Here is a 42358-nt window from a genome sequence, read left to right on the forward strand (position 1 = left end):
TCCTTCTCGTAGCGGCGGTCGATGATGATGCTCACGGCGAACTGCAACAGGCACACCATGGCCAATACCAAGCCGGTAAACGCCGGCGGCATCAGGGAGTCGACCGCGATCGCTTGCGGCAGCGGGATGAATTTACCCACGCCCCAGAAGATCACCGACAACAGAAAGGTGAACGCCCAACCGGTGGACAGGCAGTATTCGAACAACAGCGGCCACAGGTAGCGATGACGCCATTGCCAGATGCCACGGATATTCTTGAACAGCACCTCAGCACCACCCTGGGCCCAGCGCAGGCGTTGTTTCCACAGGCCGCCGACGGTTTCGGGCATCAGAATCCAGCACAGGGCGCGGGGCTCGTAGAAGATGCTCCAGTGATCAAGCTGCAGCTTCCAACTGACATCGATGTCCTCGGTGATCATGTCGGTGCTCCAGTAGTCGATGCGGTCCAGCGCCTTTTTACGGAACGCGACCACCACACCCGATACCGTGAAGATCCGCCCGAACACCCGTTGCGTGCGCTTGATCAAACCGATGATCGAAGAGAATTCGCCGACCTGCACGCGGCCGATCAAGGTCGAGCGCGTACGGATGCGCGGGTTGCCGGTCACTGCGCCAAGGCGCGGGTTATCCAGCATCGGCGCCACCATATAGGCTGCCGCGTTTTTATCCAGCAACGCGTCGCCGTCGATGCACACCAAGTACTCGCTACGCGCCGCCACGGCCCCCATGCGCAAGGCCACTGCCTTGCCCTGGTTCTGCGCCAAGTGCAGCACACGCAGGCGCGGGTTCTCCAGCGCCAGGGCGTCGAGTACCGCGGCGGTGTTGTCCTTGGAGCCGTCATTCACCGCGATCACTTCGATGTTCGGGTACAACTGACCCAGTGCCGCATGGATGGTATCGGCGGCGTTATCCCCTTCGTTGTAGCAAGGGATGATGATCGAGATCAGCGGGTTGCCGGCCAAGGTAGGCGCCGGTGTGTCCTCTTCCCACGGCCAATGGCGCTCCCAGTGCAGCCAGAAATACAGGCCGCCTGCGATCCACAACGCCGACATGAACAGCGGGTAGAAAAACACGAAGTCCATCAGGAACTGCCCGGTGACCAGGAAGATCAGGCCCAGGGGCACACCCAATACCAATGCCAGCACGAATAAAGCCAAGAGTCTGTCGAACATGGTCAAGGGTTCCATTGGTTGGAAATGGCCGGACGCACCGTCTTCAGGTCCGGGGAGTTTTCCAGGAAGTTGTCCGGGTAGTAGCCAAAACTCGTGACACCCTGGCGCTTGAGTACACCCATCCATTCAGCCATCTGTTTGGCGTCGATGTCCGGGGCGGCCTTGGTGCGCCAGTCTTTGGCTTGCAGTTCGAACACCGTGCGTTCCATGGCGCCGGGGCGCGCCTTGATCGTGGCGACCAGCTTCTCCAGCCAGGCGTTGGAGTTGCTGTACTCCTGGCCTTCCATCAGCGGCATGGCCATGGGCGCTGTCCAGTCGTAGGTCTGCAGGAAATCATCCAGGTTCTGCGCAAACCAGGCTTCGCTGCCGGGGTTGAGCATCGGCTCGGCGAAGATATTGCGCGCGGTCTGTATCTGCGGCCCACCGATGGCGCGGACCTTGGCGGTCAGCTCCTTGGTGAAGTCGATCAGGTAGCGGCTCTTGAAACGGGTCCAGCGTTGCATCACGGCCGGATCGGCACGCAGCGCCTCAATGGTGTTCGGCAGGCCAGCAGCGGCATAGGCCTTCAGCGCGGCCGGGCTGGCATCTTCGAAATCGTTGAACACCGCATCGTCGTGGTACAGCACACCGTCGATCGCGTTGTTGCGCGCCAGGTCCTCGTAGATCTCACCGATGATCTTGCGCACCTGCGGGTCAAACGGCGACAGGCGTTTGTACTGGTCTGGATCGAGGCCGACCTTGCCAGTTTCCGGGTCCCAGCGCGTTACGCGTGGCAGCTTGGGGTCGAGGGCAAAACTGAGTACCGGCATCCAGGCGTACACCGCAGCATGGGCACGGGTGTGCAACTGCCAGGAGACGCGGTTGAACAGGTCGGCGCGTACCGGCAAGTGGCGGTTGGGGAAGTACACCGAATGCACCAGGCCATCACCCTTGGGATCGGCGAAGGCCTGCAGGAACACGGTGCCGGCGCCCATGTCCACCACGCGCTGTACCAACTGGTCGAGGTTGCGTGCCTGTTGAGCCGGGTCCGGGTCGTAGACGTTATCCAGGTCCACATGTAACACGCGCATCGGCGCCTTGGTTTGTACCGCGACCATGCTGTTGGCGAAATGCTCGCCGTCCGGGTCGGAGGCCACCAGGAAGCGTGGGCTGTTCATCAGGTCACTGGAGCTGTCGAGGCCATCTTCCAGGGTCAGGGCCATCTGGTAGCCCTGCTCGCCAATGATCGCCAGCGAGGTGCCTTTGGCGGCACCGTAAGGCCATACCCACACCCGCGGTTTCTTGCCGGTGACCTTTTGGATCTTGTTGGAGATCGCAGCAACGTCAGCACGCATCCGCGCATCGAACTGCGCCTGGCTTTCATAACGGCCAGTGGCCGGATCAAAACGCAGCGAGGTCGCCGCCGGCTCCAGGTTGCCCTGGGGGTTGGCCAGGATGCCTTTGTGGTTGTTGTCGGTGTGCGCAGCGATTTCCACCAGGCCCGATTGAGACACTTCGCGGATCTGCTGCCAGGTGAGGAACTCGCCACGCGGCCGTGGCTGGCCAGCGAAGTCGACTGGCTGGTTCATCGGCGTGTCGATCCAATAGCCCACCGGCGCCAGCAATGCTGGCCAACGGTAGGCACGCAGGATCGGCATTACGCGGGTATAGAAGCTGGAATAGCCATCGTCGAAACTGAGCATGATCGCTTTAGGCGGCAACTCAGGCCCACCGTTGCGAGCCGCCAGGATCTGATCGACGCTGACCGCCTTGTAGCCGTTCTCGCGCAGCCAGGCCAACTGTTCGATCAAACGCTCGGTGCGCACCGCCACCACCGCCTGATCGGGGTCGCGATCCTCGACGTCGTGGTAGGCAATGCCCAGGAAATGGTTTTTCGGCCACGGCGCTTCGTTGGCCGGTGTCGGCCGCTCGGCGGGTGGAGTGAAAGGCGCGGGTTGCTGGGCACAGGCACTGGCCAGCATTACGCCCAGAATCAACAAGCAACGGCTGAGGACGGTCATGGTCAGGCTCTTCTAGAAACGGTAAGTGAGGTCGACGAGCAGACGCAGATCGCGTTCGCGATCGCCGTCGTAAGGTCGGCTGATCAGGCTCAGGTTGGCGCCGGCTTCCAGGACATCGTTCCAGCGATAGCGTTGGCCGTAGCCCACCAGCCCGATGCCACCCGTGGAATAATCCTGCTGGCTATACGTACCCGCACCGACCTGGAACTGCTGACTCCACTGGGTCTCGTAGCGGTGATAGAGCACATGGTTGATGTTGAGGACAGGCAACACGGTGAAGTCTGACTTCGGGTTGAAGTAGACCGTGTCTTCCTTGCTGTTGCGGCTGGCGCCGACTTCCAGGCCCAGGTCCACTTGCACTTTCGGCGAGCTGTAAAGGCCTTCGCGGCCGCTGAGCAAGGCCTCGAAACGATCGTTGCCGTCACTGAAATGGGAGGGGCTGAGGGTCAGCTTCCACTCGCGGCTTTCATTGGCGCGCCAGCGGATGAAACCGCTGCCACCGTTGGCCGTAATTCCGTCATTCAATGCCCGCAATGGCGTGGTGGACAGGAGGTAGCCGAGGCTACCGCCGTATTGCCAGTTGTCGTTGATGTCGCGGGCAATCGACACAGCAGCGCCTTGTTTGGAGCCATCGCCGTAGGAGTGGTTGGAAACCTCGGCTTCAATAGTCATGTCGCGAGTCCGCCGCTCTACGCCGACCACTTGCCAACGGTGATGGCCGGTACCTTCCTCAAAGTCGGCGGTGGCATAACCGGCACCGGCGAACAGGCGCCAGTCTTCGTCGATAGGCGGCGTGTAGATACGGCTTTCAATGCCCCAGTCACGGCTACCCGAGACGGCACCGGCGTCGCCGTTGTTGCCGCCGCCGAAGCTTTTGCCGGTGTAGGCCTCGACTCGCAGCTCGGCCATATCATGTACATCGCGTAGGCGTTTGAGGCGCTGCACCTGCCGGTTGTCGGGGTTACGGGCGACCACGTCGTCGGTGAGGATGTCGAGTTGACGCCACTCCTGCAGGTCCAGGGCCGTGAAGCCTTGGGACATCTCCAGGCCGATGTCACGCGGGCTTTGCGCTTCGGTTTCCTTGAGCGATTGCTCGGCGCGCCGTGGCCAGTCGCGGGCGCGGTACATCTCGGCTTGCGCCAGGCGCAGGCCGATGCTGCCAGGCGCCTTGCCGACCAGTTCTTCCAGGGCCTTTTCGCTGGACGGCAGGTCGGAACCATAGGTGCCGGCCTGAGCGGCCAATTGCTGGGCGTCCATCCACTCGTCGTTGGGGTTGCCGATGGGCAATCCCTTGAGTTCAACCCGCGGTTTCTGGCTGTCGGCCAAGTTCTTGGCGACCGCCCGCGCTTCATCCACCTGGTCGTTTTCGAGCAAGGCGTAGAACAAGGCGGTGCTGTCTTCAACGCGGTCGCCCGCGTCCGCATCGGGAGCGCTCAGCGCTTGGCGATACAACGGCGCAGCCTTTTCCGGCAGGCGCTGGTCGAGGTAGGACGCGGCTACCCAACGCACCGCATAGGTGGGCAACTGCACACCTTCGGCCTGGAGGGTTTGGTACTCGCGGATCACGTCGGCAGTGCGCGCCCGTGCCTTGAGCGCACCCAGGCGGTCGATGCGCCAACGCACCACGTCGTCTTTGGCCGTGGGGTCCGGGGTCCAACGGGCAAGGAGCTGGTCGTACCCCTGCAAGGCGCGATCAGCGATGACATAACGCTCTTTCTCGGTACGCGTGGCGAACTCGGCCATGCGCACGCGCTCAGCGGCCAGGTCACCTTCGAGGCGACGCTGGGTCACCGGATCGACAAGACCAGGGCGCTGAGCCGACAGGCGCAACGCAGGCTCGGGCAGACGTGCTTTTTGCAAGGCGACAACGTATTCGCGAGCCACTTCCGGCTTGTCACCGGCGCGGGTAAACGCCTGGTCGAATTCAAACAGCGCGTCGTACTGCAAGCCCGCGCGGGTCAGCGCATAACCCAGTGCCATTCGACGATTCGGATCATCCGGTTTGGCGGCCACCAGCGCGCGAGCGCGTTGCACCGCTTCGCTGGCTTTGCCGCCGTCAGCCTGGGTAAGGGCCAGGCCCAGTTGCAGGTCGACATTGTTCGGCTCACGCAGCAGCGCCTTGCGGTAAACCGCCTCGGCCTGTGCCCACTGCTTCTGATTGCGATAAGTCCGCGCGACTGTAGCCAGCGCCTGGGCGGTCAAGTTGCGATTCTGTCCCTGTGCCTCGTACACCTTGAGCACTTCGGCGTCCTGGCCGGCCCAACCGGCGATCACCAGGTGATCGCTGATCTGGCCTGGCGTCTGGCGCTCGGCAGGCAATTGGCGCAACTGAGTCAGGGCGGGTGTGAAGTTGCCATTGCGCGCCTGGATGATCAGGGCGTCATAGGCCGGGTCGGCCATGGCGAAGGTGGGCATCAGCAACTGGCTGCACAAGGTTACCCCGATGAGCAGCCGTAACCGGCCTGAGGCACTGAGTGGGAGTGTTCGCAGCATATCGTGAGCTTCCTTACACACGGAAAGCTGTAACGATAGGTGGTCCTGAGCGGTTTGCATCAGGGTGTCGGCGTCTCGTGACCCGACCTAGCTTTCCTGTATGAACTATCCCCGACACCTGTATGAAAAAGGACAATTCATAACAATTGTTCAGAATTGCCCTACGAATCTGAAAAACCAATGGGGGAGCGGAGTTGCCTGCAATGAAGGGTGGCTAATCGACATGAACGCCGACCTTTTGACCCTTATCACGGACAACCCCGCTCCCCCATTAATTATTTCTGGGCGATGGCGAAATCTTTACTGCGCGCCGCCAACCGCACCGACTTTGGACATCACGAAACCGATGAATTGCTCGACGGTCATTTTCTGGCCATTGAAGGTCACTTCATTGTTGGCGTAATGCAGCTTGGACACCACGTCGCTGCCGACCAGGGTTGCCAGCTGTGTGCCTACCGCCATACCGCTGACCATTTCGCTGGCCATCTGGGATTGCTGCTCGATGGCTTTAGGGTCGGTCACGCCACCGACCTGCGCTTGCAGAGCGGCAACGTCGGCGATCATCGGCTTGGACAGGGTCAGGTTGGCGTCCAGCAGCGCAACCATCTGCTTGCCCAGTTCAACCGGCGGCAGTTCCATGGACGTAGGCTTGGCCAGGTCTACCACCAGGTTGAACTTGCTTTCACCGTGGGTGGTTTTCAGGGACAGGTTTTCCAATGCCAGGTGCGGCTTGGCGGCGAGCAATTGGTTGACATTGGCTTCGGCCAGGGCTTGCTCGGCTTCGGTCAGTTGCAGCTCAGGCACCGGTTGACCGGCGGCGGCAGCGGCTTGCACCGGCTGCATCTTGTCCTGATACAGCTTGGTCAGCACCAGGCCCGACGGCACGTCGATGTTTTTCAAGCTCACGGCCATGGCGGCAGAGCCGACCGGTTTGCCCTGATAGCCGATCTCGTCGATCTTGTAGTCGACGCGGCCGGACATGTTGTTGTCTTTGACTTCGCTGGTGTCTTTCTGCTCAAAGCCCTTGAGGGTCATCACCGCTTTCTGCGGGCCGAACGTGAGCTTGGTATCGGTCAGCTCAACGGTGTTCTGCCCGGTGTAGAAGCCGAAGGTGGATTTTTCCAGGTTGCTGGCCACGGTCAGGCCAGCGAACTCGGCGTTGAACGGCGCGCCATTGGCATCGACTACGTCCAGCTTGAGGCTGTTCATGTAGCCATCCACCTTGACCTTCTTGCCCTCGGCGGTGCTGTCAAAGTCCAGGTTCAGACCCGAGAAGTTCACCGAGGAGGTCTCGTCCTTGAACTCCAACGGCAGCAATTCGAGGTTGCCGGTGACCGAACGGCTGTAGCCGATATTGGCCACGCCTTTGAGCGGCGACACGTCTTTGGCAGCGGCGAACCATTTTTCGGTAGTGGCGTTCTTTTCCAGTTCGAAATGACTGGTGGCCATGACCGGCAGCCACTTCAGCGACACCAGACGCGAGAAGGGCAGCGGACCGTGTTCGATATGATCGACAAACAGCAGCTCGGGGTTCGGGTTCTGCTCGCCGAAGAACGAGCCTTGCCCCTTGAGGCGGTAGTGCGCGGTGCTGCTGAACAGGCCACGGTCCAGGGACACCAGCTCCAAGTTAACGGTACCGTCGACACCGGCCATGGAACGTTGCAGTTCCTTGTTGGCGTCCTGCACCGCCGTTTGCAGCACGGGCTCAAGTTGCTTACCGGTGTACCAGGCACCGCCTGCACTGACGACGCCGACGGCGACAACGAAACCCAAAAGAACAACGGCTGGCTTATTCATGAAGTGACCTGATCAAATCCTGTGAGAAGTGGGCTGTCTTCCTTGAACCCCGAGGGGATTGGCTCAAGCCCGCCGAAAACGGGGGAAGATTAGCACTGGCGGCCGCGAACGGCCCAGCTTTTCAGAGGGATCAGTTCGGTACTAGTTCACGAATACTCCAGTTCAATTTCATCCAACTGGTGGTCGAAACTCTTCAGGCGCGCCGTCCAGGTGTACACCAGCACCTCAAACTCGCGGTGTATCACGGCATTGCCAGGGGTGTCGGCCTTGGGGTCGCAGAAGTCCAGTTGATAGCGCTCGCGCGCCATTTGCGTGGCCACGTCGGACAATTCCCGCGCGTTATTCAGCCAGTGCCTACCGTCCGCGACCTGTTGATCGAGGGCCACGCACTGTTTCTTCAGGACTTCGAGGCTTTTTTCCAGGGGCGTGCCAGTCAGGTCGCCCATGACTTCCTGGAAGGTGCGCCCCGGTTGCCAGTAGCTGCCCCAGAAGTAGCGGTCGAACACGGTCTCGACCCGGCGCAACGCGACCTTGGTGTCCCAGATCGCCACGCGGGTCTTGCCTTGTTCGAGGAGTTTTTTCTTCACCCGTTGATTCTGGTAGGAGGCCCACGCCACGACGCCGATGGACAGGGTGCCGATCACCAGGCAGGCGCTGTCCAGAAACACCATCGCCTTGTCGAGTTGGTGAGCCAGCATGACGCCGTAGAAATAGGTAGCCGACAACAACACCAGTGCAAAACACACGCACCAGAAAGCGGGAGCATAAGGGTTTTTCATTATTGGAATCCCCATGAGCAAACGCGAACGTTGACCGGCGGGCCATCACGGGAGCCCGCCAGTCAAAGCATAGCTATTTGCTCAGGGTTTGCTGGCCGGCGCGGGTTGCGTTCGTCCGCTTTCCCAGCCGCCGCCCAAGGCCAGGAACAGATCGATCTGGCTCATGGCAACTTGGGTGTTGGCCGCTGCCAGTTGCGCTCGCACATCGGTATAGGTGCGGGTGGCTTGCAGGTCGGCAAGGAACGATGCGCGGCCAGCCTGGAAGAAGCGATGGGTCTGCCCTGCCGCTTCCTTGGCCGACTCGCCGGCTTCGGCCAACGCGTCGCGGCGTTGCAGTTGCGCGGTGTACTGCGCAAGGCCGGTCTGGGTTTCACGGATGGCGTTGAGCACCACCCCGTCAAAGTGCGCCAGGGCGCCTTGGGTGGCGGCCTCGGCCTCGTGGACGCGCGCGCGGGCGCCGTTGGTCGGGACAGTCCAACTGATCATCGGGCCAAAGCCCCAACGGTTGGTCGCAGGCTGACCAAGGTTTTCGAGCAGGCCAACGGTGCCCACCGTGGCGCCGATGCTGATATCCGGGTAAAGCGCGCCAGTGGCCACGCCGATACGCGCGGTGGCAGCGGCCAGTTGACGTTCGGCCTGGCGCACATCGGGACGGCGCTTGAGCAGCGTGGCGCCGTCGCCTACCGGCAACAGCTGGGCGATATGGGGCAATTCGGCGCAGGTGCCGGTGCCCCCGGGCAGTTGGTCCACCGGCTTGGCCAGCAACATCGACAGGCGGAACAAACCGGCCTGGCGCGCCGCTTCGTAGCGCGGCATGTCGGCGCGCAAGGATTTGTATTGGGTTTGCGAGCGCGTCACCTGGGTTTCATCACCGCGCCCGGCGTCGCGCAAGCGCTGGGTCAACTGGGTGCTTTGGGCTTGCAGGTTTAGGGACTCGTTGGCAATCGCCAATTCTTCGTTCGCTGCACACACTTGGGTGTAGGAGCGCACGACATCGGCCACCAGGGTGATGCGCGCGATATCGGCAGCGGCCTGGGCTGCGTCGGCAGTGGCCTGGGCGCTTTCGATGCCACGTTGCAAGGTGCCGAACAGATCGAACTGATACGAGGTGGTAATACCCACGCTGCCGATGTTACCCACCGGGACTTTGTCGGCCAGCAAAAACGCTTCGCCGGACTCTTGCAGGCGCTGGGCCTCCGCCTTGGCGCCGAGGCTCCAGCCGCCTGCGGATTCAGCTTGTTGGGTCTGATAACGCGCACGCTGCAAGTTCGCAGCCGCCACGCGCAAGTCAGTGTTCGACGCCATGGCCTGGCGCACCAGCTCATCCAGGCGCGGGTCTTTGTACAACTTCCACCAGTCGGCCGGTACCGGCGTCGACACCACGTTGTTGCCCTCACCGGCGATTTGCCCTTGCAGGTCGCCACGATTGACCGCGGCTTTATCCGGCAGCGAGTAATCCGGGCCCACCGCCTGGCAGGCCGACAGCAACACACCCAGCGCGGCGGTGGCCAACAGCTGCTTCATGGCTGGTCTCCGTCTTTAACCTTATCGCCGATGATCGAGACGGTGGCCGTACGCCCGGCGATCATGCGGAAGTCCGCCGGCACATCATCAAAGGCGATGCGCACCGGAATCCGCTGGGCCAGGCGCACCCAGCTGAACGCCGGATTGACGTTGGGCAACAGGTTGGAGCCACTGCTGCGGTCGCGGTCTTCGATACCGGCAACGATGCTTTGCACATGGCCGCGCAGGCGGGCGTTGTCACCGATCACACGGATGTCCACCGCCATGCCGACGTGGATGCCGTCGAGCTTGGTCTCTTCGAAATAACCATCGATATGGAAGGAATTGCTGTCCACCACCGACAACACCGGACGCCCGGCGGTGACGAATTCCTGGGTGCGCGGCGCGCGGTCGTTGACGTAACCGTCCACGGGGCTGCGGATCACCGAGCGGTCGAGGTTGAGCTGGGCGGAATCCACCGTCACCTGGGCTTCGGCCAGGGCCGACTGGGCACGGGCGACGCGGGACTGGCTTTCTTCCAGTTGCTCGCTGGGCACCAGGTTGCCGAGGCCGCGGTTACGCTTGTACTCGCGCTGGGCCTGGGCCAGGGTTTCCTGGCGGTCGGCCACGGCGGCCTGGGCTTGGCGCAGGGCCAGCTTGAAGCGGTCCTGGTCGACGGCGAAGAGCACTTGGCCCTTGGTCACCAGCTGGTTGTCGTGCACGTCCACACGCTGGATCAAACCGGACACGTCCGGAGCAATCTGCACGATGTCGGCACGGATGTGGCCGTCACGGGTCCAGGGGGCAAACATGTAGTACATGACCATGCGCCACACCACGACGACCGCAAACGTCACGATCAACAACGTGAGGACTACACGGCCGATGGTCAAAAAAGGTTTTTTCATGTCATCAGGTATCGACTGAGTGAGTCCACCGCGCCCAGCAACAGCGCGTAGAGCCCCACATTGAACAATGCCCGGTGCCAGACCAGGCGATAGAAGTGGAGCCGGGTCAACAACCCGTGCACCACCAGGAACAACACGTACGTAATGCCCATCAGCACCAGCAGCGTGGGCAGGAACACCCCGCTGATATCCAGATCACCGATCATAAAGGCGCTCCATCAGGCAGCGGCGCTTCCATCTCGGTGCCGCCAATAAATTCCACGCCCGGCAGCAGGGACAGGCGCAAGCCCGCCAGCGCATGCAAAAGATGCAGGCGGGTGTCGTCTTCGTCTTGCAGGCCTTGGCCGTTGAGGGCGCGGCGCGTGCGGTCCAGGGTCATCAGCAGACCGCTCGGCGCAGGCAAGCGTTCACCGGCCTTGAGGCACGCCTTGAAGTAACCGCCCACGCCCTCGACGACTTGGTTAAGCAGCACCCGTGGCACACCGAGGATGCGCGGCGAGTACGCCAGCAAATCGAGCAGGTTCAGCGCCACGCGCAAATCGCGCAGGGCGGTGCCGGTGTCCTGGTTGATCAGGGCCAGGCGCGGCAGGTGCTGCATCAGGCGGTCGAGCATTTGCGCGGCCATGTGCCGGTGTTCGGCCAGGGTCGCGGGCTCGGTGAGGCTGACGATGTCGCGCCAGCTGAAACGGGTCAGGCGCTTGGCCGCCAGTTCGGCGCCGAAGGGCCGCGCGATCAGCGTCCACACAAAGGCGAACAGCAACCCCACCGGCCCCGCCAGGTTGACGTTGGCGAAGTTGAGGAAGTCGGCGTCATAAGCGCCCTGGATGCTGATGAACGACGAGGTGTTCACCAACGTCAGCAGCATGCCCAAGTAAAAACGCGGCTGCACGGTGAGGGTACCGATGCAGATAAACGGCACGGCAAACGCCAGCACCAGCATCGGGAAGTCGTGCAGGTTGGGCAGCACCAAAAACAGGTAAAGACTGGCGAACAGCACCGACATGGCGGTCCAGAAAAAGAACCGGTAGATCTGCGGCGCCGGATCGTCCATCGAGGCAAAGAAGCTGCAGGCGACGGCGGCCAGGATCACCGCGCTGCCGCCGTCGGTCCAACCGAGCAGGATCCACAGCACCGAGGCAACGATGATTGCGGTGACGGTGGAGAACGCCGAGTAGAACATCAGGCCACGGTCGAGGAACGGCGTGAGCCGGCCCAGGCGCCAATGGCGGTAGACGGCGCGCCAGGTGTCCTGGCTTTCGCACTGGATGGCGGCTTGCAGGCTGCGGCAGTCTTGCCACAGGTCGATCCACTCTGCGAGACGGTAGAGCGCGTTGGAGAACAGCAACGTGTGCCGGTCGTCCAGCGCTTCGCCCTGGGGTTGAGCGGCGTCGACCTTGTCGCGCAGCACGCGCCAGCGTTCCAGGGGCGCTTGCTCGGTGGTGCTTTCCAGCCAGGCGTTGGCTTCTTCCAACAAAGGCTTGAGCTGATCAAGAAACTCCGGTGCGCGATGCTCGATGGCGTACACGGCATCATCCAGCGCATCGATGACCGGCAACAGGTGAATCATGCGCCCGCGCAGCTCCTTGGTATTGCGCACCGTCTGCGGCCGCGCGCCTTCGTGGGGCAACTGGCCAATCATCAATTCCAGGGTGTTGAAGGTGGCGACCATGCCGCCGCGCAAGGTGCTGATTTCTTCAGGCTCAACTTGGCGCGTCAGAAAGCGTTGGCTGTAGACCTGAGCATCGGCAAACCACTTGGCCACCGAGCCATCGAACACCGGCATCAGGCGGCGCGGCCAGAACATCGCGCCCACCACCGCTGCGACGGCGATGCCGAGGAAGATTTCTTCGGTGCGCGCCTCGGCCACATCCCACACCGCCAGCGGGTTATCTACAACAGGCAAGGCGATCAGCGGCAAGGTGTACCCGGCCAGCATCAACGCGTAGTTATTGGCGGTGCGCAGGTGCATGGACAGAAACAACAACGTGCCCGTCCACAAGGCAATCACCACCACCAGCATGTAGGGCGATTGCACGAACATCGGCACAAACAGCACCGCCGCTGCCGCGCCCATGAAGGTGCCGATGGCGCGGTACAGCGCTTTGGAACTGGTAGGGCCGACAAACGGGCTGGAGACGATATACACCGTGGCCATCGCCCAGTACGGACGCGGCATTTGCATGAGCATGGCGATATACAACGCGATCATCGACGCCGCGAAGGTACGTACCCCGTAGAACCAATCACGGGCAGGCGGGAAACCGGTAAAAAATCCGTTCAAAGCGACGCCGCCTCGAAGGCGCGCAGTACACGCAGCGCGGCTTCCATATCACCTGGGGTCATGTCTGCCAGCACTTCCTTGCGCAGGCGCACCAATTGCACTTCCACCGCTTGCACCAGCTCGCGGCCGCGCTCGGTCAGGCTCAAGGCCTTGGCGCGACGGTCATGCACGTCTTCGGTGCGGCACACATAACCGTCGGTGCACAGGCGATCGAGCAAGCGCACCAGCGACGGGCTTTCCATCCCCGACGCCTGGGCGACTTTGACCTGATGCACACCATCGCCCAAGCGGCCGATCATCAACAGCGGCACGGCGCAGGCTTCGGAAATGCCATAGCTCACCAGCGTGGTCTGGCAGATTTTGCGCCAGTTACGGGCGCCCACCACCATGCTGCTGCTGAGGTTCATCTGGAGTTGTTCGAGGGATTGAGGCACTGGATAGTTCGCATACAGTTAGTTTGCTAACTATCAATATGGTGGATGGATCAAAATGCGTCAAGTTTTGAAACAATTTAGCGGATGGGTGGTGGTAGGGCTAAGTAAAGCGGGTTTGGGGGCGGATGCAGCATTTTCTGACGATGCAAAATGCCTGCGAGGTTGTCGTCCAGTCGAGATAGAGGCCGACTGGCACTTCGCAATCGCAAGCAGCCAGCTCCCACAGTTCGATCAATTTAGGTTTCAGGACTGCTGTTCGCCTGGGCGTCCAGGCGGTGTTGGATTTCGCCCAACATTTCCAAGCGCCCTATTACTCCCCGATTAACCTCTGGGTCTCCTCCTCGATAAACTCAAACACCTCCTCCGCCACGCTGTACTGAAACTGCTTGCGCCGATGCTTCGAAACCTTGCCCTCGTTATCCAGGCACATCATCACCAGCTTCGACAGATCACTGCCGCGCACGTCATAACGCTGGTTCACGGCCTTGATCACGCGGTCGTAGCGGTCGAGAAATTCGGTTTCTTCACGCAGTTCCACTTCCAATGCGCGTCGAGCCATTTGCAGGGTGAATTCGACACAGCGGGTGGCGTCCCAGTAGCGGTAAATCGACGGGTGGCCGATGAACTCGAAGGCCATTTCATCGCCATCCAGCCAAGTCACGCTCCAGAATTCCCGCGTGGGTTGGGAGAACGCCTTGAGCGCCTCCAGATAGGCCGCCTCTTCGTGCTTCATCGCAACGGAAACAGGCAGCAGCAGCCCGTTCTCCAGCGCGCCGTAGTGGCAGAGTGTTTGGTGGATCAGGAAGCGAGACAGGCGCCCATTACCGTCCATGAATGGATGCAGGAACACAAAGCCGAAAGCAGTGACGGCAGCCGCCACCAATGGATCAACCTCTCTCACAGGCTGGTTGGCGAACGCCATCAATTCTTCCATCAGGTCCTGACAGAGCGCCGCAGCAGGTGGTACATAGCTGACACCCGCTGCACCACGCAGGCCGTTGTGCAGGTGGTTTTGTTCATGGCGGAATGCGACGGCTTTGTCGAACGGGTTGGAGACGGTGCTGTTTTGCAGCTCGACCAAGTAGTCCTCTGTCAGCAGCCGCCCTTCGTGAGCCTGGCGTAAAAGCTGGACAAAGCGTCGGGATTTTTCTTCACTGGGCTGTTCTTTTTCGATAGCAAATGAATCGCGGGTTTCGTGGAGATAGGCCCCCTGGATCGCGCGGTCCATCATTTCTGGAGGCAGGGTTGCCATGAAAGATCTGGCGCGACCCAACACATCAAGCGCCAACAACGTCTCTAACTCAGGCGTTCTCTCCACAGTCGCGCAGTAATGCAGAGAGCCCAGGCCATTAAAATCAATTCGCCAACGACTGTTGCGGATGCTTGGGCCAGTCACATAGCGCTCGGGATCAAACAAGGCAACAACACGCCCCCGAACAGGTAGTGCGTAATCAAGCGCGCGCCCGGTAAATCCTTCCCACAAATAACAGGCTTTACGGATAAAGGCGCCATGGGGGGATTCCGCCAAACCCGCCAAAAATGGCTCCGGACCAAGACGTTCAAAAACCTGGGCAAGTATGGCGAGATTCACACCCTCATGCTTGAGTGCGAACAGCACGTGCTCAAACAGGGCATGTTGCGCAGGTGCGACGGCATGCGGAACCGCCAGGCAGTTGCCGATCAAGGTGATTCTGGTCACGGGTTTAATCATCGCGACGCGGTGAGGCGGGATGACCTTTAAATCCAGCGATTCGCAGAGATGGGCATATCCGACTGTCGCCAAGGTGAGCTTCCCCAGAAAAAATTCACTTGAGCGATTAAAGCCCAGTTTTTTTACCTCTCACCATTTTTTTTACATTATCGTGTTTCAGCAAAGTTTTTTTTACACCCCTCGCCCACCCCGCAACATCAAATTCAGCTCATCCACCACTTCAGCCCAATCCGCATCCTCCAGAATCTCCTCGCGCAAAAACGCCTTCTGGCTGTCCGTCCAGAAAAACGCATCCGCCAGTTTCAACTCCGGCTTGAGCGGCGAATGCACCGCCACAAATTTCTCGATATTCACCGGCTCATCCGGCAAACCCAGCTGTTTGAACAGTGACTGCAAGCTATGCACGGGCGATTCCATGGCGGGCTCCTGATAGAAAAGTGTCAACCCAGTCTAGCGGCAGCCCTCGGGTTGTGCCGACGGTACGTTGCACAGCACGAACAATCGCGCCCGCGCGCCGCCGCCATCCTGGCGACTGAGTTCGCGCCAGCCTTCGGGGAGCGGGGCGAAATCGTCGGGGGCTTCGTTGCTACTGATCAGCCACACGCGGCGGGTCTCGGCGGGCAGTGCCGAAAGGTGGTCGAGGTAGATGCGCCCGCCATCCTGGTCTACCAGGGTGCCGAAGCCATAGGCATTCGGCCGGGTGGGCGTGCCGTCGGGTTTGGGCGGGGTGTAGAGCTGCAACTGGGCGTCGGTCTGGTCGTAATACACGTAGCTGAGGTACCACATCATGTCGCTGAGGACGATGCGGTCGTCTTCCTGATAGTTGCGGTTGACGAACTCCACCGGCACGTTGAATTGGTCGTGTTCGTCCACGGTGAAGTTGTTCTTCAAGCCCACCAGTTCCACACCGACAAACAGCACGAACAGTGCTGCCCCCAGCAATGAAAACCGTGATGGCAGGCGATCGATGGCCATCGCCAGCAGGATCGGCAAGCCCAGGGCGTACACCGTCAGGTAACGCTCGATAAACACTGGGGAAATAAACGACACCCCGTAGACCAACAGCAGTGGCAACAGGAAAAACAGCGCCAACAGGCCGGCCGGCCGATAGCGGTCGCGGTCGCGCCAAGCGGTGGCAACGACGACAGCCACCAGCAGCAACGGGAACAGCCAGAACAGCGGCGACCAGAAACCGACACCTTCATCCTGCAGTACGAATTGCCAGATCATCGACGGCAGGGAGAACAGGCTGACCGGCTCTTCCCAGCCAATATCACCGCCCACCTTGAGCTGTTCGACATGCTGCACCAAGTCCAGCAGATTCGGCAGCCAAGGCAGGTACAACAGCACAATCGTGGCGTTGGCCACCCACCAGGCCGGGCGCGTGATCAGGCGTTGGTCGCGCGGCATCGTGACACTCAGCATGCCCAGGTAAGCCCAATGCACCAACACGCATAGCGCAGTGAAGTAATGGGTGTAGAAACCGGCCGTCATCAATACGACATACACCGCCAGATACCGCGTGCGCTCAGGTTGGCGTACCCAGTAAACCAGCGCCAGCGTGGCGCCCAGCAGCCACACACCCAGCAGCGAATACATGCGCACTTCCTGGCTGTAGCGCACCGCCGTCGGCAACAGCGCCAGCAGTATCCCCGCCAGCACCGCCGCACGGCGGGTGGACAGTTGCCGCGTCAGCCAGATGCCCAAGCCCACGACGACCACGCCGGGAATGGCACTCATGCCGCGAATCGACCAGATGCTGTCGCCGAACAGTTCGATCCAGCCGCGCAGCAGGAAAAAATACAACGGCGGGTGCACGTCGTGTGCCGCGTGGAACCACAGGTCGCCCAGGGCGTATTCGCTGAGCAGCAGGCTAGAGGCCTCGTCGCCCCAAATCGCCGCCGATGTCAGGTTGTAAAAACGCAGGGCCATGGCCAGCGTCAGGATCGGCACCCACCAGAGACGGCTGATCCAGCCAGCACCTTCCCAACTGAGGCGATTGAGCGCGGGTAACGTCCCGACCTTTTCGTTTTGCTCTACCACAGACCGACGCACCTCGATTCCCCCGATTACCCAAGCGCAAACACCGCCACTCTAGGACAAAAGATCCAGGCTGGCTGCTGGAATCGGACAAATCAGTAATTTGTGCAGGGCTTCTCCGAAGCAACCGTAGGAACACGCTATTATTGCCCCCCTCCAAGGACTCAGGATCAAGGACACGTCATGCGCATCGGTTTTCTGTCACCCCTGGCACTGGCACTGCTTGCCGGCATCACCCAACAGGCCCAGGCCAGCTCTGACGACTCGTGTTACCCCGATTGGCGCGTCTCGCGTGACAGCCTCGATTCCTGCAGTAACCTGCCCTTCCTCAGCCCCGGCAACGACAGTCGCGTCAACCTGCGCCTGCTGCTGGCGGACAAACAGGCCGAACCGCTCACGCCCAATGCTCTGAGCGAAGATGATCTGTCCCAGGGCTTCGGCCCGGTGCCGTTCCCGGTCTATCGCCTGGCGCCTATCCCCGCGACAAACGATGAGCCCGACAACAAGCCGGACAATTCACGCACCGCCGAACTCGACACCCTGCTCAAGCCCCTGGGCATCCAGCGCGACGAGTACAAGACCGCAGGCGAAGCGTTCCTGACTGGCGAGGGCAGCCGTTGCCGCAGCAACGATGATGACAGCGCCACGGCGTTCATCAGCCAGGTGATCAAGGCCGACATGCCGGCTGCTGAGCGTGAGCTGCTGATAAAAGCGCGTCTGCAACTGCTCACAGCCTGTTCGTGGGAAGGCCAGGTGGTGGACGCCCAGCAGATCCAGTCCAACGACGGCCAACTGTTCCGTACCTACCTGCAAGCCGCCGCCGACTTCTACAGCGGTCGCTTCGGTGACGCTGAGCGCGGTTTTGCCGCCGCCAGCGCCAGCCACGTGCCTTGGCTGAAGGAAACCGCGCTGTATATGACTGCGCGCACGTCTTTGAACCAGGCCCAGGCCGAAGCCTTTGACGAATACGGCATGCCGCAGCTCGAGCATGTGGATAAGTCCGCCCTGAGCCATGCCGAGGAAGGCTTTCTCGGTTACCTGAAAACTTACCCACAGGGCGACTACCTGGCCTCCGCCCGTGGCCTGTTGCGCCGTGTTTATTGGTTGGCAGGTGACAACACCAAGCTCGCCGAGGCCTTCGGCTGGGCAATGACCGAGGCAACGGACGCGCAGCGCAATGTGTCGGTGGATGATCTGGTGGAGGAAGCCGACCTCAAGCTGTTGATGGTCAATAGCGAAACCGTCAGCACGCCGATGATCCAGTTTGTCAGCGACCTGATGGTGATGCGCGGTGGCAACCAGCCCGCCCTCTCCCGCACCGACCTGGAGAAGCAGAAAGCTGCGTTTTCCAGCGCGCCGGAGCTGTATGACTACTTGCTCGCGGTGTCTGCGCTGTATACCGAGCATCAGCCAGACGCCGCGCTGAAACAACTGCCCCAGAGCGTGCCGTCGAGCCTGAATTACTTTGCCTTCAGCCAACAAACCCTGCGTGCCCTGGCCCTGGAAGCCAAGCAAGATTGGAAAGGCGCCGAAGCGCTCTGGCTGCAACTGCTGCCGCTGGCGAAGTTGCCGTTGCAACGCGATCAGCTTGAGCTGGCGTTGGCCATGAACTACGAACGCAGCGGCCAGTTGGCCAAGGTGTTTGCCGCCGACTCGCCGATCAGCGCCAAGCAGGTACGTTACATCCTGCTGCGCAACGTCGCCGGTCCCGAGTTGCTGCGCCAGCAGATCGCCCAGGCCAGCGATCCGCTGGAACGCCAGACTGCGCAATTCGTGCTGCTCTACAAAGACCTGCTGCGCGGTCAGTACGCCACCTTCGCCGACGACCTCAAGCAGCTGCCAGCCTCCGCCCCGGAAGACAAACTGGGCACCAGCCTGGGCTACGTCTACAGCGCCAGCCAGACCTTGAAGCTGTTCCAGTGGAGCGGCGACAAAGCCGAGTCCGGCTACGCCTGTCCGAGCATCACGCAAATCGCCGCGACCTTGCAGAGCGATGCCAAACACCCACAGGGCCTGAACTGCCTGGGTGAGTTCATCCTGCGTAACGGCCTGGACGGCATGCCACTGGAACAGGCGCGCGCCGCCGGCAGCCTGGGCAGCAGTGCATCGGACTTCAAGGGTGAAACCTTCTCGCGCCTGGACGGCTACAAACAGGTGATCGGCAACGCCAAGGCACCCAAGAATGACAAGGCCTACGCCCTGTTCCGCGCCATCAACTGCTACGGGCCCTCGGGCTACAACAGTTGCGGCGGCGTCGATGTGGAACCGGCCGTGCGCAAGGCCTGGTTCCGCCAGCTGAAAACCAGCTACGCCGACACCCAGTGGGGCAAATCGCTGCAGTACTACTGGTGAAGCACCTGTGGCTGGGCTTGCTGTTGCTGGCAAGCCCGGCCTTCGGCGCCGTCGACGCCCGTGACTATGACGCCTTCTGGCTGTGGAGCGGGGTTACACCACAGCCGGTGCTCAAGCAGGCGAAAACCCTGTACATCCTCCAGGGCCAGATCAACTCCACGCGCCGCGCGCCCCAGCGCGGCGTGCAGATGATTGCCCAAGGCATCAGCGTGCCGCGCCTTACCGAAGGCGACATCTGGATCGTCTACCGCGCCCACACCCTGCACTGGCCCAAGCAGGTCTACCGCCAACTGTTCGGCCAGGTGCAACGCTGGCGCGACGCAGGCAATCCGGTGGTAGGCATTCAGATCGACTTCGACGCCCGCACTCAGTACCTGCATGAATACGCCGACTTCCTGCGCGACCTGCGCCAGCGCCTGCCCGCCGACCTGCGCCTGAGCATCACCGGCTTGATGGACTGGAGCAGCAACGCTGATCCGGCTGCCATCGCTCAACTCAAAGGGGTGGTGGATGAAGTGGTGGTGCAAACGTATCAGGGGCGGCACAGCATCCCGGATTACGCGGCGTATTTGCCGCGGATGAACCGGTTGGGGTTGCCGTTCAAGATTGGCTTGATTCAGGCCGGGGAGTGGGAAGAGCCGGAGTATCTGAAGGACAGCGAGTGGTTTCGAGGCTATGTGGTGTTTTTGCAAAACCCTTGATGCACGCAATCTGTAGGAACCGGCAAGGACTAGGCGTCCCCCCGGCTCCTACAGGTTATGGTTGTTACCAGTCGTAGGTCAGGCTCGACACCACCGTGCGCCCTTCGCCGTAATAGCAATCCAGGTTACTGGTGCACTGCGACACGTAGGTCTTGTTGGTGAGGTTCTGCACGTTCATCGCCAGTTTCACGCCCTTGAGTTTCAACGGCGATCGACTCAGGTCATAGCTCACGCTGGCGTCGTAGACGCTGTAGGAAGGCACGGAAAAGGCGCCTTCGTAGTAGTCACCCAGGCTCTGGCGAGCGTAACGCACGCCCAGGCCCGCGCCGAGACCGGCCAGCGGTGTGTCGCCGAGCACGCTGTAGTTGACCCACATCGACGCGGTGAGCGGCGAGATGCCGGCCGGGTGGCGACCCTCGCGGCCATCGTTGTCCTTGGTGTATTTGATGTCGTTGCGCGAAGCCGACGCGACGATATCCCAGGCATCGCTGAGGACGGCCTTGGCTTCCACTTCCACGCCGCGTGAACGCATGGCACCGCTTTGGGTGCTGAAGGTGGTGTCGACCGGGTTGGTGGTGAGCACATTTTCCTGGTCCAGTTGGTAGACCGAGACCTGCACGAAACTCTTCTGCCCAGGCGGTTGGTACTTCACACCGACTTCGTATTGGTTGCCGGTGGACGGCTCGAATGGCTTCTGGTTGGCGTCAGTGCCGGCCAGTGGCAGGAAGGACTCCGTGTAGCTGACAAACGGCGCCAGGCCGTTATCAAACAGGTACACCAGGCCCGCACGGCCCGTGAAGGCCTGGTCTTTGCTGGCGAAGCGGGTGTCGGTCAGGGGCTCTTTATTGACGACGTTAGCCCAGTCGTAGCGCCCGCCCAGTACCAGCGCCCATTTGTCCCACTTGATCTGGTCCTGCACGTACAGGCCGGTCTGGGTGATGGTGCGGTCCCAGCGGTACGGTTGGCCGAAATTCAGGCGCTGGCCGTAGACCGGCTTGAACAGGTCGATGATCGGCGGGTTGCGGTCGTACAAGCCGTGGAACAGCGAATTGGAATGGTAGTAGTCCAGGCCGAAGATCATCGTATGAGAGAAGGCACCGGTATCAAATTCCGCCTGGGCAATGCTGTCCACGCCAAACACTTTGTTGTTCTGCGCCCAGTCCACACCGAAGCGTTGCAGGTAGCGTTGATCCTGTACGCCAGTGGCCGGGTTGGCGACGAAACGGTAGCCGTGCAACGGCGCGGTGTAGCGGTCGTCGACCTCGGCATAACGTGCGTTTTGCTTGAGGGTCCATGTGTCATTCAGGCGATGGGAAATCTCGTAACCCAGTGCGTATTGCTCGCGGTTGTACTGGTTGACGCCAGGCTCGCCGATGAACAGGTCGCGCTTGATCTTGCCATTGGGGTTTGCCCACAGCGTGCCGGACGCCGGTAAACCCTGGGCTTCGGGCACGCCTTTGTCTTTCTGGTACTGCGCGAACACCGTCACGCTGGTGTCATCGTTCGGCCGCCAGGTGAGGCTCGGCGCGATGAACTGGCGTTTGTTTTCGACGTAGTTGATTTCGTCCTGGCCGTCATTGGCCAGGCCGGTCAGGCGATACAGAAATTGTCCTTGCTCATCCAGTGGACCGCTCAGGTCGATGGCCGCGCTTTTGTGCTCGTAGGTGCCCGCTTCCAGTACCACTTGGTGGATCGGCGTTTCGCTGGGGCGCTTGCTGACCATGTTGACGATGCCGCCGGGCTGGTTCTGCCCGTACAGCACGGAGGCCGGGCCCTTGAGCACTTCGATGCGTTCCAGGGAATACGGCTCGATCTGCAACGCGCCGCCGGTACTGCCGCCGCCATAAGGCAAGTGCAGACCGTCGAGGTACAGGGGCGTAGGCGAGAAGCCGCGAGAGGTCGGCTCATCGAACAGCTTCACCCGATCGGCGAAACCACCCGCGCTCATGCCCGGGGTGTAGAGCAACGCCTGGGTCACGCTTTGCGCGCCGCGCGCCTTGATCTCGGCGGCGGTGATCACGTTGATGGTCTGGGGAATTTCCACCAGTGCCGAATCGGTCTTGCTGCCCGATGCACTGCGCGTGGCGACAATACCGTCCACCGGCCCCCAGGCATTTTCCTGGGTTTGCTGGCCGCTGATCTGGGTGGCGCCCAGTTGCAAAGGCCCGCCGTTGGAAGCCGCCTGCAACGACCAACCGCCCTGGGATTGCATCGCCATTAGGCCGCTGCCCGCCAGCAGCCGCTCCAGACCCGATCCGACCCCATAGCGCCCTTGCAGGCCCGCACTGCGCTTGCCTTCGGTCAGCGTCGCGTCAACCGACAGCAAAATGCCCGACGCGCTGGCAAAGCGGTTCAGTGCCTGGTCGAGGCTACCGGCCGGGATGTTGTAGCTGCGCAGCGCCTCGGTACTTTCTTCGGCATGGACCAGCGTCGGCACCATCGGCACCGTCGCCAACAGGCTGACAAACAAGCCACGGCGCAGGGCGCGGGCGAAGGGTTGGATTGGGTGGTGCGGCATTGCAGGACTCCCCGTGAGATCGCTTCTTGAATGGCTTTCAAGAGGTATCCCGAACGGGACGCAAAAACCGACAAGCGCAGGTGAAAAAATTTTCAGGCCCGTGCCTTGATCGTCACCCAGTAGCGCGTGACCGCTTGCACCTGTACCGGCAACGAGCGCTCCAGCGCGGCGAGGATGGCGTCGGTATCGTTGAGCGGAAACACGCCAGTCAACAGCAGCCCCGCCACCGCTTGATCACACCGCAGCAGCCCCGGACGGTAACGACTCAGCTGTGCCACGAATTCGCCCAACGGCTGGCGCTCGGCAATCAGACGGTGCTCGGTCCAACTGCTGGCATTGGCGCTCACCGCTGCCAACGCCGAGCTTTGGCGTTGGTTAAACCACAGGCTGTCACCGGCGTTCATCTGCACGGCTGCGCCATGTAACGGCGTCACGCGAACGCGGCCTTCGTACAGGTCGACACGGCTGCCATCGGGCAGTTCGCGCACCGCAAAACGGGTGCCCAGCGCCTGCACGTCGCCAGCTGGGGTTTCAACGATCAATGGGCGGACGGGGTCGTGGCCGCTGGTCAATAGGATTTCGCCTCGGATGAGGCGGATACGTCGCTCGTTGGCGCTGAAACGCAGGTCGACCGAGCTGTCGCTGTTGAGGTCCAGGCGCGTGCCATCGCTGAGGGTAACGTGGCGAATCTCGCCGGTGCGGGTGCGGTATTCGGCGAAGGCGGCGTGCCAAGGTTCGCTGCGTTGCACCAGGTAGCCGCTGCCACCGGCCACCAACAGCACGCCGAGCAGCTTGAGCGCAGCGCGGCGCTGCGTGTCCGGTGTGTCGCGCAACACCGCGCGGGCGCTGTCGGCGGGCACGCTGCCGAGGGTTTGCTGCAGCTGCTGCAAGCGCTGCCAGGCACGGCGATGCTCCGGGTCGGCGGCCTGCCAACGGGCAAAGGCCAGGCGTTGTTCGCCTTGCAGGTCGCCGCCCCATTGCAGCATCAGCCATTCGCTGGCCTGCTCGACAATCGCCGGGGCGATAGGTGCGTCGTGTCTCATTCGGCGTAGGCCACTTGGTAGCAGGCGACGATGGCGCGGGTCATGTACTTCTGCACCGAGCTGAGGGAGACGCCCAAGCGCTCCGCGACCTGTGCATAACTCAGGCCTTCGAACTGCGACAGCAAAAACGCCTGGCGCACGTTATCGGGCATGCGGTCGAGCATGGCGTCGATCTGCATCAGGGTTTCAAGGATCAGCGCGCGGGTTTCCAGGGAAGGCGACTCCGGCTCGGGCAGGTGCGCGATGCTTTCCAGGTAGGCGCGCTCGATGCGCAGGCGCCGCCACTGGTCGATCACCAGGTTGCGGGCAATCTGCGCCAGGTAGCTGCGGCTTTCCTTGTCGCCGGGGAAACGCCCGGACACCAACAGACGCAGGAAGGTGTCCTGCGCCACGTCAGCCGCGTGCTCGCGATCGCCCAGGCGCTTGCGCAGCCAGCCTTGCAGCCAGCCGTGATGGTCGCGGTACAGGAGGTGAAGCTGTTGCTGGCCGTCAGTCGCGCTGTCCATGAAAAAGCTCAGATACACTATTGAGAGCAATTATCATTACAGTTTATTTAGCGACTGACAAAAACTCTTTGTACTTAGCGCCCGGCGGTTTGCAGCGGGTACACCGATTCCCAGCCTCCGCCCAACGCCTTGTACAACCCAACCATCGCCAGCGACACGCCCGTCGAGCTTTCCACCCACTGCTCCTGCGTGGCCAGCAGCGCGCTTTGCACGGTGAGCACGTTGACGAAATCCACCACGCCTTCAACGTACTGCTGTTGCGCGGTGCGCAGGGCAATCTGGTTCTGGCGCACGGCTTCGGCAAGGCTGTCGCGGCGCAGTTGGCTGGCGTTATAGCGGGTCAGTTGGTCATCGATCTCATGCCAGGCACGCAGCACGGTTTGCTGGTACGCCAGCGCTGCTTCCTGTTGCTGGGCTTCACGCAGATTCAACATACCTTGCAACCGTCCGCCGTTGAACAGCGGCAAGCTGAATTGCGGGCCGAAAGCAAAGGCGCGGGATCCCCAGGAACCGAAATCCGAGAGCTGCATAGCCTGGGAGCCGAGGCTGCCGGACAAGGTAATGCGCGGGTAGAAGTCGCCCTTGGCGACACCGATGCTCGCGGTGGCGGCGTGCAAGCGCGCCTCGGCCTGGCGGATATCCGGACGGCGCTCAGCCAGCTCCGAAGGCAGGCCAATCGCAACTTGGCGTTGGGTTTGCGGCACGGCGGCGTCTTTGGACAACTGCGCGTGCAAGGCTTGCGGCGGCTCGCCCATCAACAGGCTGAGGGCGTTGATGAGTTGGTCTTGGCGCTGTTGCAAATCTGGCAACCGTGCCTCGATGGCCGCGACTTGAGCGGCAGCTTCCGCTACGTCCAGGTCCGTGGCCACACCGTCAGCCAGGCGCAACTGTGACAGCTTGAGGCTGTGGCGGGCGACATCGAGGTTCTGCTCGGTGACGGCGCGGGTGTTCTGTACGCCGCGCAGTTGGATATAGTCCTGGGCGGTCTCGGCGAGTACCGATAACAGCACGGCACGGCGGTCGTTTTCGGCGACTTGCAGGGTGGCGTCGGCGGCTTCGGTTTCGCGTTTGACGCGGCCCCAGAAGTCCAGCTCCCAGGAGGCCGAGAAGCCCATGTCCCACTGGTTGAACGCCGAACGGCCATTGTTGCCGGACGGGTCGCTCAAGCCTTTGCCGCTGTTGCGTTGGCGCAGGTAATCACCGTTGGCATTGACGTTCGGATAACGCTCGGCGGTGGTCACCTGGCGCACGGCGCGGCTTTGTTGCAGGCGGCTGCTGGCGAGTTTCAGGTCGAGGTTATCGGTGAGCGCGCGGCGTGTAAGCGCCGAGAGTTGTTCATCGTGGAACACATCCCACCAGCGTTCCTGCAATGGGTCGCTGACCGCACGGCTGGCGGCCAGGCGGCCCTGGGGTTCGCTCCATTGGGTCACTTGCGGGCTCTGGGGCGTGTGGAAGTCCGGGCCGACCGTGCAGGCGCTCAGGCTGATGAGACTCAAGGTGAGCCAGGCAACTCGCTTCATTGCTGGGCCACCTCACGCTGCTGCGCGGCCGGCGAGGTGTCGACGCTGGCTTCCACCGACATGCCGACCCGCAGGCGCTCGGTGTGCGCCTGGTTGGGTTCGAGGACGATTTTCACCGGAATGCGCTGCACCACCTTGGTGAAGTTGCCAGTGGCGTTGTCGGGTTTGACCGAGGCAAACGTTACGCCCGTCGCGGGCGCGAGGCTCTCCAGATGACCGTTGAGCAACTCACCGTCGAGGCTGTCGACGCGCACCTGCACGGCTTGGCCGGCGTGCATATGGGAGAGCTGGGTTTCCTGGAAGTTGGCCACCACGTAGGCCTCCTCCAACGGCACGACCGCGAGGATCTTGCTGCCCGGCGTCACGTAGGCGCCCACCCGCACTGCACGCTCACCGACCATGCCATCCACCGGCGCGACGATGCGCGTGTACGACAGTTGAAAACTGGCCAGTTCCAACGCGGCTTGGGCACGTTTGAGCCCACCCTCGGCGGCATCGCGCTGGGCGGTGAGGATTTCCACCTGCTTGCGTTCCGCCGCCAGCACGGCTGTGGCATTCGCCAGGCGCGCGGTGGCCTGGTCGATACGGGTCTTGGCTTGCTGAGCGTTCTGCACGGTGCCGGCGCCGACTCCGGCGAGGTGGCTGTAGCGGTTCAACTCATGCTCGGCGAAGGCCATTTCGGCGCGATCTGCCGCGACGGTGGCCTGGGCCTGGGCGATGACCGAACTTTGCCGCTCCAGGGTCGCCGTGGCGTTTTTCAGTTGGGCCTGGGCCACCAAGGTATCGGCGTCGGCCGCCTGCGCGGCAGCGCGGAAGTCGCGGTCGTCGATCAGTGCCAGCAGTTGCCCGGCCTTGACGCGCTGGTTGTCTTCCACCAGCACCTCTTTGATAAAGCCGGCCACGCGCGGCGCCACCAGGGTGAAGTCAGCAGCGACGAAGGCGTCGTTGGTGGTCTGGCGCTTGCTGCCCAGCACGCCCGGCGCGACCAGGTACACCAACACGCCGACGGCAAATACGGCGATGACGGAGACGGCGATTTTGTCTTTGCGTTTCATGAACAGTCCTTTCTATCAAGTCGGTGCGCGAGGCGGAAAGATCCGCGTGGGCATCCAGAAAATCAGCAGGATCAACGCCACCGCGACCGCAGCCATGACGTAGTACAGATCCGAAGAAGTCAGCACCACGGCCTGCTCGTGCAGGCGGTGCGCCAGGCCCGGCGCGTCACCGTCGGCCAGGGGCGAATTGCCCAAGCGATCGACCAACATGGTCGAGTGGAAGTGCAGGCGTTGGGTGGTCAAGGTGTCGAGTACGCCGGTAGCAATCACGGCGGCCAGGCCTTTGATGGTGTTGAACCAGGCGGACGCGAACGGCCCGTCCATGGGCTGGATGCTGCCGGTGGAGAGCATCAGCAGCGGCAACACGGCCATCGGTTGCCCGAATATCTGCAGCAGGTACAGGCCGTAGAAATCGTCGCGAATCCACTCCGATGTCAGGTGCGCACTGCCCACGCAACACAGCACCAGCATGCCCAGGCCGATCCCCAACACCCAGCGGCAATCGACCCAGCGCAGGTTGCACAGCGCCGCCACCAGCGGCAGCGCGATCAACTGTGGGATCGCCATCAGCAGCATCACCGGTGCGGTTTGCAGCGGGCGGTAACCCTGGACCTGGGCGAGAAAGCTCGACGGGATGATGATCACCGAGGTCAGCACCATCAGCACGCCCGCCAGCACAATCAACGCGAACGACAGGTTGCGCAGGCCAAGCATCTGCAATTTGAAGAACGGTATCGGCTGCGACCATTCATTCACCATGAACAGCACCAGCAATAGGCTGCCGCCACACAGCAGGAAGGTGATCAGGCCCGACTCGAACCAGTCCAGCCGGTTGCCTTGCAGGATGCCGATAACCAGCATGCAGATCGCCGGAAAGCCCAGCAGCAGGCCGCGCCAGTTGAACTGCTTGAAGCGCTCCAGGCGCGTCGGGTCCTGCGGCAGCCCGTAGGCCACGGCGACCATGGCCAGCAGGCACGGCGCGACGATTTGCCAGAACGCCCACTGCCAGCCGACATACTCGGTCCACAACGCCGCCAGGGGCGTGCCGAGGCTCGGGCCGAAGGTGGCCGTGAGCGCGTAGCCGGCCAAGCCGTACAGCTTGACGTTGGCCGGCAGGAAACGCAGGGCAACGGTCATCAGCATCGGCGGCAGCGCGCCGCCGGCCAGGCCTTGCACGGTGCGCAGCACCAGCAGGCTTTTGTAGTTCGGCGCAAACGGACACAGGATGCCCAGCACAGTGAACAGGCCGATGGCGCACAGCGTGAAGCGACGTAGCGAAAAGGTCACCGAACACCAGGGCGCAAACGCCATGGCCGCCACGGAAGTCGCGGTGTAAGCCGCGACCAGCCAGGTGCCTTCGTCAAAGCCGATGTACAGCGCACCACGGATATCCGCGAGGGCCACTTTGGTGACCATCTCGTTGAGGCCGGAGACCAGCACCGCCAGCAACACGCCGACCAGCCCGATGATGATGCGCGGGCCGAATACGGGTGGGGTCATAGCAGTGGGTTTGGCTGCGGCCGCAAGGGTGGGGGCAGCGAGGGAGGTCATGAACAGGTAACTCGGAATGTTAAATACCCGAGCAGTTTAATCAGGCACACACATGACAAAAAGTTACTTATTGGCAGGATATAACTGCGCCAGACGCAATCCTTGACGTGTGTAGGAGCCGGCTTGCCGGCGATGGCGGCCTGACGGTCACAGAGGTATTCGCTGATCCACCGCTATCGCCGGCAAGCCGGCTCCTACAGAGGTCTTGGGGTGTCAGGTGGGCTGCGCTTCGAGCCAGGTGGCGTGGCAACTCTCGCGCATGGTTTCGCGCAGCCATTTGTGAGCGGGGTCTTTATCGAAGCGCGGGTGCCAGGATTGGGCGAGTACCAGTGTTGGCAACGAGATTGGCAGGGCGAACGACCGCAGGGGCAGCTTCAGGCGATTGGCGCTCAACAGCGCTTCCTTGGGCACCGGCAGCAGCAGGTCGGAATCGGGCAGCATGAACATCGCGCCGTGAAAACCGGGGGCGATCATCGCGACACGGCGCTCCAGGCCCTGGGCGTTCAATGCGGTGTCGATCGGCCCACGGGCAATGCCGCGCCGCGAGATGCTGATGTGGGAATAGCTGGCAAAACGTGCAGCGGTGATTTCTTCGTCGAACAACGGATGGTCTTCCCGCGCCAAGCCGACAAAAGTGGTGGAGAACAGGTTCTGCACCTTCACTTCTGGGGTGACCGGCAGGGTGTTGCTCACGCGTAAATCCAACCGGCCTTCACGCAGGGCTTCGTCATCGGTGTCGCCCTCGGGCACGAAGCACAGCTCGCACAATGGCGCCATGCGCTCCATGGTGTCGAACAGACGACCGCCATACACGCCGATGAAAAAGTCATTGGCGCGCACGCTGAAGCGACGACGCAATGTACTCAAATCCACTTGGTCCGCCGAACGGAACAGCAGCGCCGCCTGCTCCACCACGTTGCGCACCTGGCCTTGCAACTGCAGGGCTTTAGGCGTCGGCACCAATCCGCGACCGGCGCGCACCAGGATCGGGTCGCCGACGGCTTCGCGGATACGCGTGAGGGTGCGGCTCATGGCCGCCGGGCTGAGGTTCATGCGGCGTGCGGCGCCCACTACACTCCCCTCGTCGAGCAAGGCGTCGAGGGCGACCAGCAGGTTCATGTCCGGTAGTTGCATGCCAAGCACTCGTGACCCATCGAGAGTGAACTGGGCGCAATCGTAGCAGGCTTTACAGGTAACGCTTCAAATTGCGCGGCAGGTAATCCGCGTAGGCGGCCTTGGGATGAGCCTGGCATTTGCGCACGATGTCCGGCAGGGAGTTTTCCAGTTCGTCGGCGCGCGTCAGGCCTTCGTTGTAATCGCTTTTGCCGCTCAACGCCGGGAACATCACCGCCACCCGGGTAATGGCAAAACTCTTCATCGCAATCAACGGCCGGGTGGGATGCTCACGACGGAACTGGCTGACTTCTTCCGTCAGTGCACTGCAGGATTGGTAAGTGGTTTGGGTGAAGGTAAGCTGAGTCGCTTCCTTCTTAGGCGGTTCGGGCGTGAAAATCATATCGTTCTGCGCGTCGAGCACCGCCGGCCGATCGGCACTGACCGTCCACGGCTTGAAGCGCCAGAGTGTAGCCGCAGCCACGGCAGCCTCACCAAACGCCGGCTTGGTGGCGCTGAGCGCTTTGACATCACTGACCGTACCGTCGTTGTGAATATTCAAGCTGATGCGCGCATGCCCTTGGGTGAAGGTCAGGTGACTGGGATAAAGCGGCTTGGGCATGCTGACCACCTGGGGCACAAACTCCGCGAAGACCGAGGTCGACAGTAACAAGGCCGCTGCCAAAACAAAAAACCGCATCGTCGTAAATCCTTTTACCGGATACGCCTGACGCCAAGGGGGCGTCAGATTCCGTCAGCATTATCGGGTTCACGGTGGACAAAGAGCAATCATTCCTGTTTAGCGCTGCATACCCCAACGCTTCACGGTCAGGCGCTCAAAGGTGTCAAATACCAGGTTTTCCACGAGCAGTCCGATCAGGATCACCACCGCCAGTCCGGCAAACACCTTGTCTGTGTACAGCTCGTTACGGTTCTGGAAGATGTACCAACCCAGGCCGCCCTTGCCACTGGTGGCACCGAACACCAACTCGGCGGCAATCAGCGTGCGCCAGGCAAATGCCCACCCGATCTTGAGGCCTGCGAGGATCGACGGCAGTGCCGCCGGGATCAAGATGAACAGCACAAAACGCATGCCCTTGAGGCCATAATTACGCCCGGCCATGCGCAGGGTTTCGGACACGCCGAGGAACCCGGAATACGTGTTGAGCGCCAGCGCCCACAACACCGAATGCACCAGTACAAAGATCAGGCTGTTCTGCCCCAGGCCAAACCACAGCAGCGCCAGCGGCAACAACGCGATGGCCGGCAGCGGGTTGAACATCGAGGTCAAGGTGCTCAGCAGATCGCGGCCCAATTGGGTCGACACCGCCAAGGTGGTCAGGGCAAACGCCAGCACGATGCCGATCAGGTAACCCTTGATCAGCACCACCAGTGAAATGCTCACCTTGCTCAGCAATTCGCCGCTGAGCAGGCCGTCGTACAGCGCGTGAAAGGTTTGCAGGAAGCTCGGCAACAATAGGTCGTTGTTCTGGTAGCGTGCAACGGCTTCCCAGATCATCGCGAGCACGATCAGGATCAGGCCTTTGCGCAGCCAGCCTTGTTGCCACAGGCGTTGGCGCAGGGGCAGTTCGCGCTCGACAGGGACGCTGAGCAGCGGTGCTAGGGTGATTTCATATTCCTGGCGCATGGATGTTCCCCTTAATACGCGATGCGGATATCAGCGAAACCCAACTCACGTTCGGCCTCGGGCGCTTCATCGAACAGCAAGCGATGAATCCGCCGCGCCGACGCCTGGAATTCCACACCGCCGAGGCTGTGCAGGTCGTATTGATGGCTGTGGATTTCGGCACGCACGCGCCCTGGATGAGGCGAGAGCAACAGGATGCGATTGCCCACCACCAGCGCTTCTTCGATGGAGTGGGTGACGAACAACAGGGTGAAGCGCACCTCCTCCCAAAGCAGCAACAGTTCTTCCTGCATTTTGCGCCGGGTCAGGGCATCGAGGGCAGCGAAGGGTTCGTCCATCAACAGGATTTTCGGCTGCATGGCCAACGCACGGGCGATGGCGACACGGGCCTTCATCCCGCCGGAAAGCGTGTGGGGATAGGCATCGGCAAACGCCGTGAGGCCGACTTTGTCGAGGTAGTGCAGCGCGCGCGCTTCGGCCTCGGCGCGTTTCAAGGTTTTCGAAGCCAGCAATGGGAACATCACGTTCTGTTTGACGGTTTTCCACGGTGGTAACTGGTCGAATTCCTGAAACACCACGATGCGGTCCGGGCCCGGTTGTTCGACCTTTTGCCCCAACAGGCGGATCTCGCCTTCGCAGGGCCTGATAAACCCGGCAATGGACTTGAGCAAGGTGGATTTGCCGCAGCCCGAGGGGCCGAGCAACACGAAGCGGTCGGCAGGGTCGATCTCGAAACTCACTTGGTGAGTGGCCCGCACCACGCGTTCGGGGGTGCGGTATTCAAGGCTTACATGGTCTACCGCCAGCAGCGGTTCGACAGCGTTCAAGTTGCTGGCCGCGTGGCCTGGCAAGCGCGCGTTCATTTCAACTCTCGTGCGATTGGGGGAAGGAGTGCAGCCCTTTCAAAAAGGCGCGTCGCCCTGGATGGTGGTGCGGTACAGCTTGCGGCGCAAATGACTGGGGCAGCCGGCGGCCAGGTGAATCAGCGAGCGGTTGTCCCAGAACACCAGGTCGTGGGGCTGCCATTGGTGACGATAGATGTTTTGCGGCAATACGCTGTGTGCGTAAAGCTGGGCTAGCAGATCACGGCTTTCGTCTTCCGGCAGACCGACGATACGCGTGGTGAAACCCTCACTGACGAACAGCGCTTTGCGGCCGTTTTCCGGGTGGGTGCGCACGACCGGGTGTACGACTTCCGCAACCTGGGCGAGCTGCTCAGGGGTCAACATGGGGCGCCAGTTGCCTTCGAATTTGGTTTCGCTGTAGCGCGCGGTGTAGGAGTGCGCCGCGCTGCGGCCTTCAACAGCTTTGCGCAGATGTTCGGGCAAATGGTCCCAGGCTTTATGCATGTCGGCGAATAAGGTGTCGCCGCCCTCAGAGGGCAGCTCCTGGGCATGCAGCATTGAACCCAGGCTTGGTAGTTCTTTATAGGACAGGTCCGAATGCCAGAATTTCCCCGCATCCCCCAGGCCGATGGATTGGCCGTTTTCGATGATATTGGAGACGATCAGGATTTCCGGATGGTTAGCCAACAGGAATTGTTTGAGTACATGGATCTGCAGCACGCCGAAGCGACGGCTAAAGGCAATTTGTTGCTCGGGAGTGATACGTTGGTCACGAAAGACCACGACATGATGATCGAGGTGCGCACGATGAATCCGCGCAAAGTCATGGTCATCGATCGGGCGGGTCAGATCCAGGCCTATGATCTCGGCCCCCACGCTGCCGGGAAGGGGGCGAATCTCGAAGGCTTGGGCGGTAAGGGTCGCTGTTGGAGCAGTAGAGGCGGCGGACATGAATTCACTCCCGGTCAGACAGGAGCGTGACTTTATAGATATAAGACCAGCACTTTAAATACCGTTAGTGAATATCTATAGACTGGAATGTTCCGGTGAATGCCCATTGCCGGCACTCACTCTGGAATAAATCTGCGACGCGAAGCGTTCAGTTCATAGCATGACTGTAAGACGTTGCAAAAATACTGTGTGAGCACCAAGAGCCCCATGTTTAGCCGCTTACAAGCCGAAAACCTTGCCCGTTTGACAAGCTGGTAGGCAGTCTCTAGTGTTCATTGGATCCAATTAGCCATGCCCATTCAAGTAGTAGGATAGCGTAGCCGTGACGCAGAAGCCGAACCCTTTGAACAGCATCAAGATCAGCGGTTCTATTCCCGCCCATCTTGCTCGTTCCGTGATTGAAGAAACCTTGCGTAACGCCATTCTCGATGGTCGATTGCCGTGTGGGACTGCCATGCGCCAGCAAGAGTTGGCCAGCCTGTTTGGGGTCAGCCGCATGCCGGTGCGCGAGGCCTTGCGACAGCTTGAAGCACAGTCATTGCTGCACGTGGTGACGCACAAGGGTGCAGTGGTTGCGCCATTGATCGAAGACAATTCGGCTGAGACCTACGCCCTGCGCATGCTGCTGGAGTCCGAAGCGCTGCGCTTGTCGACCCCATTGCTGACCGCCGCCGATATTGCCGAGGCAGAGGCCTATATAACTGCCCTGGAACAGGAAAAGGACTATACCGAGATTGGCCGCCTGAACCGCCTGTTTCACATGGTCCTGTATGGCAAGGCACCCAATCAGCGATTGCTCAAGCTGGTCGAGCACGGATTGAATGAAGAGGAACGTTTTTTACGCTTCAACCTTGAGGCAATGGGACTGGGCGAGACCTCCCAGGAAGATCACCGCGAATTGCTGAACCTGGTGGCGCAGAAAAAGATCGAAGAAAGCATCCTGACACTGCGCAATCACCTGACGCGTGGCATGGAGGTCATCGCCACTTATCTCAATGGCCTCGGCGCACCCGACAAATAGTTTTCCCAGCACTCGCTTTGACCCACAGACATTGCGGGGTTTATCCCATCCGGGGTGAGCTCCGCGCTGACACTTCCAACTTATAAGCCTTATTAGATTAAGTCTACTTCCACCCCGGAAACTTCCCACCGCTATAAAACAATTTGCCCACCACATGTAACTTTTCGAAAAAACATCTCATACACTTATAATCTCACCCCTTCACTTAATCAGCTTATTATCGCTCATTGATAGTCAAGTACTTAAATTGACCTTGCCAGCTCAAGTCTATGGCGCACCCTGTCTTGGGCCTGGTTAAACGTTAGCTGTCTTCTTCCGGCTGCAAGAGCCATCACTGCTCCACGAGCAGTCGCAACAACTTATAGGCATCAACCATGCACCCAACTTTGCTTCAACAAAAGAAACAACAGTTATGTAATCACCTGTTATTTGAAGAAATAACTTCACTTAGCAAGTTACAACTTTTTATGGAAAGCCACGTATTTGCAGTATGGGACTTCATGACCCTTACCAAACGCCTGCAACAAGATCTGACTTGCACGCGACTACCCTGGCTTCCACCGATTGACCCACATGCCACACGCCTTATCAACGAGATCGTGCTGGGCGAAGAGTCGGATGAGCGTCCCGAGGGAGGTTATTGCAGCCATTTCGAGCTGTACCGAGAGGCGATGATTGAAGTGGGCGCCAGCACCGCCGCCATCGATACCTTTATCACGCTACAACGTCGAGGCCTCGAGGCGCGGGCAGCGTTGCAGCAGATCGATGTGCCACAGGGCGTGTCCCGCTTTGTCGAAAGCACCTTGCTCATCGCCTTGAACGCCCCTACCCATTCTGTAGCAGCGGCGTTCCTACATGGCCGTGAAAGCGTCATCCCAGCGATGTTTGAACGCTTGTTGCAGGGTAGCGAAGTCATCAATCGACAGGCTCCCGTCCTGGCCCATTATATGAACCGTCACATCGAACTGGACACCCAGGGCCATGAGCCCGGGGCGCAACAGTTGCTCCAACGCCTGATCGGCAACGACGCGAACCACAAGGAACAAGCCAATGAAGCGGCTCTCGATGCCGTGGAAAACCGCATAGCGTTCTGGGACACCGTACGGGCCTCGTTGCAGGCGGTGCACTCATGAATAGCGCTGACTACCGCTCCATCGCAGACGACTGGGAGCGCCGTGCAACCATTCGTACACGGCCTCGGCGCGTATTGGAGAACGACGAAAACCTGATCTATCCACTGAGCCGTCAACCCCTGGTATTAGGCGCGACGTTTCTCGATCACTGTTCGCAATGGCGCGATTTTGTACTGGTACAAAGCTTCTACAAATTCATCAATGACGTGGTGATTTTCGAAACCGAAATCGTCGATGACGTCGCCCGCCGCATCGCCAAGAACCGCTTCGCCGTGCCCTTCCCCCTCGCCTGTCGCTACGATGCAATGACCATCGTGGTGGACGAGGATTATCACGCTCTGGTCGCGCTGGACTTTCTGCAACAGGCCGTGGCAATGACCGGCATACAACCACTCGACCTGCCCGCGCAAATCGAACTCAGCCGTGCCCTGCCCGCAGCCCAGGCGCTGGCGCCTTCGCACCTGCGTGATGCCGTCGGGTTGATTGGTGTGGCCATCGCCGAGAACACCGTGACTCATGACGTGGCAGCTTTCGCCAAGGACGACAGCGTCAAGTCGTCGATCCGCGGCATGATGGCCGATCATCTCTTTGACGAAGGACGTCATGCCCAATTCTGGACACGCCTGGTTCGCCTGTACTGGGAGGCGGCGCGCCCGGAAGATCGCGACATCATCGCCCATGTCCTGCCAACATTTCTGGCCCACTATCTGACCAACGACCTGCAGAAATCCTTTGACCTGCAACTGATCGAACACCTGGACGTCAGCGCCAGCCTCCGCCAGGCACTAAGGGAGGAAATAGACGCACTGGATTTCCCCATCACCCGACAACACCCAATGATCGGCAACATCACGAGTTTTCTGCACCATAGCGGTTTGTTGCAGACGCCAAGCGTGGCACACGCCCTGAGCGACTATTTACCACTGGCCGGGAGAGCAGCATGAGATGCCTGACCATTGGATGGGTCGGTGTCAGCCAAGCCCTGGACCGCGTAAAGCAAGTCCTGGAGCAATACGGCCATAGGTCCGGTGAGGAAGCCGTCGACTTGGTGGTCGAAGACGGGAGCCAGCCATTGCCAAAGCACTTGGCAGAAGTCGCCCATATCAGCCTGCGCCTGGGCATCGGCCCTCTGACCGAACACGGGCTGCCTGCGCTGCAATTACGCGGGTATGACCGCAACCGACACCTGCTAGCTGTACTGGAGCTGGCGGCAGAGCCCAGCGGAAATGGCCAGCGATTGCGTTTGCAAGCAACGCAGGTGCTGACTGAATGGGTAGCGTTGCAGGTCAGCAGCTTCGCACGTGACCCTGAGTATTTGCCGCCAGAGGCACATGCCAATGCCTGGCCTGAGCAAGACCTCCTGCGGCTGGACGTGCTGGCGTTTGAGCATCGGTTCAATCGTACGGCAGACCCAGCGCTGTTGCAGGCGGCTCAAGTACCCATGATCGAACGATTGCAGGCCAGCCTTCTTGCCTTCGCCGAGCGACCCGCACTGTACATTGCGGGCAACGTGACAACTTACCGGCAACTGCAGGCTCAGGCCCTGACCATCCAGCAACAGCTGGAACCGTTACTGGAGGGCATTGAGCGCCCAGCCGTGGTCGGTGTTTGCCTGGAGAAGTCCACCGAATTATACGCCAGCATTCTCGCAGTGCTCGGCTGCGGCGCAGTGTACCTACCATTGGCTCCGGATGACCCGCCACAGCGCCAGCAGGCCATGCTGGACAGCGCACGGGCCCGCGTGTTGCTGGATGGCGGCGCCCACCCGTTGCGTGAGCATTTCGTTTCACTGGATGTGAGTACTTTTGGTAAACCACACACAGCAAGCCCCTCGCAGCATCCCACGGAGCTTGAATCACCGTGCATGGTGCTCTTCACTTCGGGCTCCACGGGACGGCCCAAGGGTGTGCTGCTCAGCCAGGCCAACCTCGCCCACTTCACCGCCTGGTTTGGCAGCCAAATGGCGCTGAGCGAACAGAGTCGCGTGTTGCAGTTTGCCTCGGTGAATTTCGATGCATCACTGATGGACATTTTCCCCACCCTGATCGCCGGCGCGCAATTGATCGTCCCCAGCGAAACGCAACGGCGCGATCCGCTGCAATTGGTCGAGTTGATCCGCCAACAACACATCAGCCACGCGTTCCTACCTCCAGCGCTGCTCAGCATCCTGCCGCTGGATCAACCCCTGGGTTTGATGCACCTGTTCAGCGGTGGCGACGCCTGCGAGCCCTACGTGATCGAGCGTTTGGCGGGTCAATGCGACCTTCACAATCTCTACGGCCCCACCGAGGCGACGGTACTGGTCACCCATCGAACGCTGCAACTCGGGGACAGCAATCGCAACGTGGGCCGCCCCATCGCCAACAGCCAGGTGTTGATCCTCGACGATGAACTGCAACCCGTGGATGAACAGGTAATAGGCGAACTCTACATCGTCGGCCCGGGAGTAAGCCTGGGGTATTTGAATGCCGTGCAGTTGCCAGTCTCCCCCTTCATAAAGCTGGCCCTGCCGGGTGGCCAGACCGTGCGCGCCTATCGTAGTGGCGACCTCGCGAAATGGACTGCCGAAGGTATCGAGTTGGGCGGACGGCGGGACTCGCAGGTGAAAATTCGCGGAATTCGGGTCGAGCCTCAGGAAATCGAACAGTGTCTGCGCGACAGTCGACTGTATCGCCAACTGGCGGTGGTGATTGATGATAAATACAGGATTCGCAGTGTCGTCGCCCAACCAGAACCTGGTGCCACGCTGAGCGACCTGAAGCAGCATGCACAACAGTGGCTGCCAGACTATTTGCAGCCTGGCGTGTGGACCGAACTACCCAGCCTGCCTTGCTCAAGTAACGGCAAAATCGATCGCGCGGCCTTACTCGCATTACCGGCCCAACCGACGTTGACGGGCGCTGGACAGACTGCGCAAACGCCCCTTCAAATGCAACTGGTGGCGTTATGGCGTGAGCTGCTGCGGTTGCCCATGGAAGCGCTGTCGATTGATGACAGCTTCTTCAATCTTGGCGGCCACTCCATATTGCTGTCGACGCTGTTGCTGCGCATTCGAAAGCAATTTGGCCGCAGCCTGCCTTTGAACCGATTCTTTGAAACACCGACGATCCGTACCCTCGCGTTGTTGATGGAGAATGGTGCGCTGCCCAACACGTCTTCCGGTGTTGCGGTACGGGATGCGCAGCGTGAAAACGTTATTCAGGTATTGCCTGAGGATCGCGCCGGTGATCGCGGCAGAGTCATCGTGACAGGCGCCAACAGCTTTATTGGTGTGCATATTGTCGAAGCGCTGCTGGCAAAGGGTGCCACGCACGTTGCGTGTCTGGTGCGAGAGCATCCAGACCAACCGGCAGCTGCGCGATTCACCGAGGCATTGCGCGAGCACCGCCTTGAACACTTGGACTTGAACCGGGTGCAGGTCTATGCCGCGGATATCAGCCAGCCACGCCTGGGTTTAGCTGACGATACGTATGAACACCTTGCACGCAACTACGGTGTGGTTGTGCACAACGCAGCGCAGGTCAATCACGTGATGGATTATGCCTCGCTGGTAAAAGACAACGTAGACCCCGTGCTGGAGTGTCTGCGCCTGTGTGAGACCCACTGCAAAAAAGTGCTCAATTACGTGTCGACCTTGTCGGCATGCAGCAACATCGACGCGGATGGCCACGTCCTCGAAACGCCTGCCGCGTCGACCCCTCCCATTTACATCAAAAATGGCTACAACTTGTCCAAATGGGTCGCCGAGCGCTGGCTGGGGCACGCAGTAACGCAAGGTTCCTGGGTGAACATTCACCGTCCGGGAAACATCAGCTTCAACACCCGAAGCGGTGTTTGCCAGCCACAGCAAAATCGTCTGATGCTGATGCTCAAGGGCTCGCTGCAATTGGGTCTGGTGCCTTGTTTCGAGGTGAATTTCGACCTGATGCCTGTGGATTTTTTTGCTGGCTTTGTTGCGTTCCACTGCGGCCGTTTTGAAGCTGCGCGATACGTATTCAACCTGCATAACCCGCAGCCTTTGAGCTGGGCTCAGTATCTTGATGCGTTCAACCAGGCGGGCTACGTATTCGACCGGGTCAGTGTCGCGCACTGGCAACAGGCCTTACGCACCGTCAGCCGCGAAAACGCACTGTTTGGTGTATTGGGCTTTTATCTGGATGAGCTAGGTGAAGACATTGGCGACACCTCAATGATCCATTGCGCCAACGCGCGTAAGGTCGTGGAAGAAATGGGTACCCACTACCCCGAAAAGACCCCGTCGCTGCTACGCAAGGGCTGCGACCACCTCAAAACCATAGGCTTTCTTTGAACCGCTTCAGGACATCCCCATGAAACCGCTGCAACCCGATACATTGATTCACAACCCACGTGGAACGCCTGTGCTGACCTCTGTCGTGGTCGACTGCGAGGCCACCCGACTGTGGAGTGTGGTGGGTCACTTTGCAGGCTTTGATGCCTTCATTCCCGCCCTATCCCACATCGAAATGACAGGCGAGGGCGTGGGCGCTTTACGCACCAAATTCTTCCACAATGGTCATTGCGTCGTGGAACAACTCAACAGTCGGGACGAACAGGCCATGTGTATGACCTGGACCACGATTTACAACACGTTGGGCCTGGCGCGTTTGTGGGCAGCGATGCACGTTGAAGCACTTGGCTCAAGCCGCTCCAGGGCAACCTGGACACTGATCGGCGAGCCGATAGAAATGGCGCAGGCGGGGTTTGAGCAGTTTGTGCGAGAGTTCGCCGAAAGCGCACTGGGGAATGTGCGCCAGATGCTTGGTTGAAGAACAGGAGCGAGACATTCGCTCCTGTTCATTCAGACTCAGATTTTGAAGCTGTCGACCAGTTGTTTCAAACGGCTGGCCTGTTGAGACAAGGCATCACAATCCTTCAACGTTTCGTTGAGATTGGTCACGCCTTGCTGGTTCAGCAGGTTGATCTGGTTGATGTCGACATTGAGTGTTTCCACCACAGCCGTCTGCTCTTCGGTGGCGGCAGCGACGGATTGGTTCATGCCATCGATTTCAACGATCCGCTGCGTCACGCTGATAAGCCGTTCACCGGCCTGGTTGGCCACCTCGACACTTTCTTCGCTGGAGGCCTGGCTGGCGTTCATGGTGGTCACCGCTTCACGCGACCCCACCTGCAGTGAGGTGATCATCTTGTGGATCTCCTCGGCGGACTCCTGCGTACGGTGTGCCAGGTTGCGCACTTCATCAGCGACCACGGCAAACCCACGACCCGCTTCTCCCGCACGGGCAGCCTCGATCGCAGCGTTGAGCGCGAGCAGGTTGGTCTGCTGGGAGATGCCTTTGATCACATCAAGGATATGACCAATGTTGTCGGTGCTAGCGTTCAGGGTCTCGATCTGGGTGCAAGATAGGCTGATTTTTTGCGACAGTTCCGACATTGCCAGGATGGTTTGCTCTACCACTTTGCGTCCATCATCAGCCTGTTCGCTGGCACCGCTGGCATGCTGCGAAGCGTCGGCAGCGTTACGTGCGATTTCCTGAGTAGCGGCACCCAATTCGTTGATCGCGGCAGCCACACTGTTGGTGCGCGCGCTCTGCTCGTCGGAGCCGATGATCGAGGCGTTGGAAGATGCCATGACACGCTGAGACAAATCATGCACTTGGCGTGTTGCAGAAGACACCTCGGAGATGGAGGCGTGGATACGCTCTACGAATTGGTTGAACGCGCTCCCTACCTCACCAAACTCGTCTTTACTGGTGACATCCAAACGACGGGTCAGGTCGCCTTCGCCCTGGGCAATATCCTGCATGGCAACGCCCATGGTGGTCAGAGGACGCAGCAAAACTTGGATCAGCAGGCTCAAGAGTACTGCAATCGCCACCACGGCAATCAACATGGCGATCAGCGCTGAGGTACGAAATTTACCCAACGGTGCGTAGGCCTTGCCTTTATCGATCGAAAGACCGATATACCAATCCGCACCTGGCAGGCCGCTCACAGGCGTGAACGACAAAATACGTTCCTGGCCATTAAGGACCACTTCCTGACTGACCTTCTCGATACGCACCTGAGTGCCAGGGTAGATGTCCTTGAGGTTCTTCATCACCTGAGCCTGGTCGGGACTGACGATGACCTGACCATCGCCGCTGACCAGGAACGCCTGACCGATGCCACCAAAGTCCACCGAGTTGATGATCTTCACCAGGGTTTGCAGGCTCAGGTCACCACCAACGACACCCAGTAGCTCACCATTCTTTTTCACCGGCAAAGCGATAGTCACGATCTGCCCGCCTACCGCCGCCATGTAAGGCGGAGTCAGCATAGTTTTGTCAGCAGCCACAGCTTGCTTGTACCAGGGGCGCTGGCGTGGGTCGTAGCCATCGGGCATCTTCGCGTCGGGGCGCTGCGTGAATACGCCGTTGGTTTGACCGACATAGGTGAACTGGAAGTTGGTAGTGAAGGCGGGCTGATCGACCAATCCCGGAAGGTCTGCGCCATTGCCCTGCTGGGCTACGTTTTGCGCCAGACTTTCGAGTACCAGTATTCGCCCACTAAGCCAGTTTTGCACGCTGCTAGCGGTGAGCTCACCGGATTGCTGAATGGACGACTCCAGGTTCTGCTTGATGGTGCTGCGTTGCAGGTAGTCGTTGTAGAGGGTGAATAACGCGAAGGCCAGAACCACGACGCCTGACGCGGCCAACAGAATTTTATGACTGAACTTGAGATTCATTTCATCGACTTCTTTTGCCAAAGGGGGGTGAGCGTGCCGAGTGGAACATTCCATGTTGCGGTATAGGCGGACTCTCGGGCCGCTCTATTTCGGTGCACGCATGGCTCGTCAGGCTTTCGGCCAAGGCTTGGTAAATCTTAGGAATTTATGAGGTATTTCCTTTTTTTATGTAGGAAACCGACTAGCGGTAGGCATTTGCGAGGAGATTACGAAGCGCAGTGACTTAATAGTCCTAAACGACAAAACCCCTGTCTGCGTTAGCAAACAGGGGTTTCGGAATTCAATCTTGACGATGACCTACTCTCACATGGGGAAACCCCACACTACCATCGGCGATGCATCGTTTCACTGCTGAGTTCGGGATGGGATCAGGTGGTTCCAATGCTCTATGGTCGTCAAGAAATTCTGTGTATCGGACCGTTGCGCTAGCGACGTGCCGATGAAATTCATGGACTTCTACATAAACAAAACCCCTGTTTGCGTTAGCAAACAGGGGTTTTGGAATTTAATCTTGACGATGACCTACTCTCACATGGGGAAACCCCACACTACCATCGGCGATGCATCGTTTCACTAC

General features: G+C 60.4%; 32 protein-coding genes and 1 rRNA gene (1 of these 33 cut by a window edge). 7 read left to right on the forward strand and 26 right to left on the reverse strand.

Annotation, left to right across the window (positions count from 1 at the left end):
• From pgaC to EJ576_RS06190, 13 genes are all read right to left on the reverse strand, one after another.
• Window positions 1-1172, reverse strand: the 5' portion of a protein-coding gene (gene pgaC / locus EJ576_RS06130) for a poly-beta-1,6-N-acetyl-D-glucosamine synthase (RefSeq protein WP_028615232.1). It extends 169 nt beyond the left edge of the window; 1172 of the gene's 1341 nt are visible here — the first part of the coding sequence; it begins with the start codon at window positions 1170-1172; its stop codon lies beyond the left edge, outside the window.
• 2 nt (window positions 1173-1174) lie between these two features.
• Window positions 1175-3172 (reverse strand): poly-beta-1,6-N-acetyl-D-glucosamine N-deacetylase PgaB, encoded by a 1998-nt coding sequence (gene pgaB, locus EJ576_RS06135; protein WP_126569809.1) that lies wholly within the window; start codon window positions 3170-3172, stop codon window positions 1175-1177.
• A gap of 12 nt (window positions 3173-3184) precedes the next feature.
• Window positions 3185-5665 (reverse strand): poly-beta-1,6 N-acetyl-D-glucosamine export porin PgaA, encoded by a 2481-nt coding sequence (pgaA, locus tag EJ576_RS06140; RefSeq protein ID WP_123475425.1) that lies wholly within the window; start codon window positions 5663-5665, stop codon window positions 3185-3187.
• 300 nt (window positions 5666-5965) lie between these two features.
• On the reverse strand, window positions 5966-7462 hold the full coding sequence (locus EJ576_RS06145; RefSeq protein WP_123475427.1) for a YdgA family protein: 1497 nt from the start codon (window positions 7460-7462) through the stop codon (window positions 5966-5968).
• A 146-nt stretch (window positions 7463-7608) separates the two neighbouring features.
• Window positions 7609-8241, reverse strand: a complete 633-nt coding sequence (locus tag EJ576_RS06150; protein WP_028615228.1) for a hypothetical protein — start codon at window positions 8239-8241, stop codon at window positions 7609-7611.
• Window positions 8242-8322: 81 nt separating this feature from the next.
• Window positions 8323-9765: an efflux transporter outer membrane subunit gene (locus EJ576_RS06155; protein WP_122730212.1), complete on the reverse strand. Its 1443-nt coding sequence runs from the start codon at window positions 9763-9765 to the stop codon at window positions 8323-8325.
• On the reverse strand, window positions 9762-10652 hold the full coding sequence (locus tag EJ576_RS06160) for an efflux RND transporter periplasmic adaptor subunit (protein ID WP_028615226.1): 891 nt from the start codon (window positions 10650-10652) through the stop codon (window positions 9762-9764). The genes EJ576_RS06155 and EJ576_RS06160 overlap by 4 nt, the downstream gene beginning before the upstream one ends.
• Entirely contained in the window at window positions 10649-10858 is a 210-nt protein-coding gene (locus tag EJ576_RS06165) for a DUF1656 domain-containing protein (RefSeq protein WP_010214247.1), read from the reverse strand. Before EJ576_RS06165 ends, EJ576_RS06160 begins: the two co-directional genes overlap by 4 nt.
• A complete protein-coding gene (locus EJ576_RS06170) occupies window positions 10855-12933 on the reverse strand; it encodes an FUSC family protein (protein WP_122730208.1) in 2079 nt (692 codons plus the stop codon). The genes EJ576_RS06165 and EJ576_RS06170 overlap by 4 nt, the downstream gene beginning before the upstream one ends.
• Window positions 12930-13340, reverse strand: a complete 411-nt coding sequence (locus EJ576_RS06175; RefSeq protein ID WP_028615224.1) for a MarR family winged helix-turn-helix transcriptional regulator — start codon at window positions 13338-13340, stop codon at window positions 12930-12932. The genes EJ576_RS06170 and EJ576_RS06175 overlap by 4 nt, the downstream gene beginning before the upstream one ends.
• A gap of 337 nt (window positions 13341-13677) precedes the next feature.
• Window positions 13678-15150: a Fic family protein gene (locus tag EJ576_RS06180; protein WP_126569810.1), complete on the reverse strand. Its 1473-nt coding sequence runs from the start codon at window positions 15148-15150 to the stop codon at window positions 13678-13680.
• A 99-nt stretch (window positions 15151-15249) separates the two neighbouring features.
• On the reverse strand, window positions 15250-15495 hold the full coding sequence (locus EJ576_RS06185) for a DUF2789 domain-containing protein (protein ID WP_126569812.1): 246 nt from the start codon (window positions 15493-15495) through the stop codon (window positions 15250-15252).
• A gap of 33 nt (window positions 15496-15528) precedes the next feature.
• Entirely contained in the window at window positions 15529-17133 is a 1605-nt protein-coding gene (locus EJ576_RS06190; protein ID WP_126569814.1) for a glycosyltransferase family 39 protein, read from the reverse strand.
• A gap of 168 nt (window positions 17134-17301) precedes the next feature.
• Between EJ576_RS06190 and EJ576_RS06195 the strand changes: the two genes are divergently transcribed.
• Together EJ576_RS06195 and EJ576_RS06200 are read left to right on the forward strand one after the other, a co-directional pair.
• A complete protein-coding gene (locus tag EJ576_RS06195) occupies window positions 17302-19470 on the forward strand; it encodes an outer membrane assembly lipoprotein YfiO (RefSeq protein ID WP_126569815.1) in 2169 nt (722 codons plus the stop codon).
• Between the two features lie 17 nt (window positions 19471-19487).
• Window positions 19488-20171, forward strand: a complete 684-nt coding sequence (locus EJ576_RS06200; RefSeq protein ID WP_371923934.1) for a DUF3142 domain-containing protein — start codon at window positions 19488-19490, stop codon at window positions 20169-20171.
• A gap of 64 nt (window positions 20172-20235) precedes the next feature.
• Here the strand turns inward: EJ576_RS06200 and EJ576_RS06205 are convergent, their stop codons facing one another.
• From EJ576_RS06205 to EJ576_RS06255, 11 genes are all read right to left on the reverse strand, one after another.
• A complete protein-coding gene (locus EJ576_RS06205; RefSeq protein ID WP_126569819.1) occupies window positions 20236-22689 on the reverse strand; it encodes a TonB-dependent siderophore receptor in 2454 nt (817 codons plus the stop codon).
• 92 nt (window positions 22690-22781) lie between these two features.
• Window positions 22782-23732 carry a FecR domain-containing protein gene (locus EJ576_RS06210; RefSeq protein ID WP_126569821.1) on the reverse strand — a complete coding sequence of 317 codons (951 nt, stop codon included), beginning with the start codon at window positions 23730-23732 and terminating at the stop codon, window positions 22782-22784.
• Complete coding sequence (locus EJ576_RS06215) at window positions 23729-24238, reverse strand: sigma-70 family RNA polymerase sigma factor (protein ID WP_126569822.1); 510 nt, start codon at window positions 24236-24238, stop codon at window positions 23729-23731. Before EJ576_RS06215 ends, EJ576_RS06210 begins: the two co-directional genes overlap by 4 nt.
• A gap of 74 nt (window positions 24239-24312) precedes the next feature.
• Window positions 24313-25758, reverse strand: coding sequence for an efflux transporter outer membrane subunit (locus EJ576_RS06220; RefSeq protein ID WP_122730192.1), 1446 nt, complete (start codon window positions 25756-25758; stop codon window positions 24313-24315).
• Window positions 25755-26813, reverse strand: coding sequence for an HlyD family secretion protein (locus EJ576_RS06225; RefSeq protein ID WP_126569824.1), 1059 nt, complete (start codon window positions 26811-26813; stop codon window positions 25755-25757). Before EJ576_RS06225 ends, EJ576_RS06220 begins: the two co-directional genes overlap by 4 nt.
• Before the next feature lie 15 nt (window positions 26814-26828).
• Entirely contained in the window at window positions 26829-28364 is a 1536-nt protein-coding gene (locus tag EJ576_RS06230) for an MFS transporter (RefSeq protein ID WP_126569825.1), read from the reverse strand.
• Window positions 28365-28577: 213 nt separating this feature from the next.
• Window positions 28578-29498 carry a LysR family transcriptional regulator gene (locus EJ576_RS06235; RefSeq protein ID WP_028615213.1) on the reverse strand — a complete coding sequence of 307 codons (921 nt, stop codon included), beginning with the start codon at window positions 29496-29498 and terminating at the stop codon, window positions 28578-28580.
• A 52-nt stretch (window positions 29499-29550) separates the two neighbouring features.
• Window positions 29551-30177 carry a TonB family protein gene (locus EJ576_RS06240; protein WP_126569827.1) on the reverse strand — a complete coding sequence of 209 codons (627 nt, stop codon included), beginning with the start codon at window positions 30175-30177 and terminating at the stop codon, window positions 29551-29553.
• 99 nt (window positions 30178-30276) lie between these two features.
• Window positions 30277-31125, reverse strand: a complete 849-nt coding sequence (locus EJ576_RS06245; RefSeq protein WP_123475453.1) for an ABC transporter permease — start codon at window positions 31123-31125, stop codon at window positions 30277-30279.
• Window positions 31126-31136: 11 nt separating this feature from the next.
• Window positions 31137-31988: an ABC transporter ATP-binding protein gene (locus EJ576_RS06250; RefSeq protein ID WP_126569829.1), complete on the reverse strand. Its 852-nt coding sequence runs from the start codon at window positions 31986-31988 to the stop codon at window positions 31137-31139.
• Between the two features lie 39 nt (window positions 31989-32027).
• Entirely contained in the window at window positions 32028-32921 is an 894-nt protein-coding gene (locus EJ576_RS06255; protein WP_126569831.1) for a TauD/TfdA family dioxygenase, read from the reverse strand.
• A 322-nt stretch (window positions 32922-33243) separates the two neighbouring features.
• On the opposite strand from EJ576_RS06255, the gene EJ576_RS06260 reads away from it, so the two are divergent.
• The 5 genes from EJ576_RS06260 to EJ576_RS06280 all read left to right on the forward strand — a co-directional run bounded on the left by EJ576_RS06260 (window position 33244) and on the right by EJ576_RS06280 (window position 39862).
• Window positions 33244-33942 (forward strand): GntR family transcriptional regulator, encoded by a 699-nt coding sequence (locus tag EJ576_RS06260; protein ID WP_126569833.1) that lies wholly within the window; start codon window positions 33244-33246, stop codon window positions 33940-33942.
• 374 nt (window positions 33943-34316) lie between these two features.
• On the forward strand, window positions 34317-35075 hold the full coding sequence (locus EJ576_RS06265) for a DUF3050 domain-containing protein (RefSeq protein ID WP_126569835.1): 759 nt from the start codon (window positions 34317-34319) through the stop codon (window positions 35073-35075).
• Window positions 35072-36019, forward strand: a complete 948-nt coding sequence (locus tag EJ576_RS06270; RefSeq protein ID WP_126569837.1) for a diiron oxygenase — start codon at window positions 35072-35074, stop codon at window positions 36017-36019. Before EJ576_RS06265 ends, EJ576_RS06270 begins: the two co-directional genes overlap by 4 nt.
• Entirely contained in the window at window positions 36016-39384 is a 3369-nt protein-coding gene (locus EJ576_RS06275; protein ID WP_126569839.1) for an amino acid adenylation domain-containing protein, read from the forward strand. The genes EJ576_RS06270 and EJ576_RS06275 overlap by 4 nt, the downstream gene beginning before the upstream one ends.
• A gap of 19 nt (window positions 39385-39403) precedes the next feature.
• The gene (locus EJ576_RS06280) at window positions 39404-39862 is read left to right on the forward strand and encodes an SRPBCC family protein (RefSeq protein ID WP_122730173.1); all 459 of its coding nucleotides are present in this window, start codon (window positions 39404-39406) and stop codon (window positions 39860-39862) included.
• 38 nt (window positions 39863-39900) lie between these two features.
• On the opposite strand, the gene EJ576_RS06285 is transcribed toward EJ576_RS06280, so the two are convergent.
• Both EJ576_RS06285 and rrf read right to left on the reverse strand, forming a co-directional pair.
• Window positions 39901-41781 carry a methyl-accepting chemotaxis protein gene (locus tag EJ576_RS06285; RefSeq protein ID WP_126569841.1) on the reverse strand — a complete coding sequence of 627 codons (1881 nt, stop codon included), beginning with the start codon at window positions 41779-41781 and terminating at the stop codon, window positions 39901-39903.
• Window positions 41782-42065: 284 nt separating this feature from the next.
• A 5S ribosomal RNA gene (gene rrf / locus EJ576_RS06290) occupies window positions 42066-42181 on the reverse strand.
• Between the last annotated feature and the right edge of the window lie 177 nt (window positions 42182-42358).

Origin of the sequence: Pseudomonas sp. C 49-2, assembly GCF_003970195.1 — a bacterium.
Lineage (GTDB): Bacteria > Pseudomonadota > Gammaproteobacteria > Pseudomonadales > Pseudomonadaceae > Aquipseudomonas > Aquipseudomonas canadensis.

Excerpts from the sequence above, each read along its gene's own strand:
- EJ576_RS06145 (WP_123475427.1), bottom strand. The coding sequence starts at position 7,462 with ATGAATAAGCCAGCCGTTGTTCTTTTGGGTTTCGTTGTCGCCGTCGGC.
- EJ576_RS06245 (WP_123475453.1), bottom strand. The coding sequence starts at position 31,125 with ATGCGCCAGGAATATGAAATCACCCTAGCACCGCTGCTCAGCGTCCCT.
- EJ576_RS06150 (WP_028615228.1), bottom strand. The coding sequence starts at position 8,241 with ATGAAAAACCCTTATGCTCCCGCTTTCTGGTGCGTGTGTTTTGCACTG.
- EJ576_RS06285 (WP_126569841.1), bottom strand. The coding sequence starts at position 41,781 with ATGAATCTCAAGTTCAGTCATAAAATTCTGTTGGCCGCGTCAGGCGTC.
- EJ576_RS06280 (WP_122730173.1), top strand. The coding sequence starts at position 39,404 with ATGAAACCGCTGCAACCCGATACATTGATTCACAACCCACGTGGAACG.
- EJ576_RS06265 (WP_126569835.1), top strand. The coding sequence starts at position 34,317 with ATGCACCCAACTTTGCTTCAACAAAAGAAACAACAGTTATGTAATCAC.
- EJ576_RS06160 (WP_028615226.1), bottom strand. The coding sequence starts at position 10,652 with ATGAAAAAACCTTTTTTGACCATCGGCCGTGTAGTCCTCACGTTGTTG.
- EJ576_RS06230 (WP_126569825.1), bottom strand. The coding sequence starts at position 28,364 with ATGACCTCCCTCGCTGCCCCCACCCTTGCGGCCGCAGCCAAACCCACT.
- pgaB (WP_126569809.1), bottom strand. The coding sequence starts at position 3,172 with ATGACCGTCCTCAGCCGTTGCTTGTTGATTCTGGGCGTAATGCTGGCC.
- EJ576_RS06275 (WP_126569839.1), top strand. The coding sequence starts at position 36,016 with ATGAGATGCCTGACCATTGGATGGGTCGGTGTCAGCCAAGCCCTGGAC.
- EJ576_RS06225 (WP_126569824.1), bottom strand. The coding sequence starts at position 26,813 with ATGAAACGCAAAGACAAAATCGCCGTCTCCGTCATCGCCGTATTTGCC.
- EJ576_RS06220 (WP_122730192.1), bottom strand. The coding sequence starts at position 25,758 with ATGAAGCGAGTTGCCTGGCTCACCTTGAGTCTCATCAGCCTGAGCGCC.
- EJ576_RS06205 (WP_126569819.1), bottom strand. The coding sequence starts at position 22,689 with ATGCCGCACCACCCAATCCAACCCTTCGCCCGCGCCCTGCGCCGTGGC.
- EJ576_RS06155 (WP_122730212.1), bottom strand. The coding sequence starts at position 9,765 with ATGAAGCAGCTGTTGGCCACCGCCGCGCTGGGTGTGTTGCTGTCGGCC.
- pgaA (WP_123475425.1), bottom strand. The coding sequence starts at position 5,665 with ATGCTGCGAACACTCCCACTCAGTGCCTCAGGCCGGTTACGGCTGCTC.
- EJ576_RS06235 (WP_028615213.1), bottom strand. The coding sequence starts at position 29,498 with ATGCAACTACCGGACATGAACCTGCTGGTCGCCCTCGACGCCTTGCTC.
- EJ576_RS06185 (WP_126569812.1), bottom strand. The coding sequence starts at position 15,495 with ATGGAATCGCCCGTGCATAGCTTGCAGTCACTGTTCAAACAGCTGGGT.
- EJ576_RS06165 (WP_010214247.1), bottom strand. The coding sequence starts at position 10,858 with ATGATCGGTGATCTGGATATCAGCGGGGTGTTCCTGCCCACGCTGCTG.
- EJ576_RS06240 (WP_126569827.1), bottom strand. The coding sequence starts at position 30,177 with ATGCGGTTTTTTGTTTTGGCAGCGGCCTTGTTACTGTCGACCTCGGTC.
- EJ576_RS06210 (WP_126569821.1), bottom strand. The coding sequence starts at position 23,732 with ATGAGACACGACGCACCTATCGCCCCGGCGATTGTCGAGCAGGCCAGC.
- EJ576_RS06195 (WP_126569815.1), top strand. The coding sequence starts at position 17,302 with ATGCGCATCGGTTTTCTGTCACCCCTGGCACTGGCACTGCTTGCCGGC.
- EJ576_RS06270 (WP_126569837.1), top strand. The coding sequence starts at position 35,072 with ATGAATAGCGCTGACTACCGCTCCATCGCAGACGACTGGGAGCGCCGT.
- EJ576_RS06215 (WP_126569822.1), bottom strand. The coding sequence starts at position 24,238 with ATGGACAGCGCGACTGACGGCCAGCAACAGCTTCACCTCCTGTACCGC.
- EJ576_RS06175 (WP_028615224.1), bottom strand. The coding sequence starts at position 13,340 with ATGAACCTCAGCAGCAGCATGGTGGTGGGCGCCCGTAACTGGCGCAAA.
- EJ576_RS06250 (WP_126569829.1), bottom strand. The coding sequence starts at position 31,988 with ATGAACGCGCGCTTGCCAGGCCACGCGGCCAGCAACTTGAACGCTGTC.
- EJ576_RS06255 (WP_126569831.1), bottom strand. The coding sequence starts at position 32,921 with ATGTCCGCCGCCTCTACTGCTCCAACAGCGACCCTTACCGCCCAAGCC.